Here is a 57671-nt window from a genome sequence, read left to right on the forward strand (position 1 = left end):
CGCCGGTCCCCGAGGGGACCGGCGCGCCCGACGGCCCGATTTCCGCCTGTGGGGGGCGGGTCGGGTAGAACTGGCCGACATGCGCGTTGACTACGATCCCGGATCCCTGGGCGGGGGAGCCTTCTACCGGCTGCTCACCGCCGTCGTCGTACCCCGGCCGATCGCCTGGGTGTCGACCCTGGCGGCGGACGGCACGACCGCCAACCTCGCCCCGCACTCCTTCTTCACGGTCGCCTGTACCGACCCGCCGATCGTCCAGTTCACCTCCGTCGGACGCAAGGACTCGCTGCGCAACGTCGAGGCCGGCGGCGAGTTCGTGGTCAACTTCGCGTCCGAGCCGCTCTTCGATCAGATCAACGCCACCGGCACCGACTTTCCCGCGCACGAGAGCGAGTTCGACGCGGTCGGCATCGAGCGGGAACCCTCGCTGCGGGTGAAGCCGCCCCGCGTGGCCGCCTCCCCGGTGGCTCTGGAGTGCCGGCTGCACTCCACGCTCCGCATCGGCGACTCCACCCTGGTCCTCGGCGAGGTCGTGCACGCCGCCGTGCACGAGGACGTCGTCGTCGACGGACTCCCCGACATCCGGCTCCTGCGGCCCCTGGCCCGGCTGGGCCGCAACGAGTGGGGCACCGTCGGCGAGATCCACGACCGGGCCCGTATCGCCTACCGCGACTGGCCGCCCTCCTGACCCGTCCGCTCCTATGATCGAAGCATGACCAGATCCAGCACCAGATCCGGCACGAGATCCGGGACGTGGGCCGCGACACGGGCCGTGACCGAAGGGGCCGGCGCCGAAGGGTCCTGGCGTTCGCTGTGGTCGAAGAACTCGGCGCTGTCGATCGGCTCCGTCGACTCGTTCCTCTCCATCGGCTCCGTGGGCAGCTCGCTGTCCATCGCCTCGGTCGGCAGTTTCCTGTCCGTGGGGTCGGTGGGCTCCGCCGTGTCCTTCGTCTCCGCGGGCTCCTGGCTGAGCGCGGGTTCGGTGCTGTCCGCCCACTCGACCGGCTCGGTGCTGTCCTGGCGCTCACGCGGCGGCCTGTGCGCCCTCGGCACAGCGGCGGCCACGGTCGCCGGGACGGCGCTGCTGTACACGTGGACGACCGGCCGAAGCCGCGCACCGAGGTGAGGCGAGCCGTTCCTGATCGCGTGAGGACGGCGCCTCAGCCGGTCGGGAGCAGCCCGTCCCGCGCCCCGCGCCACTCACGGGGGGAACGCCCGTAGGCCGCGCGGAACACCCGGCTGAAGTGGGCCGGGTTGGCGAAACCCCAGCGCTGGGCGACCGCCGACACCGTGGGAGCCGTCGCGTCGGGCCGGTGCAGTTCCCGGGCGCAGCGCTCCAGCCGGCGCCGCTGGATCAGCCGGGCCACCGTGATGCCCTCGCCCTCGAACAGCCGGTGCAGATAGCGCACGGAGATGTGATGCGCCGCCGCGACGGTCCGGGGGCAGAGGTCCGGATCGCCGAGGTGGCGGTCGATGTGGTCGCGGACCCGCAGGACCAGGTGATCCCCCTGGTTCTCGTCCGGTGCCGCGTCGTCCTGGGTCCGCTCCTCGACCAGGGTGGCGAAGAGGTCCACGACACCCGTGGCCAGCCTGGTGGCGACGGCCGGGGCGCAGGGCGGTACCGAGGCGGTCAGCGAGGTCAGGAAGTTCACCAGCAGGGCGCCGAAGCCCGTCGTCCCGGCGATCGCGGTCCCGGTGACCCGGCGCAGGTCCTCCTCCGGCAGACCGAGCGCCCGCCGCGGCAGGTGGACGACGTGGGTGGTGAAGCGCCCCGGGAAGTCCAGGGCGTACGGCCGGCCCGTGTCGTAGACCACGAGGTCGCCCTCGCCCACGAAGGCCCGCCGGCCGTCCTGGACCAGGATCGCCGTACCCGCTGTCTGCACCCCGACCGCCACGCACGCGACGGCCGGGTCCGCGCCGGTGAGGTGCGCCGGAGTGCGGCTCAGGCGCTGCGCGCCGCCCTCGATCGTGGCGATGCGCAGGTATCCCAGCCGCTCGGAGGAGACCCGGCCCTCGAACGGACCGTCGTGCCGCGCGGTGACGGCCGTCGGCACCAGCGCTCTGCCCAGCGCGTCCCGCCAGTACGCGAGCCGCTCCCCGTCGGGAACCGCAGCGGTCGTCAGCACCAGGGCCACCCGGCCCTCCTCTCCACCTGTGCGAAACGGGCGGGGGCGAGGCGGACGACGGCCCGCTCTCCCCGCCTTCATCAGCCAATCAGCGGTTCTCGGCGGGCTCCAGGCAGGAAGCAGGCAGAAACGCGGGCCGCGCCGGCACGGTCGTCCGCCGTGCGCTGAGAGAACAGCGCGGTGCGCTCCGGGACAAGACACGGGGGAGCCCGCGGGAGCAGGATGGGTGGCACGGCGAGGGACCTCGCCCGTCGGCGGCGTGCGCCGCCCCCGCCCCTGTCCCCGTGTCGCGGCGGACCGGGGACGGGACGCGGGGTCAGGGCGCGTCGAGACGGGCGAGGAGGCCGCGGGCCCCGGCGACGGATCGCGGGTCGGCATGGACACCCAGGGAGACACAGCGCGCGAAGGCCGCGCGCGCCTCCGCCGGGCGTCCGGCGGACAGCAGCGCGTTGCCGAGGTTGAGCAGCTGACGGCTTTCCAGGGCGGTGTTGCCGGTGGCCCGGCAGATCGCGACGGCGGTGGTCAGCTGGTCCACCGCCTCCGGCCAGCGCTCCAGCACGCCGAAGCTGCTGCCCAGGCCCGCGTGCAGCCCGATCCGGGTGATGTCGGCGATGTGCGGTTCCGGCCCTGCTCTCGTATAGCTGTCGCCAAGTGGCGTGTAGCGCTGAGTAACCATGGGTTGCGGTCGCGTTGCTGTGCCGAGGAGGAACGGACCAGGAAACCGGTGTTGCTGTGAGAAGTTTTGACAGGCTGTGATCGGCCGATGCCCTTCGATCCGAAGGTGCCGGTGACCAGCGGAACAGCGGGCGCCTCCGACATCTCCCAGGTCGGAAGCCTCTTGGTTTCGAAGCGCTGACGGCTTACTGCGAGGTTTCGGTTCCGAGGGCATTGACGCGATTCGCGTACTCGCGGCGGGCCTTGCGCTGGGCCGGGATTGCGGAGAGGGCGTCAAGCGGCTGGCAGCGGCCGAGGAGTTGGCGGTGGACCGAGGGCATGGCGCTCACGCGGAGTGTGTAGCCCAGGCCGCGTCGTACGGTCACGCCCTGGTCGAGCGCGCCGCGCTCGGCGGGCTCCAGGTCGGCCGTGGGGAGGAAGTCAGCGACCTTGCCCGGCATGTCGAGGACGATCGGCAGCTCCTGGGCTGGGATGTCCTGGTCGACGGCGGCGTGCTCGGGCATGAGGTCGGCGACGGCGGTTCGGATGGCGCCGCGGCTGACGTGGTGGTCGCGGGCGAGGGCGGCGATGGACTGGCCGCCCAGGTACCCGGCGCGTACGGCGGCGGCCTTCGCTGCCGTGACGGCCGGGCGGCGGCCGCCCTTGTTGCCCTTGGCCTCGGCGGCCCGCAGTCCGTCGTAGGTCAGCTCGCGCTGGAGGTCGCGTTGGAGTTCGCCGGCGGCGGCGAGGGTCTGCACCATGAACTTCACGGTGGCCAGCAGTTCTCCGGTGCGCGGGTGGCGGGCGGTGAGGTCCATGGCGGAGAACGCTCCGTCGTGGATGCGCAGGGCGAGGCGGTCGCGGTGGAAGATGCCGAGTACGTCGAGGATGTGGCCGGTGCCGCGTACGAGGCGGAACATCTCGGAGAGATGTGCACGGTGTCGCCCGGCCGCGCGTAGGTGAGCAGCTCACCGAACTTCGGCCGCTGGAGCGGGTGGAGGCGGCTGGAGGTGCCGGGGTCTTCCTCGAAGACGACCGGGTCTTCGATCCCGGCCTCGTCCAGGACGAGGTTCTGACGGTCGGTCGACTGCTGGTCGGTCGAAACCCGCTTGTAGACCAGGTTGGCCATGCTGCCCCCGTTTCTGTCGGCGGATCAGACCTTAGCTGTCAGCAAACCCTGTCATCAGTCGTCATCGGATCTCATTGGACCGGAGCCCCGAAAAGTCCGGGTTCATTGGACACCCGCCGAGCCTGTCGTCATTCGATCGTTTGCGAACACCATTCAACCGGGCGAGGAGGCCGGAGACCGGCGGAACACAGCGGGGGCGCGAAAGTTCGTGGGCGCCGGTCAAGTCCCCAGTGCGGCAGACCCGGCGGGCGGCGCGCTGGCTGACAAGCCAACGCCGGCCGACGGCCTCGCGGCGCCAGGGGACCTGATCGGCAGTCAGAGACGAAGGCCGACCACCCCACCGCGATAACCGGCAGCGATCGGCCGGAGCGAGTCCTGCTATCCGTTTCGGCCAGTTACCCTCATCCAGACCGTCCAGCGCTAGGAGCCAACCTGCAACGCTCCGACCCTCATTGGTCCGGGGCGTCACGGGCTCCGGATATCAACGCAGCGCCCTCGGGAGCAGATTCCCGTCGCGCGGCGTGAATACGACCTATCAACCTTCGACCCCACGCCTGGCATGGTGCTTCGACACACCGGTAGGTCAACGCACTCACAGGCAGCAGCACGGCATAGAACGCGATTTCCAGCACGAGATTGTTCCGCTCCCAGCGCCCGATCGTGCCATCGGACACCGCCAGCAACACCGGGTGCACCAAGTACACCGAGTAGCTGATCGTTCCCAGCCCAATCAGCCACCGCGGTATCCGCCGGCGCCGAAACGCCAGCCCAATACCGAAAGTGGCCACCGCCAGCAGGAACGCCACAATCCAGCCCCGCCCGGTGAAGTTGGCCCCTCCGCCGTACCGATACGCACTTCCCACAGCACACACCACCACCACAGCGGCGGCGCTTGCCGCATACCGCCAACTACTCTGACCGCTTTCGGCCCGGTAGACGGCTGTGCCGAGGAACATCACGGCAAGGATCACCAGCCCTTCCCACATGGGGACCGTGCCGTTGCACGTGACCAGTACGAGGGCCAGCAGGCCTCCCAGCACCGCACCGGACACCCGGAGTATGGGAGATTGTGCGCTCGCGCAGCCGATAGCGACCGCCATGGTGATCGCAACAGCGACTACCAGTGGGGCAACGCCCACCGCCCCGGACAGAGCAGAAACGGGTAGCGCAGCCCCTGCCGTCACGCTGACGGCGGCGAGCGCCGCCAAGGCGACGGCGTACGTGGCTGACCGCTGGTGAAGGCGGACCGAGAAAAGGGCGACGACCAGCAAGTAGAAGGCCATCTCATACGAGAGCGTCCACAGGACAAGGAGAAGGTTGGGAGTGCCCAGCAACTCCTGGAACAACGTGACATGGGCGATGACGACCGCAGCGACGCTCTCCCCGCCGAAGTCGCGGATCTCCGCGATGCCTAGTAGATGGGCCCCGAGGACAGCCGCGGCAACGGCTGCCCACAGCGGGTAGATGCGGAAGATCCGCCCGATCCAGAAGGTCCGGATGCTGCCTCGCCGTTCGAGCGAGGCGGGGATGATGTAGCCGCTCACCAGGAAGAACACCATGATGCCGTACCGGCTGGTGTTGAACTCCGGCATCAGTTGCCGCCGGAATTCGGCCATGAAGGAGTACGAGGAGTGGTCGAAGACCACGACGAGCGCCGCGATGCCGCGCAGTGCATCGAGCCAGCCCAAGCGTGATGTACGAACCGGCCGGACCGTCAGGGGTAACTGCGGGGGCACGGAGGGTGATCGTACCTCCGTCGGGGAAGTCGGGGTGGGGGGTTCCATACCCATGTTCACGTCCGGCGCCTCTCGAGTGTTCACCTGGGGTGTCACAGGAATGATCAAGCGTGCGCGAGCTGGTGCCGTTAGCCCCAAAACGAGACCGTGGCGATTACGCCCAGCGTCAGCAGATCCAGGAAACCGCAGGCCGAAGCCTGCACCGAGGCTGAATCGTATCCACTCCGAACAGCCGCCCGGCCGGGACTTGCGCAGGATCTCGCCCTACCGCACGTGCACCTGACCCTTGTCAAGCAAGCGCTTTCAGTCGAGATGTTCGAACGTACTAGCGAGATCATCGTTAAGCCTGATTGAGTGCTCTCGGTAACACACAGAGCACCTACAGCAAGGAGACGTAGCATGCGCACCAGACGCCCCAAGCAGGTTCTCGTGGCCGCTCTGGCCGGAACCCTGATGGCGCTGGCCAGCCCTGCCATCGCGGACGCCCAGTCGTCGCACAGTAGTGACAGTGACCTGAAGCCCGTGGCACTTCAGGACGTCAAGTCCGCCTCCGCCGATGGCAAGTCCGTGGCCGCGGCCGCGTACTACGGCATCCGGAACGTGAAGTCCCAGAAGTACATCCAGCCCTTGGGCGGCAGCTCCGCCAACGGGACCAAGGTCGTTCAGCAGCCCTTCAACGCCGACTCCCTGACGCAGCTGTGGACGCGGATCACCGACGGCGGCTACTACAGCTTCGAGAACTACTCCGGCCGCAACCTCGGCATCGACGGCGCCAGCACCGCCAACGGCGCGGCCGCCATCATCGCGAACGGGTCCGGCGACGCCAACCAGGACTGGGTGCAGGTCGACCGCGACGCGTACACCTTCGAGCTGCACAACCGCAAGAGCGGCAAGTGCCTGGGCATCGATGGCGCCAGCACCGCCAACGGTGCGACGGCCGCCCAGTTCACGTGCGACGGCAGCGCCAACCAGGGCTGGGGCTACTTCCAGTAGCCGGAGCAAGGAGGGGCTCTCCTCCCCATGCTGACCTGCACCGACTCCACAGCTCATCAGCAGCGTGGATTCAGTGACCTGCAGTAGGGCGCCGGCAGGTCAGCGACAACCTGGTAGCGGCCACCCCTGCGGGCCGGGTCCAGCGGTCCGATCGCATCCAGGATCGCACGCCAACTCAGGGCCGCCGCTCCCAGATCCCCGTCACGGTCGACGATCGCGGCGGGACCAGATTCGGCGCGTCGACGGCCCTCGCTCGACGCCCGGTCCTCACAACCTCCACTCCGTGTATCGCGTCCGCGCGGAGGCGATACACGGAGTGGAGGAGCTCGGCCTGCTGCGGCAGTGTGGGCTGGTGTCCGTAGCCCAGGGCGAAGCGGGTTCCGCACACCGGGCAGCGGACCACGTGCGCGTCCTCCTGGCCGAGGATGACCGCGACGCCGATCGTGAACGCCTCGTCGCGGTGACGCAGCGAAGCGCAGGTGCCGGTACGGACCCTCGTTCCTCAGCACGCTCATCCAGGCGCCCTTGGCCTCGGAGGCGAAGCGCGCCTCCGCCTCGGCCTTGTGCTTCTTCAGTTCCTCGTATGGGTCGACCACGTCCACGTCGGCGTTCCCTCCCGCTGCCCCGCCCCCGCCAGTCGGCGGCGGTCCTCCCGATGTACAACGACCTGCCCCGGACGGCGGATGCGGCGCCCAGGCTTCCCCGCCGGAATCCTTAGCCGCGTCTCCAGGCGTGGCAGAGAGCGCAGGCACTGGCCGGAACCCGGGTGTCACGCCGGGGCTGCGGCCTCCTCCCCCTCCTGCGGGGCGCGCGGGTCATCAGGTTCGAGGACCAGGCACCGAACTTGCGGCTGTCGGAGGCGCACGCGGTGCCGGTTCCCCACCACATCTCGTCCCGGACGGCGAAGGCGGCGTTCACCAGCTTCCGCAGGGCGGCGCGCATGTTGGCGCGGTTGACGAACAGATGCCGCACCCTGCGCAGCGTCGCCTCGCTCTCGCCGTGCTTGCCGGTCACCGCGACCCGCTTTATCCCCATGTTCGTGCCCAGGCCGAACAGGACCAGCAGCAGGCGGCGCCGCAGCACGTCCTTGGACAGGTTCTCCCTGGTGGCGACCGAGGTGAACTCGGCGATGAAGTCCGTGTCGAACTCGGCGTACTTCAGGATGTCCAGCAGGTCGATGGTGCCCCAGCGCCGCTCGATCTCGCCCTTGACCGCCACCAGGGACTCGGGCTCCTCCTGCTTACCGCGCGGGGAGACCCTGATCCACGGCTCGCTGTGTTTCTTGACGATCGCCACCCCGCCCGTCGTGCCCTCCGCCAGGGCGCGTTCGAAGCGGTCCAGCATGGTGCGGAGCTTGCCTTGCAGAGCGGCGATGAACTCCCCGGCGTCCTGCGGCTGACCCAGCGCGGCGTAGTGCACGTCCCGGTTGTCCTCGAAGTCCGCCGGCAGCTCATCCTCCGGGTCACGCCACCGGTTCGCCCCCACCACCCAGATCTCCCGGCGCCGCACCGCGTCCCGCAGCGCCACCAGCACGCACAGCTCGTACGGGATGCGCTCGACACGCCCCTTCTCGTCCACCACCGCCGCCCGCCACTGCTCGGGCATCACGCCCGTCAGCGGCACACTCTCCGCCGGATCGAAGAACGCGCCCTCCTTCAGCGGCTGCTCCAGGTACCGCTGGAGCAGATCGATCGCGTCCATCACCGGCCGGTAGGCCGTGTTGTTGCACTTCAGCTCCAACGCGCCCAGCAGCGGCGAGAGCATCCGCCGCCAGTGCGCCGAGTACGACGACCGCAGCACCGTACGGACCCTCGCCTTGTAGCGGGCCTCGTTCGCCGCGGCCTCCGCCGCCAGTGCCTTCAGCGTCTTCTCCCCGCCGACCGCTGGATAGATCACACGCCGCACCGTGCCGGACGGCTCCGACAGCGCCGCCTCCGCGACCCGCAGCAGCATCCCCTCCTTGCCCCGGACCTTCTTCAGCTCGGCGTTCAGCTCCTTATCGACCTTCCGCTCCGCCCGGGTGTTGATCTTCAGCACGAGCTGGATGAACAGGTCCACCAGCGAATCGGTGATCTCCGTCTGCCGCACATAACACAGCGCGGCCAGCAGCGTCAGCCGCCGCGGCGGCTTCATCCGCTCCAGGTTCGCCGGGTACTCCTTCGCCGCCCGCGCCCGCCACGCGTCCACCACCTTCTCCGACACGTCCGCGAACAAGTCCGCGGGCAACTCCAACCGCCGCACCCGGTTCAGCTTGTTCACCTCCGCCAGCAGGCTCTCCAGCCCTGGCGCCCCCGGGTCGGCCTTCAACTCGGCGAAGTGCGACCGCCCGCCGCCCGACACCGCACCTTCACCGTCTGCTCCCCCGCCCGTCTCGTCCCCGCTGCCGGCGACCAGATCTTCCAAGCGCGAGCGCGTCGCGTGCGAGATCCGCTCTACCCGGCTGCGGCAGAACCGGGCCTCGAAGTCCGTGACCGCCTTGCCCACCAGCCGCCCGACCCGCCCCGGGGCCGGCGGCTCGATACGGTCGTTACGGCAGCGGGCCACCACCGCCTCCGCCAGCCGCTCCCGTGACAACTCCACCGGACACAGCTCGGCGGCCAGCCATTCGGCCAGCCGCTCCTGGTCCTCCTCGGTGTTCGCTCTGAACCCGTACGCCTCCCGGATCTCCTTGCGGTGCCGCTTGATCCGGTCGCCCTGCCAGTGGTAGTCCGTCCACGCCCCGGCGGGCACCTTCACCTGCTGGGCCACGTACTCCACCGCCGCCGCGGGCATCTCCTTGGCGGACTCCGGGAACCGGGCCTCCACCTCGAAGAACTTGAGCAACAGCGCGAAGCCCAACCGGGTCGCCCCGGACTTGTTCCGCACCTTCTTCATGTCGTCTTCGAGCAGCGTCCAGACCTCGATCAGGTCTTCCGGCTCCCAGTCCTGCCGCACCCGTGCTCCCTCGCCCAACCAGTTGGATCACCACAGGGTGGCGAGGCGGAGCCGGAGAGAAGATCAGAAGAGCACAACTGTGGCCGGAAGGTTACTGAGCGCTACAAGCCACCTTGCGGTAGCTATACGAGAACAGGGCCGTTCCAGCCGGTCGCTGACCTGCTCCAGCAGGGCGAGCGTGTCCAGGTAGAACGCGTGCGCCTCCTCGGTCAGACCCTGTTTCGCCAGGACGATGGCACGCCCGTGCCGGGCCTGGAGACCACCGTGCAGGTCACCGACGGTTTCGAACAACCGGGCGGCGCGCTGCATGTGGTCCGCGGCGGGACCGAGGTCGCTGATCTGCTGCAGCGCCCAGCCCTGGTACATGTGGGCCCAGGCCTGCTGGCCCGCGTCGCCCGCCCGTTCGGCCGCGGCGAGGGCCGCGGCGGAGCGCAGCAGACTGTCCTGGTGGCGGCGCTCGCACACGAGCAGCGCCCAGGCGTGGTAGTTGAGCTGGGTGGCTTCCAACGCCGGATCGCCCAGGGCCGCGCGCAGCGGGCGGCCGTGCCGAAGACCTCGGGCCAGTGTCCCCAGAAGATCCACTGGTCGGAGAACCAGTGCAGGGCCTCTGCCACCTCCACCACGCTCGCGTGCTCACCGGCGGCCTCGGCCGCGCGCAGAGCGGCCAGCCAGTTGTCGCCCTCCGCCTGAAGCCAGGCCCGGGCCCGGCCCGCGGACGACAGGTCGACCGTTCCCCGCCAGGCGGGCGGCGGAGCGCCGTGGCCCGGCTCGAACCAGCGGCCCGCGACGACCGCGGTCTCCAGCAGCCAGCGGAAGAGCTCCGCGCGCGCCCGCTCCACGTCCCGCGCGCTCTCCTCGGCCTCCAGACGGGTCCGGGCGTACAGCCGCAGCAGGTCGTGCAGCCGGTAGCGGTCCCCGTCCGTTCCCAGCAGCCCGGTCTCGACCAGCTCCTCCAGGGTGTCCTCGGCGTCGAACACGGGCTGATCCGTGAGCCGGGCGGCGCCGGGTGCCGCCGTGTCCTGGCCGGGGACCAGGGCGAGGCGCCGGAACAGCCGGGCGGCCGCGGGCGTCAGCTGGCGGTAGGACAGGTCGAAGGCGGCGGCCACCCGTACGTCCCCGGCGGCCAGGGCGTCCAGCCTCCGCTCCTCGACGGCGAGCCGGTCCGCCAGCCGGCGAACGCTCCAACCGGTGCGGGTGGCCAGCCAGTTGCCCGCCACCCGCAGGGCGAGCGGCAGGTGTCCGCAGCGCTCGGCGACCGCACGCACGGCGGCCGGGTCGGTGTCCGCCCGGTCGGCTCCGACGAGGGAGGTCAGAAGTTCGGCGGCCGCACCGGGGTCCAGTTCACCGAGCGGCAGCCGGTGCACACTGTCCAGCCCGGTCAGCATGCGACGGCTCGTCACCACCACCATGCCCGCCCCCGCGGCCGGCAACAGCGGACGCACCTGCCCCTCGTCGCGCGCGTTGTCCAGGACCAGCAGACAGCGCCGCTCCGCCAACAGCTGCCGGTACAGCTCCGGGTGGCCCTGCGGCCCGGCCTGGGAGAGGTCCCGGTCCGACACCTGAAGGGCCTTCAGCACCCGCAGCACCAGTTCGGCGGGACCGGGCGGATCATCGTCCGTGCCGCGCAGGTCCAGGACCAACTGCCCGTGCGGAAAACGGTCGGCGAGACCGCGGGCCGCGTGCAGCGCCAGCGTCGTCTTGCCGGTGCCCGGTGGCCCGGACACCGCCACCACCACCGGCTGGGCGACGGCTTCGCGCTCGGCGAGCGCCGCCAGCCGCGCCAACTCCCCCTCCCGGCCGACGAAGTCGTCGACGCCGCGCGGGAACGCCCTCACCCCGACCGGGCGGTAGCCTCCGTCGCGCCCGGCCCGCGCGGCCGTGAGCAGCCGCTCCCGCGGCGCCTCGGCCAGGCCCAGACCGTCCGCGAGCGCGGCGACCGTCCGCCGCTGCGGAGCCGCCCGCCGCCCGCGCTCCAGGTCCCCGATGCCCCGCACGCTCACGCCCGACGCCTCCGCCAGGCCCTCGATGGTCTGCGACGCGGCCAGCCGAAACTCCCGCAGCAGCGCTCCGAACGCCGCCTGCTCCCCGCTCAACCCCGCCCCTCCGTACCCGTCCGCACCGACATGCCCCCGCCGTCGCCCCCGGGCATGATCACCGGAATTCTAGAAGAGCCGGGACGTCCGGCCCCGCGCCGACCGGCATACGGACGAGGTCCTTCCGTGGGCACGCACGGCGTGCTCCCGTCCTCCCTTCGACGCGGACGGCGTTGTCAGTGGTCGCCGGTAAGTTCGTCGTTGTCGCACCGAATCCGGCGCGACAACCCCCCTGTGCTGCGCCGATTCGGCGTGCGGAGCCCTGTGCCGCAAAGGAGCTGGTGCGTTGTCCGACTGGGAGAATTCGAGTACGGCCCGGGTGGTGCCGCCCGCACGGCCCCGCAAGCTCGCCAAGGTCCCCTTCGTCGAACTGGCCGACGGACGCCTCCAGGGCGTCGTCTCCAGCGGCTCGGACATCGAGCGGGTGTACGTCTCGTCGGTGGCCGCCGGCACCTACGCCTTCGCGTGCAGCACCAACAACAACCGTCCCTGCGGCGGCGCGCGGGGCTCGTTCTGCAACCACATCCGTGCGCTGGTCACCGAGGCCGTGCTCCAGTACGGCGCCGGCCGCGTGGCCCGCTACCTGCGTGTCGAGCCCACGGGCGGTGAGCCCGACGCCGCCGCCCTCACCGCCGCGATGACCGGCACCCGCCCACCCCGGGCGGACGGCAAGTCGGCCGCCGCACCCGTCTTCAGCCGGTTCCTGCGCCACCTGGCCTACCTGGAGCTGCCCGCGGTCACCGCCCCGCTCCCGGAGCTCCAGTGGTTCCCGCCGACCCGGGCGGTGGACGTCCCGCGGGCACCCCGCGGCGGGCGCGGCACGACCCCGGGGGAACACGCCGCCCTGCTGACCGCACCCGTCGAGGGACTCGGCGAGGCACTGGCGGCGGTCGACGCCTTCGACCGGACCCTGGTCACCGGACTGCTGCGCCCGGGGCCCGAACAGGCGGACGGTCTCACCGTGCTCGCCCGCGCCCTCGCCGGCAGCCCGCCTGCCGCCCGGGTCGCCGAGGCTGCCGCGAAGGCCGCGGCCGGAGCCGCGGGCGAGGACCACTTCGTCACCCTCGCCGCCGCCCGCACCGCCCTGCTCGGTGCCGTGCACGACGCCCTCACGGCCGGCGCCGACGAGGTGACCGGCCGCACGCGCGAGGAGCGGACGGCCGAGGCCCCCGCCGCACGGCCGGCGGTGAACCTGCTGGCGGCCGCCCGCACCTGGCTGTCGGACCTGGCGCGTACCGGCTGGCAGGGCATCGACCACGAGCTGGCCGGCGCAGCCGCGCCCATCGTCTCCGCGATGCTGCCCGACCCCGAGCTGCGCCGGCTGGCCACCCTGCTCGACGGATTCGCCGCCGAACTCGCCGCCTCCTGCCCCGGATCGGCCCTGGACAGGATCCCCGCGCGCCGCTGGGGCGACCTGTGGTCCCGTGCCCTGCTGCTGACGATGCCCGGCGCAGCCGACCGGAGCGCCGTCACGGCCGCCACCGGCCGGCTGCTGCCGCTCGGCCTCGACCTGCACGAACACGCCACGGCCGCGCAGGCCCAGGTCCACGCGGTGTTCGAACCCGCCGACGGCACCGCGCCCCGGCTGGTCCGTGCGAGCGTCTCGGTGCCCAAGCCGGACACCGTCGTCGCGGCGGGCGTCTGGCAGCTGCTGCGGCCACACCTGTCGCTGCTCACCGCCCTCGGCGAAGGCCGGGCGATGGACCTCGACGCCATGCCCCTCACCGACGAGGGCGACCTCATCTGGGACGACGCCCGAGCCCGTGCGGGAGAGCCCGCCGATGCCCTCGCCACCGCACGGGTCGTCCTCCCGACCGCCACCGCCCTGCCCACCACACCCCTGGACCGCCACCCGGCACGCATCGCCGAGCCGGTGTTCCTGGAGGGCTACGGCAGCGGGCAGGACGGCGACACGCTCACCTTCACCTTCGCCGGACACGCGCTCCCCGTCGACACCGACCGCATCCCCACCGCGAGCCCGCTCACGCCCGAGGCCGTCGCGGCCTCCCGTGCCTGCGTGGGCCTGCTGCGCTGGGACGGCGGCGGCTTCCGTCTCCAGCCGCTCGCGGTGGAGACCACGGTGCGCAGGAAGGCCGTCGCCCTGCACGCGGGAGCGTGGGCCGGCGGTACCACCGACAAGACCGGCGTCCGGGCCGAGAAGGCCGCCACCGACGCCGTGACCGTCCTGCGCGAGCGAGCGGGAAGGCTGCTGAGGAAATGAGCGACCCCATGCCGGAAGCCGTTCCCGACGACAACCGCCGCCAGGTCCTCTACTGGCGGCTGCTGGCCCGCCTCTTCGACCCCGAGGAGCAGGCCGGCCTGGAATCGGCGAGCCTCGCCGTCGTCGAGGACATCGGCCTGCCGCCCGCGCTCCTCGACCCACAGACCTCCGTCGACTCCATCGTCCAGCGCCACCCCGAACTGGCCGCGGAATTCGACGGGTTGATGGTTCCCGACACCGAGACCGACACGGACACGGACACGGAGGCCACGGCCGACGAGGACGCGCGTGACCGTGCGGTGGAGGTGCGGCGCGCGGCGCTCGTGTCCAAGGTGCTGCTGAACGTCTTCTCCACCGGCTCGGGGGCCGTCAGCGCCGGACAGCTGTCCCGCTGGCAGAGCGACGCCGGCCGGCTGGAGCGCGCCCTCGGCAGCAGGCCGGGGGAGTTGCGCGGCGGGCGCGGCACGACACCCGACCCCGGCGGACTCGTCCCCGGTCTCGGCCCGGAACTCGGCGCCATCGAAGCGGACCTCGTCCGGCGCATGCATCTGCGCGAAGTGCTCGCCGACCCCGAGCTCGCCGCACGGCTCACCCCGAGCATGTCGCTGATCGAGCAGTTGCTGCGCGACAAGAGCAACCTCTCCGGCGTCGCCCTCGCCAACGCCAAGTCGCTGATCCGCCGCTTCGTCGACGAGGTCGCCGACGTGCTGCGCACCCAGGTGGAGAAGACCACGGTCGGCGCGCTCGACCGCTCGGTCCCGCCCAAGCGGGTGTACCGCAACCTCGACCTCGACCGCACGATCTGGAAGAACCTCACCAACTACAGCCCCGAAGAGGAACGCCTCTACGTCGACCGCCTCTACTACCGCCACACCGCGCGCAGGACGACCCCGCAGCGGCTCGTCGTGGTCGTGGACCAGTCGGGCTCGATGGTCGACTCCATGGTCAACTGCACCATCCTGGCGTCGATCTTCGCCGGACTGCCCAAGGTCGACGTGCACCTCATCGCTTACGACACCCGCGCCATCGACCTCACCCCCTGGGTGCACGAGCCGTTCGAGGTGCTGCTGCGGACCAAGCTGGGCGGCGGCAACGACGGTCCCGTGGCCATGGCCATGGCCCGCCCGAAGATCGCCGAGCCCAAGAACACCGTGCTGGTGTGGATCTCCGACTTCTACGAGTTCGACCGCTCCCAGCCGCTGTTCGAGGGCATCGAGGAAGTCCACCGCTCCGGCGTGAAGTTCATCCCCGTCGGCTCGGTGACCAGCTCCGGCCGGCAGGAGGTCAACCCATGGTTCCGGGAGCGGTTCAAGACCCTCGGCACACCGGTGATCTCCGGTCACATCGACAAGCTCGTCCACGAACTCAAGACGTTCCTCACCTGACCCACCCGTCCCTCGACACACGTACCTCCTGGAAAGGCCCTCGATGACCGACCTGCTGCGCGCCCCCGCCGAGCTCAAGTACGCCGAGGAACTCGACTGGCTGGAGTCGATCGACGACAACCCCAAACCGTTCTCCTGGCGGCTGTCCCCGAAGATGGTCCGCCTGTTCGTCCTCGGCTCCGAGCGCGCCGACGGCCTCGACCGGGAGATCGCCCCGAAGTGGTTCGGCGACCGCAGCTTCGTCGAGCGCTCCATCGTCACCCTCGCCTCCGACCGGGGCCTGCTCCTCATCGGCGACCCCGGCACCGGAAAGAGCTGGCTGGCCGAGCTGCTGTCCGCCGCGATCTCCCGCAACTCCACGCTGGTCGTGCAGGGCACGGCGGGCACCACCGAGGACCACATCAAGTACTCGTGGAACGTCTCGATGGTCATCGCCAAGGGCCAGTCACGCGAGTCGATGATCCCCTCGCCGATCATGACCGCGATGGAGACCGGAGCGATCGGCCGCTTCGAGGAGCTCACCCGCTCCACCAGCGACGTCCAGGACGCGCTGATCTCGATCCTCTCCGAGAAGTACATCTCGGTCCCGGAACTGGGCAGCGACCAGGACAGCGACAACATCGTGTTCGCCAAGCCCGGCTTCTCGGTCATCGCCACCGCCAACAGCCGGGACCGGGGCGTCAACGACCTCTCCTCGGCACTCAAGCGCCGCTTCAACTTCGTGCGGATCCCGGTGGTGACGAACAAGAAGAGCGAGGCGGAGATCGTCCGCTTCCGCACCGAGGAACTGCTGCGCCGCCACCGGATCGAACTCGACGTCCCGCCGACCCTGCTGGACGTGCTGCTGCGCAGCTTCGCCGACCTGCGGGCCTCGTCGGCCGCCGCCGGCAGCGACGACGAGAAGCTGGAGTCCGCCCTGTCCACCGCCGAGCAGATCGGTGTCCTCGAGGACGCCGTCCTGCACAGCAACTTCTTCGGCGAACGCGCCCTCACCGCCCGCACCCTCGCCTCCTCCCTCGTCGGTTCCCTGGCCCGGCGCGCACCGGAGGACCTCGCGATCCTCAACAAGTACCTGCACGGCGTCGTCGAACCGCGCAGCAAGGAGGAAGGGGGCTCCTGGCCGGAGTTCCTCGAGGGCGGCCGCGACGCGATCGCGACCCTGTCGTGAGCGCGACCCCCGAGGGCACGTTCACCGCCCTGCGCACCCAGCTCCAGGACGCCGCCTCGACGTTCGCCGACGGTCCGGCGGCGCTGGAGGGGATCCTGCGGGGCATCGTCGACGACGTCGAACGCGCGGTGAGCGAACCCCTGGAGATCTTCCCCGTCTGCCACCACTCACCGGCCTCGGCCATCGCCATGGCCCGCCGGCTGCGCGAGAAGCAGCCGAGGACGATCTACCTCGAGCTGTGCGAGGACATGGCCCCCCTCCTCACCGAGCTGCGCAACTGCCGTCTGCCGGTGGCGGTCCAGTCCTTCGCGAGCGAGATCGAGGGCTTCCCCGCCGACTGGGCGCCGCTCTCGGTGGTCGCCCCCGTCACCGAGGCCTCCGCCGAGTACCAGGCCATCGCATACGCGCTCGACACCCCGGGCGTCGAACTCGTCCTCGTCGACCGCTCCTCGGACCATGTCTTCCAGTGGGAGACCGGACCCGACGGCGAAGGCGACAGCGCCGGGGATCCCGACGCGCCGGAGGCGGCGGAGCAGACCGCCCTGCACGGCGACGCCGTCGGTGTGGAGATCGGCGACCTGCGCCCGCGCTTCGCCGAGCTGGAGGAGCACCTGCTCCGCCACGGCCGGGTACGGCACTGGTCGGAGTGGTGGCACCAGTACGTCGAACTGCCCCTCGGCGACAGCGACCACGACACCTACCGCCAGGTGATGCTGCTCATCGGCAGCCTCTTCCGGCGCCTCGCCCCCGGCGACCCGCGCAAGGTACGGGTGGACGAGGACCGCGAGCGGTACATGTGGACGCGGATGCGCGAGCATCTCGCCGCCACCGGCGCCGACCCCGCCGACTGCCTCTACGTCTGCGGCGCCTTCCACGCGGCCAGCCGGGTAGCGGAGTTCGGTGTGCACGGCAGCGACACCTTCACCATCAGCCCGCCGAGCGGCACCGAGTGGCGGCACGGCCTGATCCCGTCCAGCCACGGCGCGATCGAAGCGCAGTTCGCACTGGCCGCGGGCTCGGTGTCCATCGCCGCGACGGAATGGGCGAAGAACGTCAGGCGCACCGGCGTCCGCCCGTTCCGCCTGGAGGGCCAGGCGGGCACGAGGAAGAGTGCGAAGCCGGGAAAGGCCCTCGCCCCGACGCCCCCCGCGCAGGCGGGCCCGGCCGCCGACCGGCTCACGGGTTTCCTCCGTCGGCCTCCCGCCCTCGACGCCCTCGACGAGGCCGAACTGCTCGGCTGGTCCGTGGAGATCGTGCGCGCCGCGCGTCGCAACGGGTACCTCGCCTCCACCGCCGACGCCATCGCCGTCTTCGAGACGTCGATCCTGCTGGCCGGGATGCGCGACCGCGCCAAGCCGACGCCGTACGACTTCCAGGACGCGGCCGTCACCTGTATCGAGAAGGACGCCGTGCCGGGCCGGCGCGACGTGGGCCGGCTGGTCGAGATCATGATGGGTGGCGACCGCGTCGGCCAGGTCGGCTACGACGCGTTGCCGCCGCTGGCCCGTGACGTGCACGACCGGCTCGCTCCGCTGGAGCTGAAGCTCCAGCAGCGCGGAGTGCAGCGCGCGCTGCTGGACATCGCCGCGCGGCCGGAACTGGCACGCTGCTCCGACCTGCTGTGGATGCTGCGCCGGCTGCTGCCGCAGGGCGCGGCCCGGCCCGTCATGGGCGAACGCCGCCTCGGCGAACACCCCATCCAGGAGTCCTGGGACCTGGCCCTGGGCACCCACCAGCGCGCCCTCATCGAGCTGGGCTACGAGGGCGTCAGCATCGAGCAGGTTCTCGAACAGCGCCTGCGGCGCGCCGCGTACGCCCCGCAGGCCACGGCGGCCCAGGTGCTGGAGGCCGTCGAGGACGCCATCCTCCACCTGCGCAGCCGCCGTCTCGCCGACGAGCTCGGCACCCGGGCCCTGGAGGTCCTGGCGAGCGAGCGCGGCGTCGACGGCGCGCCGGAGGTGCTGCGCCGGGTACGCCGGCTGCTGGCCCACTACCGGACCGCCGAACCGGTGCTCCCGCCCTGGATCGAGTCCTTCGTCAAGACCGGTTACGCGCACTACTGCACCCTGCTGCCGACGGCGTTCACCGACGACGACGCGACCGTCCGCCAGGTCGCCGCGATGCTGGGCTTCCTGTTCGGCATGGAGGGCCTGGCGCTGTCCCTGGGCTGCGACCGCACCCAGCTCGAACTGGCCCTCGCCCAGTGCCACCCGGCCGAGCCGTCCCGCACCGCCCTGCTGTGGGCGGCGCAGACCCACCTGGGCACCCTGCCGAGGGCGGCCCTGCGGGAGCGTTGTGCGGAGCTGCTCGGCAACCCGCTGGTGGTGCCAGCCTATCCGCGCTATCTGAGCGGGTTCGTGCACGCCCTGGAACCGGTGCCGGGCCTGGCCGACTTCGTCGTCGAGGCCGTGTCGAACGCGTTCGCCCGGCTCCCGGACTCGGTGCTGCTGCCCTGGCTGCCGACCCTCATCGGCACGCTGCGGGCCGACGGCGCCGAACAGTCCCCGCTGCTGATCCGCGAGGCGGGCCGGGTCTTCCCCGCCCGGCTCGCCGAGCTGGACACCTGGGTGCCGCCGTGGTGCCTCCCGCAGGGACCGCCACGCGTGCCGGGGGAGTCGGCGGCGAGCGGCGCGGGCGGCCTGCCGCTCCTCGCCGCGCACCCGGCGACCTGCGACGCGCTGGCGGCCCTGCTCGGCTGCGACGGGACGTGGGAGAGCCCCGCCGTCGGGTCGTCCGGAGCGGTCCTGCTCGCCCGGTACCCGCAGACCGCGCGGGCGTTGGAGGCGCTGCGGGCTGTCAGCTGACCGGCGGAGCGCCCACCAGGGCGCGGAGGGTGCCCTCGGCCAGGGCCGGGTTGGCGGCGGCGTGGTGGGCCAGCTCCTCGTCGTCGAGGAGCCGCGCCAGCAGGGAGGGCGGCAGGTTCGGGTGGCGCGCGAACGCCGCCCGGACGACGGGGTCGGGGTCCCGGGTGAGCCGCGCCACGGTGGCCGGCGGGGTCCGGGGGTCGCGGGCGGCGAGGGCCCGGACGGCGGGGTCCTCGTCGTCGGCGTGGGCGGCGAGCCCGTCCGTCGGGAAGTGGGGCCGGGTGGCGAGGTGGGCGCGCTCGGGCCCGGTGTACTCGAGGAAGCCGCGCAGCAGGAGGGCCGCGGGGACGTCCGGTTGGTTCTGGGCCAGCAGGACGCGGACGCCGAGGTCGTCGTCGGCGGCCAGCCGGGCCACGAGGTCGGGCGGCAGGTTCCGTTCCCGTGCCGCCTGCCGGCGCAGCATCGGGTGACCGGAGAGCGCGTCCCGGCGGACGTCTTCGGGGTTTCTTGGGTCCAGCCGCTCGGGGTAGTAGCAGAACGGCTCGTCCAGGGGGACCTCGTAGTCGATCGCGGCCCGTTCCTCCTCGGTCCACGCGGGGTGCAGGGACACGGACAGCCGGACCTCCGGATCCGGATCGGCCGCGAGGGCACGGAGCTCGTCGTGGTCGAGGTCGCGGTGGCGGGCCACCATCCGGCGTACGTCGGGTTCGGGATCGCAGACCAGCGCGCGGCGTTCGACGGGAGCGAGGTCCGTGCGGCGCGCGATGTGCCACCTGACCTCCGGGTCGGGATCGGCGGCCAGCAGGACCACGACGTCGGGCGGGAGACCGGGGTTGCCCGCGATCATCCGCCGGTCCTCGGGACCGGCCGGAGCGGTGAGGACGCCGTCCACGACGGCCCTGCTGAGAGCGTCGTGGAGCAGTGCGCCGGTGCGTGCGTGGCAGGACCGGTCGGGCAGCACGCTCTCCACCCACACCGGATCCTCGTGCCGCAGCCGGTCCTGCGCGCGCCTGCGCACCTCGTCGTCGGGGTCCGCCAGCAGCGCGGCCCGCGTCCTCGCGTCCTGCCATCCCCACATGCCGACTCCCCAGGCGCGGACCTTCGCGTCCGGATGCGTGGCCATGGAGCGGCGCAGCGCGAGGGAGAACTGCCGGTAGAAGGTGCCGCCCAGGTGCTCCGGATCGTAGGTGTTCATCATGTGGACGACGGCGTCGTCGGGCAGCGGCCGGGGCTCGGCGGGGGCGGTCACCCGGGGGGCGTCGGCGAGATGAGCACGGACGAACCAGTGCGGATCGTCCACCAGCCGCACCCGCTGGTCCGGGGCGACGTGCGGATTGCGGGCGAAGAAGCTACGGGTGTGGTGGTCGGGATGTCCGACGACGGCGTCGACGACCGCCTCGGGCAGCACCCGGTCCCGGCACAGCACCATCCGTACGGCGAGCGGCGCCTTCGCCAGCAGGCGCAGCAGGAGGTCCTGCGGAGCCGAGGGGTTCAGGGCGACTCCGGCCAGGCGCCGGGTGGCGAGATCGGCGTCCTCCCAGATCTGCTCGGGTGTCGGCATGCGTCGAATCCCCCCAGGTCACGAGCGGGCCCCCGGTCGAGGACAGGGGGCCCATGACCTTAACCGCCCGGCCGGATCGAGGGCCAGGCGTCCGTGCTACCGGCGCCGGTAGCCGACCGTGATGACTCCGTCGACCTTTGCCGGGGTGCCACTGCTGTAGACCACCTCCCCGCCGGACTTCTTCCAGATCTTGATGAGGAACGTGTCCGGGCTGTCCGTCGTCGTGAGGCGGAAGGCGTAGCCGCTCTTGCCGTCGACCGTGCCCGAGCCCTGGAGGACGGCCGTGGAGCCGGAGACGACAAGCCAGTCGAGGCCGGTGGAGCGGAACTTCAGGCGGGCCGGCCTGAAGTCGAAGGTGACCGCGCCGGCCGGGGCGGTGGCTCCCGGGAGGTAGCCGGCGCCGAGCGAGAAGAACGCCCGGCCGGTCAGCTTCGGCCCGACCTCGGAGTCGACGGCGCCCGCGCCCACCACCGGTCCGGCGGCCCGGTCGTACACGATCAGCTCGGGGAGTGTGGTGGCCGCCGAGGCGCCGTCGTCGTCGGTGACTGTGATCACCGGACGGCGGATGCCCGCCGAGGTGTAGGTGTGTTCGGCACGGCAGCCGGACGAGGTGACCGTGCCGGTGGCCGGCCTGCCGCCGTCCTTCCAGTCGACCACGCAGGTGTGGGTGTCACCGGTGCCCGGGTCGCCGAACCGGACGGTGACGGCCGTCTTCCGCCCGGCCGGCACCGGGGACGAAGGACCGGCCGCGGTGCTGATCGAGGGCGCCGCGTTCGTCACGGTGACGACGGCCGTGTCGGTGCTGCGGCCGCCGGTCAGGGTGACGGTGTAGGTGCCGTTGTCGGTGCAGGTGAGCGTGGTGCGGGCGGCGGCGGGGTCCGCGACCTCGCAGGGCGCGCCCTTCTCGACGGTCCACCGCGCACCGCTCGCGCCGGAGACCGTGCCGGTCAGGGCGATCGTGCCGCCTTCGACGCCCCGGGCGTCCGGACCGGCGTGGACGATGGTGACCGGGTCGATGCTGGTGAGGGTGGGCACGACCTTCTCGATCAGGCCCTCGGAGTCGAACTCCATCTTGTCGACGGTGGTTTCGCGGTGGGTGCCGTCTCCGCCGGGGATGGCGAAGCGGTGGTAGGCGATGTACCAGTCGTCCGTTCCCGGCACCTGGACGACCGAGTGGTGGCCGGTGCCCTTGATGCCGAGGGAGAGGTCCTTCTCCAGGATCACGCCGCGCCTGGTCCACGGGCCGGTGGGCGAGGGGCCGGTGGCGTAGGCCACGCGGTAGTTCTCGTCCCGGGTGTCGTTCTCCGACCACATGAAGTAGTAGGTGCCCTTGCGCTTGACGACGAAGCTGCCCTCGTTGTATCCGCTCGGGGTGATGTCGGTGATCTTCGAGGCGTCGAAGGAGACCATGTCGTCGCCGAGCGGCACGACGTAGGCGTGGCCGTTGCCCCAGTAGAGGTACGACCGGCCGTCGTCGTCCGTGAAGACCGCCGGGTCGATCATCTGGCCGCTGTACTGGCCGGCCTTGAGCAGCGGTTTGCCCAGGGCGTCCGTGAACGGGCCGGTGGGCGAGTCGGAGACGGCGACACCGATGTTGGCGTCGGCGCAGAAGTAGAAGTAGTACTTACCGTTCTTCTCGGCGATCGCCGGCGCCCAGGCCCTGCTGTCCGCCCAGTTCACGTCCGGCCCCAGGTCGAGGATGACCCCGTGGTCCGTCCAGTGCACCAGGTCGGTCGACGAGTACGCCTTGAACTGCGTACCGCTCCAGCCCTCGAAGCCGTCGGTCGTCGGGTACATGTAGAAGGTGTCACCGAAGCGCACGATGTTCGGGTCGGCGTTGGGACCCGGCAGCACCGGGCTCTTCATGATCAGCGCCGACACGGTCCAGGTGCGCCTGGCGCCGTCCGAGCCGGTCACCTCGTACGTCACCGGCTTGCTGAAGTCGTGCACGCTGCCCGAGGCGGGGCTGATCGCCGCGCCGTGCGCGAGGGTGAACTCCGGTGCCAGCGCGGTGAGGTCGGTGCCTTCCTCCAGCGGCAGCGTGACCTTGCCGGTCGCGTTGTCGAGGATGGCGTCGACCTTCAGCGCGGGGTGCGTCGCCCTGGCGATGCCCGCGGTGTTGCCGCTGAGCTCCATGACCTCCGCGGCCGACAGGGCCCGGTCGTAGACGCGGAAGTCGTCGACCTCGCCGCCGAAGTACGGGTCGGCCGAGTACAGCGACCTGCCGATGTAGCCGCTGTGGTCCTTGGCGGGGTCGTACAGCTCGGACGGCTTGACGGTGGTCGTCGTGCGGGCCGCCTCGACGCCGTCGACGTAGAGCACCATCGTGCCCGTCGACCCGTCGAGGGTGACCGTGACGTGCCGCCACTCGCCGGGGGTGAGCTGCGAGCCGGCCGTCAGCTTCGACTCCGCCGACCAACTGGCCTTCGTGATGGCCGAGTACAGGCTGGACCCGCCGTTGGAGGGGGTGGCGAAGAGGTACTTGTCGCTGTCGGGACCGAGCCCGAACAGCCACTGGAAGGACGATCCGCCCTGCCACTTGGCGTACGTCGACACGGTGACGCTGTCGGCGCCCTTCAGCACGCCGTTCGGGATCCTGACGTACGGGGAGGTGGCGGAGTCGCCGGACATCTTGAACGAGCCGCCGTCCACGCCGGTCCCGAACCCGGGCGTGCGGACGTAGGTGCCGTGGTTGCCGTGGCCGCTGGAGTCGACGGCGATGTTGCCGGACGTCTCGTCGAAGCCGTAGTGCAGCAGCAGGTCGGCGGGCACGTCGGCGCCCTCCTCGGAGACCGTCACGCGGGCCCGGACGGGAAGCGCGGCGCCGTCGGGCAGGCTTCCGCTCACCGTGAACGTGCCGGCCTGTGCGTACGCCGAGGCCGGCACGTCGTCCCAGGCCACCGCCACCGGGCGGGCGACACCGTCGGCGTAGGCGGCGATCACGGTCGCGGGCAGCACCGGGGCCTGGCCGATCCGTGTCTTCACCGGCACGTCCCCGACGCTCTCGACCAGTTGGTCCGGCTGGTAGGCGCGCAGCAGCCGGTCGTACTCGGCCTGGGTGACCGGCAGGACGGTGCCGTGGCGGGGCTTGGCCGGCAGGTCGTAGCCGGTGGACGGGGTCCAGACGCCGGAGGCGAGGTCCGTGGTCTCGAACGGGAGGTAGCCGCGGCCGCCGAACTCGTCGAGGAAGGCGTACCACTTCTCCTCGGTGTTGGACTTGAAGACCAGCGGTCCCTCGGCCGCGTTCATCGCGCCCTTGCCGATGCCCTCGGCGACCGCGTCCCAGGAGAGGTCCAGCAGCGAGTCGCTCTTCTCCTCGAAGATGAACTTGCTGTTGGGGGTGGAGGAGGAGTTGTTGCGCTCGTCCTTCGACAGCCGGAAGTACGTGCCGTCGTGCTGGATCACCGTGGAGTCGATGACCGAGTAGCCGCGGTCGATCCACACCTTCGGCTCGCTGAACGTGTAGAAGTCGCGGGTCGTGGCGTACATCATCCGGTTGTACGTGTCGCCGGAGTGTGCCGCGTTGTCGTACAGCTTCGACGCCCAGAAGACCACGTACTCGCCGAGGCCGGCGTCGTAGTACGCCTCGGGCGCCCAGGTGTTGCCGGCGCTGTCGGGCGAGACCTTCACCAGGCGCTGGTCCGTCCAGTGGACGAGGTCGGTGGACTCCCAGACCATGACCGACTTGCTGCCGGTGCGCTGGGCGGCGTCCCAGTCGCCGTTGCCGTAGATCCTGAGGTCGGTGGCGATCTGGTAGAACTTGTCGCCCTCGGGGGAGCGGATGATGAACGGGTCGCGCAGGCCCTGCTCACCGAGGGTGGAGGTCAGGACCGGCCGCTCGTCGTTCAGCTCCCGCCACTTCAGCGGGTCGTCGCCCTTGCTGAGCGCGGCGTAGAGCTGCTCGCCGTCGGACGTGCCCTCGCCGGTGAAGTAGCTGAACATGTAGCCCTTGAGGGCTTCCTTCACGGGGAGTTCGGGGACCTTCGCGGTGAACACGCGCGTGGCCTTCGCCTCGCCCTTGGTGACGGTCGCGGTCAGGTCGACGGTGGTGGCGCCGGTGCCGTGCGCGGGCCGGTGGACGACGCCGTCGGCCGAGACGACGTCCGCTCGCGCGGAGGCCCAGGTGACGTCCGTGCCGTAGGAACCGGTCGCCGGGAGGCTGAGGTTGCCGCGGACGTCGTCGAGGTTGTGGACCGCGAGGGCGTCGGCGGCCTGCCGGGCGGCGGTCGCGTTGTCGAACGCGGCGAGGACCGTGACGTCGAACGACCTGGTCGCGGTGACCGTCCCCTTCCTGAGGGTGGCGGTGAGCGTGGCGTGGCCGTCCGGCTCGCCCGCGGTGGGACGGGTCACCTTGCCGGTGTCCGACACCAGGGCGGTGTCGTCGCTGGCCCAGCTGATGGTGGAGCCGCCGGCGGCGCCGGTCTTCGGCAGGTCCAGGTCGGCGACGACGGCACCGGTGTCCCCGAGGCTCAGTGCGGCCTTGTCGTCGGCGACGCCCTGGGTGGCCACGGGGAGGGCGAGCTGCTCCACGTCGGAGGCGGGCAGCGCGTGGTCGTACACCCGGAAGTCGCGGATGTCGCCCTTGAAGAGCTTGTCGCCCGAGTACACCGACTTGCCGAGGTAGTTGGCGGTGGTGACGCCGGAGCCGATGGCGCCGGGGGTGATGGTCACCGACGTGTTGCGGGCGACCTCGACCCCGTCCTCGTACAGCACGCCGGTGGTGCCGGACTGCGTGTAGGTGAGGTGCTTCCACACCGAGCGGGCCAGGTTGTGGGAGTCGGCGGGCTTGGTGGTCTGCTCCGTCGACCAGTTGCCGGTGGCGATCGAGGTGCGCAGGGAGTTGCCCGTGGTGAACAGGTAGCCGTTGCCGTTGCTGCCGCTGGAGTTGCCGAAGCCGTACAGGAAGTACGGCGTGGACTGGGCGGCGTCGATCCGCACGTCCATGGCGACGCTGATCGCGTCCATGCCCTTCAGCACGTCGTTCGGCACCTTGACGTAGGTGTCGGAGCCGTTGAAGGCGAGGCCCTGGCCGGTGGACGACCAGCCGGCGGCGCCCGCCACCGTGCCGTCGCGGCCGTGGCCGGAGGCGTCGGTGACCGTGGTGCCGGACGTGGCGTCGAGCTTGTACCAGAGGGCCAGACCGTCGGTGATGTCGGCGGCCTCGGCGGCCTGGACGGGGGTCGCCGCCCCGACGAGGCCGACGAGCAGGGACACGGCGGTCAGTGCGGCCAACCGGCCCGCCCCCCGTCTCGCACGGTCGCCGGGTCGATGTCTGTGCGTCATGGGGGGACCGCCGTTTCAACCGTGTGACGTGATGTTGCGAGAGTGTCAAACGGTGTACACAGCCGCGTCAAGAGTTTTCGAACAATGTCCGACAGGTCGAACGTGACGGAACGGCCCGCAAAGCCCTGTGTTCAATGCCGTGTTGACGACTCCAGCCATGCGGTGAGGGCCCACCACCAGTGCAGGGTGGCCGGCGGGCCGTCACCGTCGGCAAGGGGCGTGGAGGTGATCTGCCTCAGTCGGCCGAGCCGGTAGCGGACGGTGTTGGGGTGGGTGAACAGCGCCGCGGCGGTCTGGTCGAGCCGGCGTCCGTTGTCCAGGAACGCCAGTGCGGTGCGGGCGAGTTGATGGTGGAAGGCGTCCGCGGGGTCGAGCGAGCCGAGCAGCCGTCGGCTCAGCAGGGTGCCCAGCGAGGGCTGCTCGGCCAGTGCGATCCGGGCGGCGAAGTCCGTGACGTCGTAAAGCCCGTGCAGGCCGTGTCGGCGGCCGAGGTCCACGGCACGCACGCACAGCCGGTACAGCGCGGGCAGCTCCGGCAGGGGGGCGGCGGGCGCGACCACCACGAGCGCCTCGGGATCGACCTCGTCGGCCTCCGGCGGCCGTGGGGACAGTCCGGCCGCACGGCCGTCGAGCTGCACGATCACCGCGTGCGGCGCGCGCACCGCCCGCGCGGGCACGGGGGCGGCGACCAGGCAGTGGTAGTGCCCGGCGGCGTCCGCCCGGACCCCGGCTCGCGCCAACTCCTCGTGCTGTGGCGGGACTTCGCCGATCAGTGCCTGGTGCAGCAGCCGGGTGCGGACGGCGCCCAGCGCGCGTGGCGACTCGTGCTCGGCGGCGCGGTAGCCGTGGATCACCTGCCGTTGCATCGCCGCGCCGTACTCCTGGAGCCGCAGGACGACCGACAGCAGTGCCCGGTCCGAGACCCCCGCCGAACGGCACCGGTCCACGACGATCTCCGCCGCGCGGCCCAGCGCCGCCTGCACGCCCCGCAGGACGACCGTCATCGGCACGCCCTGCACGGCACGGTCGGCGCCCAGCAGGAGAGCGGCCGTGAAGTCCTGGTCGTCGACCGGCCCGGTCCGCTCCGGTGCGGTGAACCAGGGGTCGGCCGCGCGGAGCATCGCCGTCACATGCGACCGGGTCGCCTCCTCGGTCAGCCGGGACAGTTCGGGGGAGCGGCTGCGGGCGGCGTGCGCGAGCTCGACGCACACATCGACGTCGGCGGCCATGTCCCGCAGGACCCTGGCGACCGGCTCCGGTCCGTGGACGACGGTCATGGTCCCCCCTTTGCCCGGACGCTGTCGCCGAGCCACAAGCAAGTGGCGCTCACGTTGACGCCCGCGCACTACCGGAGCCGTGTGACGACCTGGTTTCCTGTTGGGCTACCGACGGTAACAGTGCAGCTGTCGCAGGAACACCCCAAAGTCACGCCACCCATGGACCGGCCAGGGCTTTCCCGCGCACGGTCCAGGCACCGCCCCCGCGAAGCCTCCAGGAGGGCCGCTCATGGACACCCCCGAAGCCGATGGAATCACCCGCCGCCACGCCCTGACCGTGGCGGGCGGAGTCCTCGCGGGCGCGACCCTCGCCGCCCAGGCCTTCCCCGCGTACGGCGCCACGCAGGACGCCGACGCGATCGTCGTCGGCCACGGGCTGGCCGGACTCGTCGCCACCGCCGAACTCGCCGCGGCCGGACGCAAGGTGCTCCTCCTCGACCAGGAACCCGAGGCGAGCCTCGGCGGCCAGGCGTTCTGGTCCTTCGGCGGCCTGTTCTTCGTCAACTCCGACGAACAGCGCCTGATGGGCGTAAAGGACACCTACGACCTGGCCTGGCAGGACTGGCAGGGCACGGCCGGCTTCGACCGGGGCGTCGACGACCCCGAGGGCCAGGACCACTGGGCGTACCAGTGGGCCAAGGCCTACGTCGAGTTCGCGTCCGGCGAGAAGCGGTCCTGGCTCTCCGGACTCGGCGTCCAGTGGTTCCCGATCGTCGGCTGGGCGGAGCGCGGCGGCGGTCTCGCCACCGGACACGGCAACTCCGTGCCCCGCTTCCACGTCACCTGGGGCACCGGACCGGCCGTCGTCGAGCCGTTCGAGAAGAAGGTGCGGGCCGCGGTCGCCGACAGCAAGGTGACCTTCAGGTTCCGGCACCGCGTGGACGAGATCGTCACCACCACGGGAGTGGTCACGGGCGTCCGCGGGGCCGTCCTGGAGCCCAGCGGCGTGACCCGCGGCAAGCCCAGCTCCCGCACCGTCGTCGGCGACTTCGAACTGCGCGCCCCGGTCGTCGTCGTCACCTCCGGCGGCATCGGCGCCAACCACGACCTGGTCCGGCAGAACTGGCCCGCCCGGATGGGCACCCCGCCGAGGTTCATGGTCACGGGCGTTCCCGCGCACGTCGACGGCCGCATGCTGGGCATCACCGAGAAGGCCGGCGGGCGCATCGTCAACCCCGACCGCATGTGGCACTACACCGAGGGCCTGCGCAACTACGACCCGATCTGGCCCGGCCACGGCATCCGGATCCTCCCCGGCCCGTCCTCGATGTGGTTCGACGCCACGGGCAAGCGGTTCAACACGCCCGACATCCCGGGCTACGACACCCTGCACACCCTCAAGACCATCACCGACTCGGGCTACGACTACTCCTGGTTCGTCACCACCCAGAAGATCATCGCCAAGGAGTTCGCGCTCTCCGGCTCCGAACAGAACCCCGACCTCACCGACAAGAACGTCTGGCAGCTGCTGTCCCGGATCTGGCAGACCCCGGAGCCGATCGAGAAGTTCAAGAACAAGGGCGAGGACTTCGTCGTCGCCTCGACGCTCACCGACCTCGTCGCCGGCATGAACAAGCTGACCGGCACCTCGCTCATCGACCTCGCCGACCTCAAGCGTCAGATCGAGGCGCGGGACCGGGAGATCGACAACGCCTACACCAAGGACGTCCAGGTCATGGGCATCCGCAACGCCCTCAACTACACCGGGGACTCGCTCAGCCGCACCGCCGCCATCCACCGGATCCTCGACTCGAGCGCGGGCCCGCTGATCGCCGTACGCCTCAACGTCCTCACCCGCAAGACCCTCGGCGGTCTCCAGACCGACCTCTCCGGCCGGGTCCTGAACGCGGCCGGGAACCCCGTGCCCGGCCTGTACGCGGCCGGAGAGGTCGCCGGCTTCGGCGGCGGCGGGATCCACGGCTACCGCTCCCTCGAGGGCACCTTCCTCGGCGGCTGTCTGTTCTCCGGGCGCCAGGCGGGACGTGCCGCGGCCGCGGCGACGGCGACCTGACCGGGCGTCGAACGCGGTCGAACGCCGTCAAATGTAGTCGGGCACGGTCCGATCGAGCGAGACATGCGCCGAGTGGCCCGACTCACATGGCCAACCAGGTCAGGCACCGACACGATGGTCCTCGTCACCGCCAGGCTGAAGGGGTCCCGGATGTTCCGCAAGGTGCTGGTCGCCAACCGTGGTGAGATCGCGATCCGTGCGTTCCGCGCCGGCTATGAGCTGGGCGCGCGCACGGTCGCGGTCTTCCCGCACGAGGACCGCAACTCACTCCACCGGCAGAAGGCCGACGAGGCCTACGAGATCGGCGAACAAGGGCACCCGGTGCGCGCCTATCTCTCCGTCGAGGAGATCGTCGGCGCCGCGCGCCGGGCGGGCGCCGACGCCGTCTACCCGGGCTACGGGTTCCTCTCCGAGAACCCCGAACTCGCGCGTGCCTGCGAGGAGGCGGGCATCACGTTCGTCGGCCCCGACGCGCGCACCCTCGAACTGACCGGGAACAAGGCGAGCGCCGTCGCGGCGGCCCGCGCGGCGGGCGTGCCCGTGCTCGGCTCGTCCGCGCCCTCCAACGACATCGACGAACTGGTGCGGGCCGCCGAGGAGATCGGCTTCCCCCTGTTCGTCAAGGCCGTCGCCGGCGGCGGCGGACGTGGCATGCGCCGCGTCGAGGACCCGGCCGTGCTGCGCGAGTCCATCGAGGCGGCCTCCCGCGAGGCCGCGTCCGCCTTCGGCGACCCGACCGTCTTCCTGGAGAAGGCCGTCGTCGACCCGCGCCACATCGAGGTGCAGATCCTCGCCGACGGCGAGGGCAACGTCATCCACCTCTTCGAGCGCGACTGCTCCGTCCAGCGCCGTCACCAGAAGGTGATCGAGCTGGCCCCCGCGCCCAACCTCGCCCCGGAGCTGCGCGACCGCATCTGCGCCGACGCGGTGCGCTTCGCCCGGCAGATCGGCTACCGCAACGCCGGTACCGTCGAGTTCCTCCTCGACCCCGCGGGCAACCACGTCTTCATCGAGATGAACCCGCGCATCCAGGTCGAGCACACGGTGACCGAGGAGGTCACCGACGTCGACCTCGTCCAGGCCCAGCTGCGCATCGCCGCCGGCGAGACCCTGGCCGACCTCGGCCTGTCCCAGGAGACCGTCACCCTGCACGGCGCCGCCCTCCAGTGCCGGATCACCACCGAGGACCCCGCCAACGGCTTCCGCCCCGACACCGGCCGCATCAGCGCCTACCGCTCGCCCGGCGGATCCGGCATCCGCCTCGACGGCGGCACCACCCACGCGGGTACGGAGATCAGCGCGCACTTCGACTCCATGCTGGTCAAACTGACCTGCCGGGGCCGGGACTTCGAGACCGCGATCAAGCGGGCCCGGCGTGCCGTCGCCGAGTTCCGGATCCGGGGCGTGTCCACCAACATCCCGTTCCTCCAGGCCGTCCTGGACGACCCGGACTTCCAGGGCGGACGCGTCACGACGTCGTTCATCGAAGAGCGCCCGCACCTGCTCACCGCACGCTCCTCGGCCGACCGCGGCACCAAGCTGCTGACCTACCTCGCCGACGTCACGGTGAACAAGCCGCACGGTGAGCGGCCCGAGCTGATCGACCCGGTCACCAAGCTGCCGCCGGTGCCCGACACCGAGCCGCCCGCGGGCTCCCGTCAGCGCCTGGTCCGGCTCGGCCCCGAGGGCTTCGCCCGCCGGCTGCGCGAGTCGCCGACCATCGGCGTCACCGACACCACCTTCCGCGACGCCCACCAGTCGCTGCTGGCCACCCGCGTCCGCACCAAGGACCTCCTCGCCTCGGCCCCGCTGGTCGCCCGGACCCTGCCCCGGCTGCTGTCGCTGGAGTGCTGGGGCGGCGCCACCTACGACGTCGCCCTGCGCTTCCTCTCCGAGGACCCGTGGGAGCGGCTGGCGGCCCTGCGCGAGGCCGTCCCCAACATCTGCCTCCAGATGCTGCTGCGCGGCCGCAACACCGTCGGCTACACGCCCTACCCGACCGAGGTGACCGACGCCTTCGTACAGGAGGCCGCCGCCACCGGCATCGACATCTTCCGCATCTTCGACGCGCTCAACGACGTCGGCCAGATGCGGCCCGCCATCGACGCCGTACGGGAGACGGGGACGGCCGTCGCCGAGGTCGCCCTGTGCTACACCTCCGACCTGTCCGACCCGAACGAGCGGCTCTACACCCTCGACTACTACCTCCGCCTGGCCGAGCAGATCGTCGAGGCGGGCGCCCACGTGCTGGCCGTCAAGGACATGGCGGGCCTGCTGCGCGCCCCGGCCGCCGCGAAGCTCGTGTCGGCGCTGCGCCGCGAGTTCGACCTGCCGGTGCACCTGCACACCCACGACACCGCCGGCGGTCAGCTCGCCACCTACCTGGCCGCGATCCAGGCCGGCGCGGACGCCGTCGACGGCGCCGTGGCCTCCATGGCGGGCACGACCTCCCAGCCCTCGCTGTCCGCGATCGTCGCCGCGACCGACCACTCCGATCGGCCCACCGGCCTCGACCTCCAGGCCGTCGGGGACCTGGAACCGTACTGGGAGGGTGTCCGCAGGATCTACGCCCCCTTCGAGGCGGGCCTCGCCTCCCCGACCGGACGCGTCTACCACCACGAGATCCCCGGCGGACAGCTCTCCAACCTGCGCACCCAGGCCGTCGCGCTCGGCCTCGGCGACCGCTTCGAGGACATCGAGGCCATGTACGCCGCCGCCGACCGCATCCTCGGCCACCTGGTGAAGGTCACCCCGTCCTCGAAGGTGGTCGGCGACCTCGCCCTGCACCTGGTCGGCGCCGGAGTGTCCCCGGAGGACTTCGAGGCGTCGCCCGACCGCTACGACATCCCCGACTCCGTCATCGGCTTCCTGCGCGGCGAGCTCGGCACCCCGCCCGGCGGCTGGCCCGAGCCGTTCCGCAGCAAGGCGCTGCGGGGCCGCACCGAGGCCAAGCCCGTCCAGGAACTGACCACCGAGGACCGCGAGGGCCTGGAGAAGACCCGCCGCACCACCCTCAACCGGCTGCTCTTCCCCGGCCCGACCCGCGACTTCGAGAGCCACCGCCAGGCCTACGGCGACACCAGCGTGCTCGACAGCAAGGACTTCTTCTACGGTCTGCGCCCGAGCAAGGAGTACGCCGTCGACCTCGAGCCGGGCGTCCGGCTGCTGATCGAACTCCAGGCCGTCGGCGAGGCCGACGAGCGCGGCCTGCGCACGGTCATGTCCTCCCTGAACGGACAGCTGCGGCCCATCCAGGTGCGGGACAAGGCGGCGGCCTCCGACGTACCGGTGACGGAGAAGGCCGACCGCGCCAACCCCGGGCATGTCGCCGCGCCGTTCGCGGGCGTGGTCACCCTCGCGGTCGCCGAGGGCGACGAGGTGGAGGCCGGCGCGACCGTCGCCACCATCGAGGCGATGAAGATGGAGGCCACGATCACGGCCCCGAAGGCCGGCACGGTGTCGCGGCTGGCCATCAACCGGATCCAGCAGGTGGAAGGCGGCGACCTGCTGGTCGAGGTGGGATGAGGTCACCGGCCGCGGACGGTCACTCGCCCGCGGCCACGTACCGGTCGCCCGGGCCGTCCGGTACGTCCTCGTGTTCCCGGCCCGACAGGTCCACCTTCACGACAGGCCGCCGGGGTGCGCTGCCCGCAGGGGCAGCGGGTCTGCCCCTGCGTCCGGTGACGCGCGCCTGGCCACCCGCTAACGTCCGTCCGTGAACAACTGCACTGTGCCGCAGCGGCCGTCGACCCGTCGTCCGGAGTCCGCCGCGTGAGCGACGAACCCGCCGTCGAGACCCCTGCGTACGAGACCGTCGCAGCCCCGCGGGCCCCCGCCGAGAAGCCCCCCGCCCCGGTGACGCCGGCCCCGGAAGCACCCGCCCCACGCCCCCGACGGCGCGGCCCGGGCGCCTTCACCCTCCTGGTCCTGCCGGGCCTGGTCACCCTCACCACGGTCGCCGGGTTCCTCGCCCTGACCGGCGGACTCCCCGACGACTGGAGCCCCGGGGACAGCACCGCGCAGGACGCCGCCCCCGGCGGTGTCGACCCGAGCTACGGACCCTGGCTGCGCAAGTCCGCCGACGCCTGCACGGTCGTCACCCCGTCCGCCCTCGCCGCGCAGATCGACCAGCTCACCGGCTGGAGCAACGCCGGCGCGACCACCGCCTCCGGCCCGCAGGGCATCGCCGCCTTCACCGCCGCCGACTGGAAGACCTGGGGCAAGGACGACGACGGCAACGGCCGTTCCTCCCCGAGCGATCCGGCCGACGCCATCATGGCGCTCGGCCGCCAGGACTGCTCCCTGGCCCGGCAGGTCACCGGCCTCAGAACCGACGGCACCGTCAACGGGGACCTCGTCGACCTCACCCTCGCCGCCTACGCGGTCGGCACGGACGCCGTGACGAAGGCGGGTGGCGTCCCCGCCTCGGCGCAGACCTACCTCGGCGAGGTCAAGGCCCTGTTCGCCAAGTACGAGGCCTTCGACCGGGAGGACACGAGCGGCGGTGGCGTCCTGGCCGACGCGATCCTGGCACCGCCCGTCACCACCCTCACCATCACCTCGCCCTACGGCTCCCGCCAGCACCCCCTCACCGGCGTCACCAAACTCCACACCGGCGTGGACTTCGGCGCACCCCGGGGCGCCCAGGTCTCCGCCGCCCGCGCGGGCACGGTCGTCTTCGCGGCCATGACCACGGCCTACGGCAACCGGGTCGTCGTCGACCACGGCACGATCGACGGCAAACGGCTCCAGACCACGTACAGCCACCTGTCCGCCATCGACGTCACCGTCGGACAGACCGTGCAGACCGGGGCCCCGTTGGGGCGAGTCGGCTCCACCGGCCTGTCCACCGGCCCCCATCTGCACTTCGAGGTGATCTACGACGGCTACTACGCGGACCCCGTGCCGTGGCTGGCGCCGAACGGCTGACGGCACCTCACGAGGGCGGGTGCGAAGGCCGGCTCAGAGCGCGAGGCGGCTGCCGACCGACCGGGCGACCTCGGCGTGGGAGAGGTACTCCACGATGCTGTGGGCCCGGTCGCGGGCGTTGATGGCGCTCGACCGCGCGCCGCTCGTCGCCGGCCGCGCCGTACCGTGCGGCGGCCGCCGCCACCTGGCGCTCCCGCGCGCCGCGGCACCTGTCCGTCGCAGCCGTGTCAGCCGTCCGTGTGCGCGGACCGGGCGCGCACGGTCACCGCAGGACGGCCTCCCAGGTGTCCACGGCGTAGTGCAGGACCATGCCGTGGCGGGCGTACAGTCCGGGCGCGCCGGTCGCGTTGGAGGTGTCCACACCGAGCCCGACGGTGTCCCGGCCTCGGGCGGCGAAGGCCGCGAAGGCGTGCCGCAGCAGCAGCCCGGCCAGCCCGGCTCCCCGGGCCTCGCGCAGATTGGTGACGGCAGGCGCGTCGGCGAGGGCGGCGGGACGCAGGACGTAGGGCATGGCGCCAGGGTCCGGGGGAGAGGAGCCGGCCGCAACGCAATTTCACGTTGCGCAAGGTGCAGCCATGAGCCCTGTATGCGCCCCCGCGCGCCTGGGCAGAATCCGTCTGCCATTGATCATGCGGGCGGGTGAACACGGGGACACACGATGACGCCGTGCCACTCGCCACGAACTTCCAGGGAAGGCAGGTCGGTTGTCGTGCAGTTGCGTCTTCCCTCCTCCGTATCCGAAGCCCAGCGGTGTCTGGCCGAGGGAGCGGTACCGGTGGGAGGTGCCACGCTCGTGTGGGCCGGCTGGCAGCGGGACGGCTTCCCCGAGCAGGCCGTGTCGCTGCGCAACGTGCCGGAGGCCGGCACGGTCGGCCCCGAGGAACTCGGCGGGGCCGTGCTGCTGAACCGCGTCGACGCGACCGTGCCCGAGGCGCTGCACCGGGCGGCCTCCGGCGTGGGCACCGGCGCGGTGCGCCGGGCCGCCACGGTCGGCGGCAACATCGTCGGCAGCACCCTGCGCTGTCTGCTCCCGGCGGCCCTCGTCCTCGACGCCCGGGCCACCGTCCTGGAATCCCACAGCGTCTACGACACCGATCTGACCGAGCTGCTGGCGAAGCGTCACGTACTGCTCGCCCTGCACTGGCGCGCACCCCTGGTCAGCGGCTACCGCAAGCTGGAGGGCGAGGCGGGCGGCCCGCCGCCCCTCGTCGTCGCCGCCGCGGTGCACGCCGACGGCGACAGCCCCCGTGACGTGCGGGTGGCCGTACGCGACGGCTACGAGGTGTTCAGCGAGAGCACGCCGTACGACCCGGACCCCGAACAGGTCCTGCACGCCCTGGCCGGCACCGACCTGGGCGCCCTTCCCGCCGTCGGCCGGGAAGCGGTCCACGCCCAGATCGCCGACGTACTGGCCCGCGTAGCCGAAGGCTGAGGCCGGCGCCCGGCCGCGAGGCCGGTTCTCCGGCTCACGTCTCCCGCTCGGGCGCGTACGTCTGCGCCGTCAGCTGGAAGGTCCAGGCGACTCCCTCCCGCGCCGTGCGGGTCGCCGGCGGTACCCGCAGCCAGTAGGTGCGTCGCGTCCCGTCCGGCTCCGGTGTGGAGTTCAGGACCTCCACCATGACGACGGGCTCGTCGTCCGGGAGGTCGATCCGCCACAGGGTGCCCGTCTCGTCGCGGTGGACGTGACGCGCCCCGGAGTCCGCCAGATAGCGGTCGTAGCCGTAGTACTCCAGCATGACCCGGCGCAGTTCGGCGTTCTCCTCGGACCTGATCCGGTCCGGGGTGAGCGCCGGCAGTTCGGCGAGGAACCCGGCCGGGACCGGCATGCCGCGCCAGGCGTACAGGGCGAAGCCGTCGGGGTACGCCAGTGCCGGACCGCCCCCGTGGTCGAGCCGGCCCGCCTCGTCGCGGTGCAGGGCGACGGGACGCTCGCACACCACCGCCACCCGCGCGAACGGCCACCACCAGCCGGCGTGGCGGCTCACCGCGGCCAGCCCCTCGAGCGGGCCCCGGTCCGTCGGGAACGCGGCGAGCCACGGCGCGTCGTGCTGACCGAGCACGGCGTCCAGCAGCACCAGCCGGATCTTTGCCGCCTCCTTCCCCGTGTCCCGGCCGGCCAGCTCCTCCAGCACCCCGGCGCGGATCCGGTCGACGAGCGCCTGTGTGGTGTCCCACAGGAGCCCGCCGGTCGACGCCCAGTGCGCCGCCCAGCCCGCCGCGCCCAACCGCGTGTGCAGCCGCTGCCGTTCACCCGCCCATGGAGCGCTGCGGACCGCCTCACGCACGCTGGGGCCCTTGTCCGCCGCCTCCCGGACCAGCGTGACCGCCGCCCGCGGTGAAGCGGCCCACACCACACGCTCCGGCTCCGGCAGCCCGGCCTGCCGGTAGGCCCGGCGCACGCCGGCCTCGGCGGCCGCGCGGTCGGCGGGCACGGCCGCCGCGGCACAGGCGCGCCAGCGACGGACGTCGTCGAACGACGTGCCCTCCACCACCGGGTCCGCTCCCGCGCCGGGCCCTGCCCCTGCCGTCTCCGTCGTCGTCATCCGCCCCTCCGTCACCTCGGTCACCCGCTCCTCCGTCAGCCTTCAGTCCGCGACGATCCGCACGGATCCGGGCACGTACTCCCGCTGCCGGATCACCCGGAACCAGCCCCTCGGCAACGCGATCGCCGCGTGCTCCTCCTGGACCACCCGGCCGCCCTGGGGAAGGTGCAGCAGCAGCGGACCGAACGGCCCGGACTCGCGCACCAGATCGCCCGGGCCCACCACCGCGTGGGCGTGCCCCGTGACCTCGCCCAGCGCCAGCACGAGCCGGCCCCGCCCGTCCCGCCGCTCCTTCGGCGCGACCGCCACGTGCGGCGGCAACGCCTCCTCCTCGACGGGCACGATCAGGACGTCTCCCTGCCGGTACATGGCTCTCCCCTCCCCGCCGGACGCCTCGCGCACCGGCCTCATGACGAAGACGGTACGGACCACCACTGACAACGCCCCCGAACCGGGGCCCGAGCCGATGGTCCGAACCGAGGCCCCGGCGCGGGGTGCTGTCAGTGCCTGTTGGTAGAACTGCGGACACACCACGGACCGCGCATCTTTTTCTCCCGGGAGCAGCCGCATGACCGTCACCGACCACCTGCACGCGCTGTACCGGCTGCCCGCCCACACCTTCCCGGGCCCCGGCGGCAGGACGGACGACCTGCCCGACCCGGAGGCCTTCGCCTGGCGCGTCACCAGCGACGTCTACGACGCCGACGAGGACTGGACGAAGGCGTTCGCCCGCTTCTGCTCCGCCGTCGACACCACCCGGGTGAGAGCCCTGATCGTCGGCGCCTGGCAGGAGGCCTACGACACGGACCCCTCCGACGTCGTCGAGGCACTGGTGGCCGCCCGGGACCGGTTCCCCGCGCTGCGGGCGGTGTTCCTCGGCGACATGGTGGGTGAGGAGTGCGAGATCTCCTGGATCAACCAGACCGACGTCACCCCGGTCCTGGCCGCGTACCCCGCGCTGGAGGAGTTCGGCGTGCGCGGCGGGTCCGGGCTGCGCTTCCCGGCCGTGAGCCACCGCGCGCTGCGCAGGCTCGTGATCGAGACGGGCGGGCTGCCCGCGGAGGTCGTGCGCGGGGTCGGCGGCAGCGACCTGCCCGCGCTGGTCCACCTCGACCTGTGGCTCGGCACCCCCGAGTACGGCGGCGACAGCGAGGTCGCCGACCTGGAGCCGATCCTGTCCGGCGCCCGGCTGCCGAGCCTGCGTCACCTCGCCCTGCGCAACAGCGAGATCCAGGACGCCGTTGCCGCGGCCGTCGCGTCCGCGCCCGTGGTGGCCCGGCTGGAGGTGCTGGACCTCTCCATGGGCGTGCTGACCGACGAAGGCGCGGCGGCCCTGCTCGGCGGCCAGCCGCTCACCCACCTCAAGAAGCTCGACCTGCACCACCACTACCTGAGCGACTCCCTCCAGGAGCGTGTCCGGCGGACCGTGGAGACCGCGGGCGTCGAGGTGGACCTCGACCGCGACGACGCCGAGGAGGACGCGGACGACGACGGCACGACGTGGCGCTACGTCGCCGTCGGGGAGTGAGCACACCACCCATGGGTCACCGTCCCCCCTCCCGCGACGGGTTGCGCACGGAGCGCGCGCCCGAGCCGCGCCTGGCGGTGGTCGGCAACCCGCAGAACCGTCGGGTCGCCCTCTTCGAGGACGCGGTACGCGCGGCCGGCCTGCCGGCCCCGCGTGTCGTGCCGTGGGCGGACGTACTGCGCGACGGCGGCGCCGACTTCGCCGCCGAGGAGATCGTCCGCCTGGACTCACCCGGCGAGAACCCCGAGGTCGACCGGCTGCTGCGCGGTGCCACCGATCCGACGCGGGCCGAGGGCTCGGGCCGCTGGTACACCCGCTTCACCACCGCGGTACGCAGCCTGCGCGGCGGCGTCCGCCTCGACGACCCGGACGAGCTCGCGGTGCTGTTCGACAAGCGGCTCTGCCACGCCGTCCTGGACGCGGCGGGCGTTCCGGTGCCCGCCTCGCCCACCTCGGGCCCGCGGGGCGCGCCGGTGCGCGGCTGGGACGACGTACGCGCGTCGATGCGTGAGCACCGGATGGCCCGGCTCTTCGTGAAACCCGCGCACGGATCGTCCGCCTCGGGCGTCCTCGCCGTCGAGTCGGGCGGCGGCGGCCGGATCAGGGCCACCACCTCCGTGGAACTCGCCGCCGACGGCGGCCTGTACAACTCCCTGAGGGTGCGCCGTTACGAACGCGAGCAGGACATCGCGGCCATCGTCGACGCGCTCGCCCCGGACGGACTGCACCTCGAGCGCTGGCTGCCGAAGGCCTCGCAGGACGGCCGGGCCGCCGACCTCAGGGTCGTCGTCGTGGCCGGTCGCGCCACCCACGCGGTGGTGCGCACCAGCCGCTCGCCGATGACCAACCTCCATCTCGGCGGACGGCGAGGCGACCTGGACGCCGTCCGGGAGAACGTCGAGGCGGCGGGCGCCCGCTGGACCGACCTGCTGGGTGTGTGCGAGCAGGCCGCGGCCTGCTTCCCGCGCACCCTGTGCGTCGGTGTCGACCTGCTGCCGGCCGTGGGCTGGCGCAGGGCCGCGGTCGGCGAGGTCAACGCCTTCGGCGACCTGCTGCCCCGGCTCACCGGCCTGCCCGGCAGCGGCGCGGAAGGCCTCGACACCCACGCCGCCCAAGTGGCCGCCGTCCTGGGCGATCTCGCCCGGTACAGAACAGGAACACCGCATGCCTGAGCCCGACATCGACGAAGTGCCCGACATGAACGAGGTGGTGGGCAGCCACGACCTTCTCCTCGTCACCCTCGACACACTCCGCCACGACGTCGCCGCCGAGCTGGCGGCCGCGGGCCGCATCCCCCACCTGGCCCGCCACCTCCCCGGCGGACGCTGGGAGGAGCGGCACGCGCCGGGCAGCTTCACCTACGCCTCCCACCAGGCGATCTTCGCGGGTTTCCTGCCGACCCCGGCCGCCCCGGGACCGCATCCGCGGCTGTTCGCGGCGAGCTTCGCGGGCAGCGAGACCACCGCGGGCGGAACCTACGTCTACGACACCCCCGACCTCGTGTCGGGCCTCGCCGAGGACGGCTACCACACCGTGTGCATCGGGGGAGTGGGCTTCTTCAACAAGCAGGGCCCGCTGGGCTCGGTGCTGCCCGGCCTGTTCCACGAGGCCTACTGGGCACCGGAGTTCGGCGTGACCTCACCCGAGTCCTTCGAGAACCAGGTCGCCGAGGCCGAGCGCGTCGTACGCCGCCTCCCGCCCGAACAGCGGCTGTTCCTCTTCGTCAACGTGTCCGCCCTGCACCAGCCGAACTGGTTCCATCTGCCCGGCGCGACCCGCGAGACCGGCGACAGCCGGGAGACGCACGCCGCCGCGCTGGAGTACGTGGACCGGCACATCGGCCGCCTGTTCGCCGCCGCGAGCAGCAGGCGCCGCTGCTTCGCGATCGTCTGCTCCGACCACGGCACCGCCTACGGCGACGACGGCTACACCGGGCACCGCCTCGGCCACGAGTCCGTGTGGACCGTGCCGTACGCCCACTTCTTCCTCGACCCCGCACCCCGTCCGACGGAGGCCGGCCGATGACCACCGCCGAGCCGGCCACCCGCACCGGCCCGTACCAGCACTACGTCTACGCCTACCCGCACAAGACGGCCTACCGCGAGCTCCCCGGCCGCCCGTCCCTCAAAGCCCTCTGGGCGGCGGAGCCCAAGGACACGCTCTCCCTCTACCTGCACATACCGTTCTGCGAGGTCCGCTGCGGCTTCTGCAACCTCTTCACCCGCATCGGCGCCCCCGACGGACTGACGGGCGCCTACCTCGACGCCCTGGAACGGCAGGCGAGGGCCGTACGGGAGGCGCTGGGGGACACGGACGACGTCCGCTTCGCCACGGCCGCCTTCGGCGGCGGCACCCCCACCTTCCTCACCGCCGCCGAGCTGGACCGGCTCTGCGACATCGCCGAGCACCGCATGGGCGCCGACCTGCGCGCGGTCCCGCTGTCGGTCGAGGCCTCGCCCGCCACGGCCACCGCCGACCGCCTCGCCGTCCTGGCCGGCCGGGGCACGACCCGGCTGAGCCTGGGCGTGCAGAGCTTCGTCGACTCCGAGGCCAGGGCCGCCGTACGCCCGCAGCGCCGTGCCGAGGTCGAGGCGGCCCTCGCCCGCGTCCGCGACACCGACATCCCGGTCCTCAACATCGACCTGATCTACGGCATCGACGGCCAGACCGAGCGGAGCTGGCGGCACTCCCTGGACGCGGCCCTGGCCTGGCGGCCCGAGGAGCTCTACCTCTACGCGCTCTACGTCCGCCCCCTGACCGGCCTCGACCGCCGTGGCCGCGGGCAGGCGGCGGACCCCGACCCGGCCTGGGACGAGCAGCGGCTGCGGTTGTACCGCGCGGGCCGCGACCACCTCCTCGCGCACGGCTACACCCAGCAGTCCATGCGCATGTTCCGCCGTACCGACGCCCCGCCGCAGGGCGCGGACGACTACGCCTGCCAGACCGACGGCATGATCGGGCTCGGCTGCGGCGCCCGCTCCTACACGGCCGGCCTGCACTACTCCTTCGACTACGCCGTCGGCATGCACCAGATCCGGGGCATCATCGACGACTACGTCGCCACCGACGCGTCCGCCTTCGCCCACGCCGAGGTCGGCCACCCCATGAACCCCCAGGAGGCGCGCCGCCGCCACCTGCTCCAGTCGCTTCTCCAGGCCGAGGGCCTGCGCCTCGACGACTACCGGACCCGGTTCGGCGGCGCGCCCGCCGACGACTTCGGCCCCGAGCTCGAACGCTTCGCCGACCGCGGCTGGCTGACCGACACGGATCCGACGACCCTCAGGCTCACCCCCGAGGGCCTCGCGCACTCCGACGCCATCGGTCCCGAGCTGTTCTCCCCGGCCGTGCGGGCCGCCATGACCGCCTACGAGCGGAAGTGATCCGGCCGCCATGGACCTGACCCTGCTCTACCGCGGCCCGCTCGCCTCCTGCGACTACGACTGCCCCTACTGCCCGTTCGCCAAGCGGCGCGACAGCACGGAGCAACTGCGCGCCGACCGGGCCGCCCTCGAACGGTTCGCGCGGTGGGCCGCGGCCCGCACCGACGACCGGCTCTCGCTCCTGTTCACCCCGTGGGGCGAGGGACTGGTCCGCTCCTGGTACCGGCGCGCCCTCGCCGACCTCTCCCACCTCCCGCACATCCGCCGGGTCGCCGTGCAGACCAACCTCAGCTGCCGCACCGACTGGCTCGCCGAGGCCGATCCCGACACCCTGGCCCTGTGGTGCACGTACCACCCGGGCCAGACGCCGTACGACCGCTTCCTCGGCAAGTGCCGCGAACTGGCGGAGCGGGGCATCCGCTTCAGCGTCGGCGTCGTCGGACTGCCCGAGCACCTCGACGCGGCCCGCCGGCTGCGCGCCGACCTGCCCGCGCACGTCTATCTGTGGATCAACGCCGCCGAGGGCCACACCTACGAGGACGCCGAGGCCGACCGGTGGACCGCCCTCGACCCGCTCTTCCCGTACAGCCGCCATCCGCACACCAGCGCCGGTCTGCCCTGCCGCACCGGCGACTCGGTGATCTCGGTCGACGGCGAGGGCACCGTCCGGCGCTGTCACTTCGTCCCCGCCGAACTCGGCAACCTCTACGACGGCTCGTACCGCGCCGCCCTGCGTCCCCGCCCCTGTCCGCTCGCCGTCTGCGACTGCCACATCGGCTATGTCCACCTCGAGACGCTGCCGCTGTACGACGTCTTCGCGGGCGGGGTCCTGGAACGGATTCCGGCACCCGCTCCCGCACAGCGCTCCGCCCGCGTCACGACGATCGCGACGCGGGCGGAGACACGGGTGGGGACAGGGGCGGGGACGACGGACCCGCAGGACGTGACCTGACAGGGGCTAGGGGGTCACGTCCGTGACCCTCCAGCGCTGGTTGGAACCGGAGTTGGCCTGCCAGGTCGTGACGGCCGCGCCCTCGTTGGTCGCCTGGCCGCCGACCTCGAGGAGGCGTCCGGTGGCCACGTTGACCAGGGTCCATGTCCCGTCGCCGGTGGTCGACATGATCCACTCGGTGGCCGGGTCACGCTCGCCGGTGTCGGGTTCGACCACCGGCACGTTGTCGCGGACGGCGAGACGCTCGCCCTTAGCCGCGTTGGCGAGGACGTAGTGCTGGCGGGCGCCCGTCCTGCCGTACCGGGCGTCCAGCTGCCACTGCTGCGCGGTGCTGCCGTTGCCCGAGCCGATGACCAGGTTCGTGCCGTTGGCCCCGACGGTCACCGCCTTGCCGCTCTGCACGCCGGTCAGCGTGTAGGAGTGGCCCTTGCTGAACAGGCCCGCGTCCTTCGCGACGCCGGAGACACCCTTGACGGCGAAGGAGGTCACGGACTGGGCGGGGACGGTGTAGGTGGCCTTGCCGTCGACGACCTCGACCGGGGCCTGCTGCTTGAGCTTGCCGTCGGCGCTGGTCACCGTGGGTGTGACCGTCGCGCTGTCCTTGACGGTGCGGAACCTGGACAGGTCGATGGTGACCGTGCGGGCCTCGGTGGTGCTGTTGACGTGGACGACCGAGGCGCCCTTGCCGTCCTTGGTCACGGCGGCGGCGCTGGAGGTGTCGTCCACCTTGATCAGCTTGTCACCGGGCTTGATGAAGTGCGTGAAGTTCCTGGCCGTGTCGAACTTGGTGTTGGTGTAGATCGGGCAGGACTGGAGGGTGTCCGTGCCGGTGCAGCTGAACGGGAGCTGGATGGAGCCCCAGTTGCCGCCCTTCGCGGACTCGCCGCCCGGCTTCATGTTGTCGTAGTCCTCGACCGGCTGCCAGAACACCCAGGCGGTGGGCTCCAGTTCACGCAGGTCGTTCACCATCTGCTGGGCGAGCCCGAGGCCCGGACGCATGTCCGTGAAGCTCTGCCCGTCGCCCCAGTCGCCCTCGACCTCGCTCATCCACAGCGGCTTGTCGGCGGCCTTGGCGAGATCACGCACGGTGGTGCGCTGCCCGGTGCCGTAGGTGTGGACGTTCATCTGGTCGACGAGGTCCCTGGACGCCTGCGAGTAGGCGTTCCAGTTCGTCGCGAAGATGGACGGGTTGGTCTCGTCCATCGCCGATATCCGCGCCTTCGTCTTCGCCTTCTGCAAAGCGGGCGCCAGCGCGGCGAGCACCTTCTGCTGGAGCTCGGGGCCGATGTGGGCGCCCTCCTGACGGCCGCCGACGGGCTGGCCGTTCGCGTCCAGCCGGGTGCCCCAGTAGCCGGTGTTGGGCTCGTTGAACGGGTCGACGGTGTCGACCTTGATGCCCTCGGCCTTCTCCAGCCGCTTGGTCGCGCCCGCCACGTAGGCGGCGAAGTCGTCGACGGAGTCGGCCTTGAGCTGGTCGGTGTTGGCGTTGAAGCCGCCGGACACGTACCCGCTCTCGGTCATGAACCACGGCGGGGAGTTGCTGAAGGTCTCCCAGTGGGTGATGTCCTTCTTGATGCGGTCCACCCACCAGCGCTGGGTGGCGTCGGCGTCCTTGTTCCAGTCGGCCGGGTCGTCCGCGCTCCACCAGTCGGTGTCCTCGCGGGTGGTGCCCGCGGGCGCCTTCCACCAGCCCTCCACGGCACCGCCGGCCCGCAGGTAGTCCGTGACGTCCGGGGCGTTGCCGCCGCCGATGTTGTACCGGGCGATGTTCAGCGCGAGGCCGTCGTCGCCGAAGAGCAACGTGGCCAGCTTCTCGCGGATCGCCGGGGGATAGTCCCCGGTGGCGTTGGCGAACCAGACCAGGCTGGTGCCCCAGCCCTCGAACTTCTGCTGCTGGTACGACGGATCCGGCGTCACGGTGACGGCGGCCTCGGCGTGTGCCTGCACGGGGACGCTGAGGAGGGCGGCCCCGGTGGCCAGCGCGGTGAGTGCGGCGGCCCCGAGGCTGCGTCTGCTGCGGGTACGGCGTGCCATCTGTGCTCCCAACTGCGGTGCGGTCGCTGTGGTGGGCCCCTCCTGCCGCGCGGACAGGAGGGGATGGCCCTCGGCGCGGCGGTGTGCCGCGCCGAGGAGTCGTGGGGCGTGCGGGGTGCGCGGGTGTGTGGCGTCAGTCGCGGGGCCGGCGCAGTACGGCGACCTCCCGCGGCCCGAGGACGAGGCCGCCCTCCGTGCCGCCGGTGCCGACCAGGACCTCTCCGTCCATCCCGGTCACCGGCACCGTGTCGTCGGTCCGGTTGACCAGGAACAGGAACCGTCCCTCGGCGCCGCGCCGGACGGTCAGCTCCACCGATCCCCGCACGTCCGCCGGGAGTTCACTGCCGACCCCGGCCGGCTCCAGCAGCCGTGGCAGCAGCGAGGCGAGCCCGTCGACACCGAGCCGGGTGGAGACGTACGAGGCCGAACCGTCGCCGGTCGGGCGCCGGGTGACGGCGGGGCGTCCGGCGTGCACACCGGTGCGGTAGTGCGCCAGCACCTCGGTGTCGGAGCCGGTGACGGTGATCCGGTCGGTCCACAGGCTGCCCGAGGTGGCGTCGTCCAGTTCCACGGACTCCCCGGCGAGCAGCGGGCCGAACTCCTCGATGCGGATGCCGAGCAGGTCGCGCAGGGCGCCCGGGTATCCGCCGAGCCAGACGTGGTCGTTCTCGTCGACGACCCCGGAGAAGTACGTGGTGACGAGGTGGCCGCCCTGCTCGGCGTAGCAGGTCAGTTCCTTGGCCAGTTCGGCCGGCACCATGTGCAGCACGGGCGCGATCAGCACCTGGTGCCGGGAGAGGTCGGCGCGGGTGGTGACGAGGTCGGCGCGGACACCGAGGGCGAGCAGCGCCGAGTACCAGTCGAGCGCCTCCTGCCGGTAGTCCAGCAGGGCGGTGGGGTGGGAGTCCTGCTCACTGGCCCACCACGACTGCCAGTCGTAGAGGATGCCGACGGCCGCCGACTCCCGCTCCGAACCCGCCACCGGGGCAAGGGCCTTCAGCGTGGCGCCGAGGGCGGCCACCGCGCGGAACAGGTCGCTGTCCTCGCCGGCGTGCGGGACCATCGCCGAGTGGTACTTCTCGGCGCCGGCCGCCGACTGCCGCCACTGGAAGAAGCACACCGCGTCCGCGCCGTGCGCCACGTGCAGCAGCGCGTCACGGGCCAGGTCGCCGGGCCGCTTCGCCACGTTCACGGGCTGCCAGTTGACGGCGCTGGTGGAGTGCTCCATCAGGAACCAGGGCCGGCCTGCCGCGATGCCGCTGGTGAGGTTCGCCGAGAACGACAGCTCGTCGCGGTCCTGCGGGCCGGGGTGGACGTAGTGGTCGTTGGAGACGAAGTCGATCTCGCTCGCCCAGTCCGGGTAGTTCATGCCCTTGGTGTTGCCCATCACCATGAAGTTCGTGGTGACCGGGATCTCCGGCGTGATCTCCCGCAGGATGTCCCGCTCCGCGACGAGGTGGTCCTTCAGGGCGTCCGAGGAGAACCGCTTGAAGTCCAGCTGCTGCGTCGGGTTGGGGTGCGAGGCGGCCAGCCGGGGCGGCAGGATCTGCTCCCAGTCGCTGTAGCGCTGCGACCAGAAGGCGGTGCCCCAGGCGTGGTTGAGGGCGTCGAGCGAGCCGTAGCGGGCACGCAGCCAGACCCGGAAGGCGCGGGCCGCGTCGTCCGAGTAGTCGTAGACGTTGTGGCAGCCCAGCTCGTTGGAGACGTGCCAGGCGACGAGCGCCGGGTGGTCCCGGTAGCGGTCGGCCATCTTGCGGACCAGACGCAGGGCGTACTCACGGAAGACGGGAGAGGTGGGCCGCCAGTGCTGGCGGGCACCCGGCCAGAGCGTCTCGCCGTTCGCCGTGACCGGCAGGATCTCCGGGTGGGCGGTGGTGAGCCAGGGCGGCGGCGAGGCGGTGGCGGTGGCCAGGTCGACGCCGATCCCGCCCGCGTGCAGCAGGTCCATGACCTCGTCGAGCCAGCCGAAGTCCCAGGTGTCCGGACCCGGCTGGATACGGGCCCAGGAGAAGATCCCCACGGAGACGACGGTGACGCCGGCCTCCCGCATCAGCCGTACGTCCTCCTCCCACACGTCCCGGGGCCACTGCTCGGGGTTGTAGTCGGCGCCGTACGCCAGGCGCGGAGCGGGGTCACCGTCCGCCCCGCGCAGCATGCGGGACTGGAGGGTGGAGATCATGGCGGTCCTTCCGAAGGTGATGCACGGGGGCGGCGCGGCCCGGGAGCCGCGCCGCCCGGCGTTTCTTGCTTGTCGAGTGCTGGTGGAACTGCCTGCCGGCTACTTCTCGATGGTGAAGCCCTGCTCCTGGCCGTACTTGGTCAGGGAGTCCTGCCAGGACTTCAGACCGTCCGCCACCGTGGTGCCGGAGACGTAGGCCTTGCCGACGGTGTCGTTGAAGATCGAGTTCGCGTAGGCCTGGAAGGGGAGGTACGACCAGTCGCTCGCCACGTTCGCGGCGGAGTCGGCGAAGACCTTGTTGGCTTCCTGACCACCGAAGTAGTCGAACTTCTTGCTCTGGAACGAGGCCGACGCGAGCTCCGCCTTGGTGGCGGGGAAGGCGCCTTCGCTGATCCGGGTGGCGACACCGTCACCGGCGTTGGCGTACTCCGTGAAGGCGTACGCGAGTTCCTTGTTCTTGCTCAGCGCCGGGACGGTCAGCGAGCTGCCGCCGCTCTCCGCGCTCGCCTTGTCGCCCGCGGTCCAGGCAGGCAGCGCGGCCGCGCGCCACTGGCCCGTGGCGTTCGGGACGCCGCTGACGAAGTTGGCGGGCATCCAGGCGCCGGTGGGCAGGGTGGCGATGGTGCCGTCGCCCAGGCCCTTGTACCAGTCGTCGGTCCAGCCGGTGACCGGGGCGAGCAGCTTCTCGTCGATCAGCTTCTGCCAGACCGTCTCGAACTTCTTGGCGCCCGCGTCGTCGAAGTTGATGCCGACGTTGGTGCCGTCGACCTTGAACGGGCGCGAACCGGCCTGCCACAGCAGGGAGGTGGTCAGGCCCGCGTCACCGGTGTCGTTGGTGATGTAGGCCTTCGGGTCGGCCTTGTGCAGCTTGCGGGCCGCGTCCAGGTACTCGTCCCAGGTGGTCGGGACGGCGATCTTGTACTTGTCGAAGACCTGCTTGTTGTAGAACAGCGCCATCGGGCCCGAGTCCATCGGCAGGCCGTAGACCTTGTCGCCGTCGCTGACCGCGTTCCACGGACCGGGCGTGTACTTCGAGGCGAGCTTGTCGGCGCCGTAGGGAGCCAGATCGGTCAGGCCCTTGGCCAGGGAGTACTGGCCGACCGCGAAGTACTCGACCTGGGCGACGTCCGGGACACCCTTGCCGGCCGAGATGGCGTTGGACAGCGCGGTGTAGTGCTTGTCGCCGGAGCGCTCGCTGACCAGGTTGACCTTGACCTTCGGGTACTTCTTCTCGAAGTCGGCAGCCACGGTCTTCAGCGTGGGCTCCCAGGCCCAGACCGTGATGTCGCCGCCCTTGTCCAGGGCAGTCTGGATGTCGTCGGCGGAGACGGCCTTCGTGTCGGAGCCGTCGTCCGAGCCGCCGCAGGCGGTGACGCCCAGGGCGAGGGTGGAGACGAGGGCGATGCCGCGCAGGATGCGGCTCGTGGTTCTGCGCATGGGGCTGATTCCACTTCTTCGTGGGTGGGACAGGTGAGGGTGGGGGTGGTGCCGGTGTGACTCACATGTGGGGCTTGGGGGCGCGGCCCCTGTCACTCCTTGACACTTCCGGCGGCGAGGCCGGACTGCCAGTACTTCTGGAGGAACAGGAAGGCCGCGATCAGGGGAAGGATCGTGAGCAGGGAGCCCGTGATCACCAGGTTGAAGATCACGTCACCGCCGACGGTCTGCGCCTGGGAGCTCCAGGCGCTCAGACCCAGCGTCAGCGGGTACCAGTCCGCGTCCTTGAGCATGATCAGCGGGAGGAAGTAGTTGTTCCAGGTGGCGACCGTGGTGAACAGCAGCACGGTCACGATCCCGGGGGCCAGCAGCGGCAGCGCGACCTGGAAGAAGGTCCGCGCCTCGCTCGCCCCGTCCATCCGGGCCGCCTCCAGCAGCTCGGTCGGGATCGCCTCCGCGGCGAACACCCACATCAGGTAGAGGCCGAACGGCGACACCAGCGAGGGAATGATCACTGCCCAGGGGGTGTCGGTCAACCCCATCTTGCTGAACATCAGGAAGGTCGGGACCGCCAGCGCCGTGCCCGGTACGGCCACCGCGCCGATCACGACGGCGAAGATCGCACGCTTGCCGGGGAACTGGAACTTCGCCAGCGCGTACCCGCCGAGCACCGCCAGCAGCGTCGCACCGCCCGCGCCGAGCACCACGTACAGCAGGGTGTTCAGCAGCCAGCGGCCGAAGATGCCGTCGTGGTAGGTGAAGGTGTCCCGGACGTTCTCCCACAGGGCGAAGTCGTGGGCGAACCACAGGCCGTTCGAGTCGGCCAGACCCGACTGGGTCTTCGTGGCGTTGATCACCAGCCAGATCAGCGGCACCACGGTGTAGAGGACCACCAGGGCCATCAGCACCGTCAGCAGCACGTTGCGCTTCGGCTTGCCCGCACCGTGCTTCTTGCGGGCGGTCCGCAGCCTGGGGGCGGTGCCCTTCGGAGGGGAGGCGGTGACAGAGGTGCTCATCGGGTCACGCTCCCTTGCGCATGCCGCGCAGCTGGACGGCGTAGGCGACGATCATCGTGATGACACCCATGATGATGGCCACCGTCGCGGAGTAGTTGTGCTGCTGGCCGGCGAAGGACAGCGAGTACGTGTAGAAGTTCGGCGTGAAGTCCGTGGTGATGGCGTTGAGCGCCAGCGGACGCAGGATGCTCGGCTCGTTGAAGAGCTGGAAGCTGCCGATGATCGAGAAGATCGTCGCGATGACGAGCGCGCCCCGGATCGCGGGCAGCTTGATCGCGCTGATGATCCGCCACTGGCCGGCACCGTCGATCTCCGCCGCCTCGTACAGCGAGGTCGGGATGACCCGCAGCGCCGAGTAGAAGATCAGCATGTTGTACCCGACGAACTCCCAGGTCACGATGTTGCCGATGGAGGCGAGCACCCAGCCGGGGGAGAGCAGGTCGGGCAGCGTGACACCGAACGCGGAGTTGATGTCGCCCACCAGGCCGTACTTGGTGCCGTACATGAAGCCCCACATCAGGGTGGCGACCACGGCGGGCACGGCGTAGGGCAGGAAGATCGTGATCCGGAAGAAGCTCTTGCCGTAGAGCCGGCCACTGTCCAGTGCCAGCGCCACCAGCAGGGCGATGCCCAGCATGATCGGCACCTGGACCGCCAGGAAGAGCGCCACCCGGCCCACCGCCGACCAGAACGCGCCGTCCTGCAGGGCCCGCGTGTAGTTGTCCAGCCCGACGAACTGGTTGCCGCCGATGAGCTGGTTGCGGAAGAGGCTCAGATAGATCGAATACACGATCGGGGCCAGGAAGACCAGGGCGAAAACGGCCACGAAGGGACCGATGAAACCCCACCCCGTCCAGGAGCGGCGGTCCCGTTTCGCCGGGGGAGGTGCCGGCCGCGGCTCGGCGGCCACCGGCGGTTGCAGCGTCGTCATGTCGTTCCTCGCTCATCCAGTCCTGGAACCGGGGCGGTGTTGCGCGGAGATTTCCGAACGCCCCACCGCCACCATGATGTTTACGTAAACATCAGCCACGCAAGAGGCTTGGCAAGCTGTTATGTTTACGTAAACATCTGATGGCGGCATGTCTACACTGCCCCGATAACGATGGTCAAGGGTCCTCCGGGGAGACCGTGGCACCTGCGCCGACAGAGAGGTGGGCACACCGAGTGGACATGGCTGAAAGAACACCGGCCCAAGCGCCGGGACGCGGCCGGGCCACCGCCTCCATGGCGGACGTCGCACGGCTCGCCGGGGTGTCCTCGCAGACCGTCTCGCGGGTCTCCAACGGTTACGCCGGTGTGAACGAGGAGACCCGGCAGCAGGTCCTCGAGGCCATGAAGGAACTCGGCTACCGCCCCAACAGCGCCGCCCGCGCCCTCAAGCGCGGCGAGTTCCGCACGATCGGCGTCATCACGTTCACGCTGTCCACGACCGGCAACGTGCGCACCCTCGAGGCGATCGCGACCTCGGCGGCCGCCGAGGGCTACGCGGTGACACTGCTCCCGGTGGCCGTCCCCACCAGCGACGAGGTGCGCGGCGCGTTCTCCCGGCTGGAGGAACTGGCCGTCGACGCGGTGATCGTCATCATGGAGGTCCACCTGCTGGACGCGGCCACCGTGAAACTCCCGCCGCACGTCCAGGTCGTGGTCGTCGACTCCGACGCAGGCGACCACTACACCGTCGTGGACACCGACCAGGCCGGCGGCACCAAGACCGCTGTCCGGCACCTCCTCGAACTGGGCCATCGCACCGTCTGGCATCTGGGCGGCCCCGAGGACTCGTTCGCCGCGCAGCGCCGCGCCGACGCCTGGCGGGAGGCCCTCACCGAGGCGGACCGCCCGGCGCCGCCCCCGGTCAGGGGCGACTGGTCGGCGGAGTCCGGCTACCTGGCCGGCCGTGAGCTGGCCGCCCGCGAGGAATGCACCGCCGTCTTCGCGGCCAACGACCAGATGGCCCTCGGCCTGCTGCGCGCCCTGCACGAAGCCGGGCGCCGGGTACCCGAGGACGTCAGCGTCATCGGTTTCGACGACATCCCCGAGGCCGGCTCCTTCCTGCCCCCGCTCACCACCCTGCACCAGGACTTCGCCGAGGTCGGCCGGCTCTGCGTCCAGGCCGTGCTGCGCAAGATGCGTCCGGACGGGTCCGAACACGGAACGACGCTCGTACCGACGCGGCTGGTGATGCGGCAGAGCACGGCGCCACCGCCCGCACAGCGGTGACAGCCGCATCCGAGGAGCAGCGGTGACAGCCGCGTCTGCTTCGGGTGCCGTGGGGTGGATGGCGCGGGGGTCCGCCCGCGGCCGCTCAGGGTTCAGACGGCAGCTGCTCCGGGTCTGGGCGGTGGCTGCCTCGGGTGCCTCGGCGGTGGCTGCCTTCAGAGGCCCCCGCGAGTCCGCCGGCGGCCGCCTTCGGAAGTCTGCCGGTGGCTGCCGAGCGGGTCCGCGGTGGCTGTGCCGCGGGATCTTCGGTGGCTACCTCGGGTGTTCGCCCACGGCGCGGGCCGCCGTCCGCCAGGCCGCGGTGACGGCGAGTCGGGCGGCCGCCGTGCCACGATCCGTCTCCGCGGGCAGCCGCATCGGCGCCCCGAGGTGGACATGGCAGTGCGGACGCCGGACGGGCGCCGTCAACGCGCCCGCCAGCTGCTTAGCGGCCGACCCCGAGGCGATCCGTCGGGCGCCCGCGTGGCCCACCGGCACCACCAGCGCGCCGGTCGCCTGCGCCAGACGGGCGAGCCCGGTACGGAACGGCTCGGGCGCGGTGGCCGCCGCGTCCCTGCGGCGCGGCAGCCGGCCCTCGCCGTAGAGGAGCACGTGCCGGCCGCCGGCCAGCGCCTCGGCGGCGGCGTCGAGAGCCAGCGCCGCGTGCGCCGTGCGGCGATGGACCGGAATGTGACCGGCACGGCTCAGCGCCCTGCCGAGCAGCGGTATGCGCCACAGTCCGGCGGTCGCCATCACCACCGGCTCGAGCTCGAGCTGCCGCAGCGCGGTCATGACGACGGCGGGGTCGGCCATGGAGTCGTGGTTGGCCACGAAGAGGGTCCCCGCGGGCAGGCGCAGCTTGATCTCACTGGTGACGGTGAGCCGCCCGAAGAACGGTGTCAGGGCGATGACGGCACGGCTGAACACGAGGGAACCTCCGGTAAGGGCGATCGGAGCCTCAGTGTCGTACCGCGGGGGAGGAGAGCGCCTGAGTACGGGTACTCAAGGAGCACGCCGAAACAGCGTGACCAGGAGCGCGGGGACGACGGCGCCGGGCCGGGTGTCCGATCCGGTCCGCGCCCGCCCCACGCCGTCGACGAGCCGGTGGCTGCGGCCGGCCCCGGCACCGAGGGCGTGGACGGTTGCGGCGACGGCGACGGCGAGGGCCGGAGCGGGCAGCGCGTCGAAGAGGGGGTTGCGTCGGGTCGGCCGGGGCGGCGGCGGGACCGGACGCACCAGCACGGTCCCGGCCTCGCACATCCGGTCGGCCGCCTCGACGTTCATCACCGGTTCATTCTCGCCGAGCCCCGTTCGAGGGACGTCCTCCGAGGCGTCCCTCTTCCGGCCCGTCGTACTTCTGGCGCTCGCGTCTCAGGGAGGACACCGGCCCGAGGCCGTGCCCACCGGATCTCAGGGAGGGCACCGGCCCGAGGCCGTGCCCACCGGCTTCTACGGATCAGCCGGGGTGCCGAAGCTCCCCGTCGGGTGACTGCTCCTCCTTCGCCGCCCGCGCCTCCGCCTTCAGGATGCGCGCCGACTTTCCGGCCGAACGGGCCAGTTCGGGCAGCTTCCTGGCGGCGAGGACGGCAATGACGACGACGAGGAGTATGGCGAATTCGCTCAGTCCGAACATGAGGAAGCCGCCCCGGTCAGACGTTGACGCCGAAGTCGGCGGCGATCCCTGCCAGCCCGGAGGCGTAACCCTGGCCCACGGCACGGAACTTCCACTCCGCGCCGTTGCGGTACAGCTCGCCGAAGACCATCGCGGTCTCGGTGGAGGCGTCCTCGCTCAGGTCGTACCGTGCGATCTCCTGGCCGCCCGCCTGGTTGACGACACGGATGAACGCGTTACGGACCTGGCCGAAGCTCTGGCCACGGTTCTCGGCGTCGTGGATGGAGACCGGGAAGACGATCTTGTCGATCCCGGCGGGTACGGCGGCGAGGTTCACCTTGACCGACTCGTCGTCGCCCTCCCCCTCGCCGGTGAGGTTGTCGCCGGTGTGCTCGACCGAACCGTCCGGGCTCTTCAGGTTGTTGTAGAAGACGAAGTGCTGGTCGGACAGGACCTTGCCGGACGCGTCCAGGAGCAGGGCCGAGGCGTCGAGGTCGTAGTCGGTGCCCGTGGTCGTCCGCACGTCCCAGCCCAGGCCGACCAGGACCGCGGTCAGGCCCGGCGCCTCCTTGCTCAGGGATACGTTGCCACCCTTGGACAGGGAAACTCCCACTGTCTTCCTCCTGGTTGAGACGGGTCGAGACCGATCGGGACCGATCAGGATGTCATGCGCGGTTGCGCCCGAATCGAATCTACAGCACTGTAGAAATGATGGGGAGGCGGCGCTCGACCGGAAGTATGACTCGTATCATCGCCGACATCTCGGTCTCCCTCGACGGCTTCGTCACCACATGCCCGCCCGAGCGGCACCGCACGGCCCCTTCGGCAGCCGTCGGCCGAGCGGTTCGGCCGGTCCGGCATGACGCCCTCGGGGCCGCGGACGTGGCAGAGGCGACAGCTTTCCCCGAACCGCGCAGGCTCCCCGGCGAGTTCGGCGCTGTGGGTGCGCAGGCGGGCAGCGATCTCCTCGATGTCGTCGACGGCGGACATGACGCGACGAATGCCCAGCGTGTTCGCCGGCGTGTCCTTCGGGCAGGGAGCCGACCGCCTTCGGCCGGCGGAACATCGCCGGCTCGATCCGGCCGTGGCCGTCCGGGGTGGCGCGCCGAACGACGGGCCTCAGGTGCCTTCCTTCCGCGCCTGTGGGCTGACCCGCGGACACGGAACGGAACGTCATGCGTGGGACGGCGCGGGCTGTTCCTCGGACGGTGCGGTCGCGGCGGACCGGGATGAGTCGGCGGCGGTGTAGAAGACGGACGATCCCTGCTTGGAGCGCTGCGCCTGGGTCTTGGCGACGAGGCCTTCGAGGGTGGTGCGGATCACGGTGGTCTTGACGGCGCGTTCGGGGTGGGCCTGGCCGAGGGCGGTGGCGATCTCGGCCGCCGAGCGGGGTTCACTCTGCTCGGTGAGGTGGCGGCGGACCAGGTCCACGAGGGTCGGCTGGGCCGTCCGCGCGACTTCGGCCTTGCCCGTGCTCGGCTTGCCGGCGCTCGGCTTGTCGGCCGGCTTCCCGGCCGACTGGGCGGGCTGGGCGGCGGCCTTCTTGCCCGGCTGGTTCTTCTTGCCCGGCTGGGTCCCCTTGCCCGTGCCGGATCGGCCGGCCTTCTTGCGCGGGGCGGGCACCGGGGCACTGCCGGACGGCGGTGCCGTCGTGTCGGGCACCGGCACCGCGTCGATGGCCTGCTGGATGTTGACGAGCACCGTGTGATCCCGCTGGAGGGATGTCAACTGCTCCTGCAGGGCGGCGATTTCCGCGCTGACACGTTCCTGCTCCTTGGTGTTGCGTTCCAGGTCGGCGGTCACCTGAGCGGTGTACTGCGAGGTGAGTTCGGTGGCGGAGGCGTTCTCGGACATGAAGCGCACAACCTTTCCTCGGTGTGAGGCGGCAGTCGACGGACCTGCCGGGCCCGCCCTCCGGGCGGGTCGATGCCTGCCGGGCACACCACTGCGAAGCCCTGTGCAGAGCCCTGTGCAGAGCCCTGATGGAGAGATAGTACGGACAAGCGGAGGAGATGGTTCTCTTCACGTGTCCACCGAGCCTGGACCACCCGGGCACATCGGCGATCCGTGTACGCGCCCGTCGTCGTCGCCCTGGTCGCCCTCATTGCCTTCGTCCACTCGTCGCCCTCGTCGCCCTCGTCGCGCCGGAGCCCCTTCGTGCCCGGCCACGGCGTCGAGCGCCCCGGGGCCCGCACCGTCGGATCGAGCCCAACCGACCCGCAGGAACGGACAATTGCTCGATGGGGCAGCGCGGGCGGCACTACGCTGCCATGTCGTGCAGGAGACGCGCCTCGACCTCGCTCGTATCCGGGCGGCTCGCCGGGTGATCGACCCGGTGTTCCTCGACACTCCGTTGTACCGCTGCGAGGCGCTGGAGCCCCGGCTCGGGTGCGACGTGAGTATCAAGCTCGAGACGGCGAACCCCGTCCGCAGCTTCAAGGCGCGCGGCACCGAGGTCGTCGCGAGCCTGCTCGCCGACCACGGCCCCCGAGCCGTGGTGTGCGCCAGCGCGGGCAACCTCGGCCAAGCCCTCGCCTGGTCCGGCCGCTCCCGGGGGCTCGAGGTCGCCGTCGTGGCATCCCGCTTCGCGTCCGCGGCCAAGCTTGATCGCATCCGAGCGTTGGAGGCCAGGCTGGAGCTGGTGGACGGCGACTTCGACATGGCTCGCGAGCGGGCGGCGGCTGTCGCGCGGCACGACGGCATCCGGCTGGTCGAGGACGGTCTGGACATCGAGACCTGCGAGGGCGCGGCGACCATCGGCCTGGAACTGGTGGACACGGCGCCGTCGTTCGACACGGTCCTGATCGCTCTCGGCGGCGGGGCGCTGGCCACCGGGGTGGGCCATGTGGTGAAGGCCTTGGCGCCCGCGGTCGAGGTGGTCTGCGTCCAGCCGCTGGGGGCACCGGCGATGACGCACTCGTGGCGCCGACGGAGCGTCGTCACCACCGACTCGACCGACACCATCGCCGACGGAGTCGCCGGCCGACGCCCCATCCCGGCCGTCCTGGACGACCTTCTCCTGGTCGCCGACGACGCCGTCCTGGTCTCCGAGGGGTCGATCATCGCCGGTATGAGGACGCTCCTCGACCACGCCGGCCTCGTCGTCGAACCGTCGGCCGCGCTCGGCATCGCGGCGATCCTCGAAAACCGTGACCGCTTCGCCGGCCGGCACGTGGCCACCATCGTGTGCGGCAGCAACGTCGACGTGGACGCCTATCGCGGCTGGATCAATACGCCTCTCGGCACAAGGCCTTGACGAGCTGCCGCCCGGACGCCCCGCCTTCGACCTCCTGCCCGGCCTTGAGGATCTGCCGCGCTGCGGAGGCCGCCGTGCCCGGTCTCGGCGGTCGCCCCGGCCGGAGCCGCATCGCCGCGGCCGGGCACTGCGCCGCGCAGGGCGCGGCCCTGCGGGGATGCGGACGTGGCAGCGCCCGGCGCGTCGGCGGTCGTCGTGTGTCAGCTGTCAGCGCACGGTGGGGATCGCCCCGCCCTCGACCCGTGTCACCTGGACGCCCGGCAGGCCCGTGCCCCATCGGCCGGCGATGCCCGCGAGCCGTTCCGCGTCGAGCGGTGTGTGCCCCATTCCGATCGCGTAGCACGCGCTCGCGGGTCCCTCGGTGGATGCGGGCCCGGGGGTGAGGGGCTGCGGCCAGGCTTGTGCGTCCCGCACCCCCGCCTCCCGCAACGCCCTGAGCAGCGCGCGCATACGTCCGCGTACGCGCCCGTTGAGCTCGTCGAAGACTTCCTCCTGCCGGCGCGGGACCGTCACGACGGCCCATGCCGCATGCCGCCGGTGCAGGGGCGGCGGGCAGAGCAGTTCGGGCCAGGGATCCGTGCCGGACCCGGCCGCGGCCTCCACCGTCTCCCAGGCGCTGTAGAGCTCCTGGCTCAGCAGGTCACGGCCGTGCGGGCCGACCTGTTCGGTGCAGGAGCGCACGGGGTCGCTGGGCGTCAGCACGGTCACGGCCGCGCCGGTCCCGCGACCCCCGGGGGCGAGACCGACGGGCTCGCGCCAGTCCCACGCGGCCCAGGTGCCGAAGAACCGTCGCAGCAGATCGCCGGAGTCCACGAGGTCCGGGGACCGGCGGACCGTGAGAGCCGCAAGCACCGCCCAGGCCACTCCGGGCAGGCCGCCGAACGGTGCCCCGTCCAGGCCGCGCGCCCGCGCCCACGCCTTCACTCCTCGTGCCAGCACCGCGAATTGCCGCCTTCGGTGGACGCCCACGGCCGTCAGGACGGCCTCCGCGTCGGAGACCGAGCTGAGCGCGATCGCCGCGTCTTCCCCCAGTTCGGCCCGCCGGGCCGGCGCGTCCTTCGCCGGCATCGACCCCGTGGCCACGACCACCAGATCCACGTCGAGCCCGCCGAACCGGAACCGCAGACCGGGCACGCGCGCGCCGACGACCTCGCGCATCCCCCCGACGCCCGGCAGCACCGCCGTGACCCGCTCCCGCACGGCCGCGAGGTCCACGGCGCCGGGCAGCGCCGCG

41 protein-coding genes and 2 pseudogenes (1 of these 43 running past the window's edge) are annotated in these 57671 nt (G+C 71.8%); 19 read left to right on the plus strand and 24 right to left on the minus strand.

The features are described 5' to 3' along the window. The first annotated feature begins 79 nt into the window (after positions 1-79). Both QQM72_RS29375 and QQM72_RS29380 read left to right on the plus strand, forming a co-directional pair. Entirely contained in the window at positions 80-688 is a 609-nt protein-coding gene (locus tag QQM72_RS29375) for a flavin reductase family protein (protein ID WP_314223861.1), read from the plus strand. A gap of 24 nt (positions 689-712) precedes the next feature. Then, positions 713-1126, plus strand: coding sequence for a hypothetical protein (locus QQM72_RS29380; RefSeq protein ID WP_314223862.1), 414 nt, complete (start codon positions 713-715; stop codon positions 1124-1126). 34 nt (positions 1127-1160) lie between these two features. On the opposite strand, the gene QQM72_RS29385 is transcribed toward QQM72_RS29380, so the two are convergent. The 5 genes from QQM72_RS29385 to QQM72_RS29405 form a co-directional block, all read right to left on the minus strand. Then, positions 1161-2135 carry an AraC-like ligand-binding domain-containing protein gene (locus QQM72_RS29385; protein ID WP_314223863.1) on the minus strand — a complete coding sequence of 325 codons (975 nt, stop codon included), beginning with the start codon at positions 2133-2135 and terminating at the stop codon, positions 1161-1163. A gap of 307 nt (positions 2136-2442) precedes the next feature. Next, a complete protein-coding gene (locus QQM72_RS29390) occupies positions 2443-2802 on the minus strand; it encodes a tetratricopeptide repeat protein (protein ID WP_314223864.1) in 360 nt (119 codons plus the stop codon). Between the two features lie 184 nt (positions 2803-2986). Next, the gene (locus QQM72_RS29395) at positions 2987-3652 is read right to left on the minus strand and encodes a hypothetical protein (protein WP_314223995.1); all 666 of its coding nucleotides are present in this window, start codon (positions 3650-3652) and stop codon (positions 2987-2989) included. After that, positions 3547-3909 (minus strand): recombinase family protein, encoded by a 363-nt coding sequence (locus tag QQM72_RS29400; protein WP_314223865.1) that lies wholly within the window; start codon positions 3907-3909, stop codon positions 3547-3549. The genes QQM72_RS29395 and QQM72_RS29400 overlap by 106 nt, the downstream gene beginning before the upstream one ends. Before the next feature lie 449 nt (positions 3910-4358). Then, the gene (locus tag QQM72_RS29405) at positions 4359-5645 is read right to left on the minus strand and encodes an acyltransferase family protein (protein ID WP_399079056.1); all 1287 of its coding nucleotides are present in this window, start codon (positions 5643-5645) and stop codon (positions 4359-4361) included. A 399-nt stretch (positions 5646-6044) separates the two neighbouring features. Here QQM72_RS29405 and QQM72_RS29410 point away from each other — a divergent pair, with 399 nt between their 5' ends. Further along, positions 6045-6638 carry an RICIN domain-containing protein gene (locus QQM72_RS29410; protein ID WP_314223866.1) on the plus strand — a complete coding sequence of 198 codons (594 nt, stop codon included), beginning with the start codon at positions 6045-6047 and terminating at the stop codon, positions 6636-6638. Positions 6639-7352: 714 nt separating this feature from the next. On the opposite strand, the gene QQM72_RS29415 is transcribed toward QQM72_RS29410, so the two are convergent. Both QQM72_RS29415 and QQM72_RS29420 read right to left on the minus strand, forming a co-directional pair. Next, complete coding sequence (locus tag QQM72_RS29415) at positions 7353-9572, minus strand: DUF4158 domain-containing protein (protein WP_314223867.1); 2220 nt, start codon at positions 9570-9572, stop codon at positions 7353-7355. Between the two features lie 209 nt (positions 9573-9781). Further along, positions 9782-11665, minus strand: coding sequence for an ATP-binding protein (locus QQM72_RS29420; protein ID WP_314223868.1), 1884 nt, complete (start codon positions 11663-11665; stop codon positions 9782-9784). Positions 11666-11951: 286 nt separating this feature from the next. On the opposite strand from QQM72_RS29420, the pseudogene QQM72_RS29425 reads away from it, so the two are divergent. The 5 genes and pseudogenes from QQM72_RS29425 to QQM72_RS29445 all read left to right on the plus strand — a co-directional run. Continuing rightward, positions 11952-12452: pseudogene (locus QQM72_RS29425) on the plus strand (hypothetical protein); the annotation flags it as partial. Further along, on the plus strand, positions 12450-13886 hold the full coding sequence (locus tag QQM72_RS29430) for a hypothetical protein (protein ID WP_399079163.1): 1437 nt from the start codon (positions 12450-12452) through the stop codon (positions 13884-13886). The pseudogene QQM72_RS29425 and the gene QQM72_RS29430, both read left to right, overlap by 3 nt. An 8-nt stretch (positions 13887-13894) precedes the next feature. Then, positions 13895-15271 (plus strand): VWA domain-containing protein, encoded by a 1377-nt coding sequence (locus QQM72_RS29435; protein ID WP_314223869.1) that lies wholly within the window; start codon positions 13895-13897, stop codon positions 15269-15271. 43 nt (positions 15272-15314) lie between these two features. Next, on the plus strand, positions 15315-16439 hold the full coding sequence (locus QQM72_RS29440; RefSeq protein ID WP_314223870.1) for an ATP-binding protein: 1125 nt from the start codon (positions 15315-15317) through the stop codon (positions 16437-16439). Continuing rightward, positions 16436-19243: a DUF5682 family protein gene (locus tag QQM72_RS29445; RefSeq protein ID WP_314223871.1), complete on the plus strand. Its 2808-nt coding sequence runs from the start codon at positions 16436-16438 to the stop codon at positions 19241-19243. The genes QQM72_RS29440 and QQM72_RS29445 overlap by 4 nt, the downstream gene beginning before the upstream one ends. Here the strand turns inward: QQM72_RS29445 and QQM72_RS29450 are convergent. The 3 genes from QQM72_RS29450 to QQM72_RS29460 all read right to left on the minus strand — a co-directional run bounded on the left by QQM72_RS29450 (position 19236) and on the right by QQM72_RS29460 (position 27364). Continuing rightward, positions 19236-20804 (minus strand): hypothetical protein, encoded by a 1569-nt coding sequence (locus QQM72_RS29450; RefSeq protein ID WP_314223872.1) that lies wholly within the window; start codon positions 20802-20804, stop codon positions 19236-19238. The two genes, QQM72_RS29445 and QQM72_RS29450, sit on opposite strands and share 8 nt — an antisense overlap. 96 nt (positions 20805-20900) lie before the next feature. After that, entirely contained in the window at positions 20901-26087 is a 5187-nt protein-coding gene (locus tag QQM72_RS29455; protein WP_314223873.1) for a family 43 glycosylhydrolase, read from the minus strand. A 131-nt stretch (positions 26088-26218) separates the two neighbouring features. Then, complete coding sequence (locus QQM72_RS29460) at positions 26219-27364, minus strand: helix-turn-helix domain-containing protein (protein WP_314223874.1); 1146 nt, start codon at positions 27362-27364, stop codon at positions 26219-26221. Between the two features lie 229 nt (positions 27365-27593). On the opposite strand from QQM72_RS29460, the gene QQM72_RS29465 reads away from it, so the two are divergent. The 3 genes from QQM72_RS29465 to QQM72_RS29475 all read left to right on the plus strand — a co-directional run bounded on the left by QQM72_RS29465 (position 27594) and on the right by QQM72_RS29475 (position 34304). After that, positions 27594-29375, plus strand: a complete 1782-nt coding sequence (locus QQM72_RS29465) for an FAD-binding dehydrogenase (RefSeq protein ID WP_314223875.1) — start codon at positions 27594-27596, stop codon at positions 29373-29375. Between the two features lie 150 nt (positions 29376-29525). Further along, positions 29526-32900 (plus strand): pyruvate carboxylase, encoded by a 3375-nt coding sequence (locus QQM72_RS29470; protein WP_314223876.1) that lies wholly within the window; start codon positions 29526-29528, stop codon positions 32898-32900. Between the two features lie 246 nt (positions 32901-33146). Further along, positions 33147-34304 (plus strand): M23 family metallopeptidase, encoded by a 1158-nt coding sequence (locus QQM72_RS29475; protein WP_399079067.1) that lies wholly within the window; start codon positions 33147-33149, stop codon positions 34302-34304. 262 nt (positions 34305-34566) lie between these two features. Here QQM72_RS29475 and QQM72_RS29480 read toward each other — a convergent pair. Further along, a pseudogene (locus QQM72_RS29480) lies at positions 34567-34761 on the minus strand (GNAT family N-acetyltransferase); the annotation flags it as partial. A gap of 252 nt (positions 34762-35013) precedes the next feature. Here QQM72_RS29480 and QQM72_RS29485 point away from each other — a divergent pair. Further along, on the plus strand, positions 35014-35736 hold the full coding sequence (locus QQM72_RS29485) for an FAD binding domain-containing protein (RefSeq protein ID WP_314223877.1): 723 nt from the start codon (positions 35014-35016) through the stop codon (positions 35734-35736). A gap of 34 nt (positions 35737-35770) precedes the next feature. On the opposite strand, the gene QQM72_RS29490 is transcribed toward QQM72_RS29485, so the two are convergent. Then, on the minus strand, positions 35771-36847 hold the full coding sequence (locus tag QQM72_RS29490; RefSeq protein WP_399079166.1) for a DUF6745 domain-containing protein: 1077 nt from the start codon (positions 36845-36847) through the stop codon (positions 35771-35773). Positions 36848-36889: 42 nt separating this feature from the next. Then, the gene (locus tag QQM72_RS29495; protein WP_314223999.1) at positions 36890-37216 is read right to left on the minus strand and encodes a hypothetical protein; all 327 of its coding nucleotides are present in this window, start codon (positions 37214-37216) and stop codon (positions 36890-36892) included. A gap of 199 nt (positions 37217-37415) precedes the next feature. Here QQM72_RS29495 and QQM72_RS29500 point away from each other — a divergent pair, with 199 nt between their 5' ends. Genes QQM72_RS29500 through QQM72_RS29520 form a run of 5 tightly spaced genes read left to right on the plus strand, consistent with a single transcriptional unit; the run spans position 37416 to position 42707 of the window. Then, positions 37416-38375 (plus strand): STM4015 family protein, encoded by a 960-nt coding sequence (locus tag QQM72_RS29500; RefSeq protein WP_314223879.1) that lies wholly within the window; start codon positions 37416-37418, stop codon positions 38373-38375. Between the two features lie 11 nt (positions 38376-38386). After that, positions 38387-39547, plus strand: a complete 1161-nt coding sequence (locus tag QQM72_RS29505) for an STM4014 family protein (protein WP_314223880.1) — start codon at positions 38387-38389, stop codon at positions 39545-39547. A gap of 25 nt (positions 39548-39572) precedes the next feature. Beyond that, positions 39573-40400, plus strand: a complete 828-nt coding sequence (locus QQM72_RS29510; protein WP_314224000.1) for an STM4013/SEN3800 family hydrolase — start codon at positions 39573-39575, stop codon at positions 40398-40400. Then, on the plus strand, positions 40397-41755 hold the full coding sequence (locus QQM72_RS29515) for an STM4012 family radical SAM protein (RefSeq protein WP_314223881.1): 1359 nt from the start codon (positions 40397-40399) through the stop codon (positions 41753-41755). The genes QQM72_RS29510 and QQM72_RS29515 overlap by 4 nt, the downstream gene beginning before the upstream one ends. A 10-nt stretch (positions 41756-41765) precedes the next feature. After that, positions 41766-42707 (plus strand): STM4011 family radical SAM protein, encoded by a 942-nt coding sequence (locus QQM72_RS29520; protein ID WP_314223882.1) that lies wholly within the window; start codon positions 41766-41768, stop codon positions 42705-42707. Between the two features lie 6 nt (positions 42708-42713). Here the strand turns inward: QQM72_RS29520 and QQM72_RS29525 are convergent, their stop codons facing one another. From QQM72_RS29525 to QQM72_RS29545, 5 genes are all read right to left on the minus strand, one after another. Continuing rightward, positions 42714-44741 (minus strand): RICIN domain-containing protein, encoded by a 2028-nt coding sequence (locus QQM72_RS29525; RefSeq protein ID WP_314223883.1) that lies wholly within the window; start codon positions 44739-44741, stop codon positions 42714-42716. Between the two features lie 133 nt (positions 44742-44874). Then, positions 44875-46920 carry a beta-galactosidase gene (locus QQM72_RS29530; RefSeq protein WP_314223884.1) on the minus strand — a complete coding sequence of 682 codons (2046 nt, stop codon included), beginning with the start codon at positions 46918-46920 and terminating at the stop codon, positions 44875-44877. 99 nt (positions 46921-47019) lie between these two features. After that, the gene (locus QQM72_RS29535) at positions 47020-48357 is read right to left on the minus strand and encodes an ABC transporter substrate-binding protein (protein WP_314223885.1); all 1338 of its coding nucleotides are present in this window, start codon (positions 48355-48357) and stop codon (positions 47020-47022) included. Between the two features lie 92 nt (positions 48358-48449). Further along, positions 48450-49373 (minus strand): carbohydrate ABC transporter permease, encoded by a 924-nt coding sequence (locus tag QQM72_RS29540; RefSeq protein ID WP_314223886.1) that lies wholly within the window; start codon positions 49371-49373, stop codon positions 48450-48452. 4 nt (positions 49374-49377) lie between these two features. Continuing rightward, on the minus strand, positions 49378-50304 hold the full coding sequence (locus QQM72_RS29545; protein ID WP_314223887.1) for a carbohydrate ABC transporter permease: 927 nt from the start codon (positions 50302-50304) through the stop codon (positions 49378-49380). A gap of 293 nt (positions 50305-50597) precedes the next feature. Here QQM72_RS29545 and QQM72_RS29550 point away from each other — a divergent pair, with 293 nt between their 5' ends. Further along, positions 50598-51590: a LacI family DNA-binding transcriptional regulator gene (locus QQM72_RS29550; RefSeq protein WP_314224001.1), complete on the plus strand. Its 993-nt coding sequence runs from the start codon at positions 50598-50600 to the stop codon at positions 51588-51590. Between the two features lie 252 nt (positions 51591-51842). On the opposite strand, the gene QQM72_RS29555 is transcribed toward QQM72_RS29550, so the two are convergent. The 5 genes from QQM72_RS29555 to QQM72_RS29575 all read right to left on the minus strand — a co-directional run bounded on the left by QQM72_RS29555 (position 51843) and on the right by QQM72_RS29575 (position 55035). After that, complete coding sequence (locus QQM72_RS29555; RefSeq protein ID WP_314223888.1) at positions 51843-52496, minus strand: lysophospholipid acyltransferase family protein; 654 nt, start codon at positions 52494-52496, stop codon at positions 51843-51845. A 75-nt stretch (positions 52497-52571) separates the two neighbouring features. Then, positions 52572-52853: a hypothetical protein gene (locus QQM72_RS29560; RefSeq protein ID WP_314223889.1), complete on the minus strand. Its 282-nt coding sequence runs from the start codon at positions 52851-52853 to the stop codon at positions 52572-52574. A 172-nt stretch (positions 52854-53025) separates the two neighbouring features. Continuing rightward, on the minus strand, positions 53026-53202 hold the full coding sequence (locus QQM72_RS29565) for a twin-arginine translocase TatA/TatE family subunit (RefSeq protein ID WP_399079078.1): 177 nt from the start codon (positions 53200-53202) through the stop codon (positions 53026-53028). A gap of 16 nt (positions 53203-53218) precedes the next feature. Further along, the gene (locus QQM72_RS29570; protein WP_307166860.1) at positions 53219-53794 is read right to left on the minus strand and encodes a TerD family protein; all 576 of its coding nucleotides are present in this window, start codon (positions 53792-53794) and stop codon (positions 53219-53221) included. Positions 53795-54354: 560 nt separating this feature from the next. Next, the gene (locus QQM72_RS29575) at positions 54355-55035 is read right to left on the minus strand and encodes a hypothetical protein (RefSeq protein ID WP_314223890.1); all 681 of its coding nucleotides are present in this window, start codon (positions 55033-55035) and stop codon (positions 54355-54357) included. Between the two features lie 421 nt (positions 55036-55456). On the opposite strand from QQM72_RS29575, the gene QQM72_RS29580 reads away from it, so the two are divergent. Further along, the gene (locus tag QQM72_RS29580; RefSeq protein ID WP_314223891.1) at positions 55457-56437 is read left to right on the plus strand and encodes a threonine ammonia-lyase; all 981 of its coding nucleotides are present in this window, start codon (positions 55457-55459) and stop codon (positions 56435-56437) included. Positions 56438-56644: 207 nt separating this feature from the next. Here the strand turns inward: QQM72_RS29580 and QQM72_RS29585 are convergent, their stop codons facing one another. Then, positions 56645-57671, minus strand: partial view of a poly(A) polymerase gene (locus tag QQM72_RS29585; protein ID WP_314223892.1) — the 3' portion only. Its footprint extends 1874 nt past the window's final position; the window shows 1027 of its 2901 coding nt (coding positions 1875-2901); its start codon lies off the right edge, out of view; it ends in the stop codon at positions 56645-56647.

The sequence above is a fragment of the Streptomyces zaehneri genome (assembly GCF_032248645.1).
GTDB classification, from domain to species: Bacteria; Actinomycetota; Actinomycetes; order Streptomycetales; family Streptomycetaceae; genus Streptomyces; species Streptomyces coriariae.

Coding starts and splice junctions, on each gene's coding strand:
- QQM72_RS29470 (WP_314223876.1), top strand. CDS start 29,526: ATGTTCCGCAAGGTGCTGGTCGCCAACCGTGGTGAGATCGCGATCCGT.
- QQM72_RS29575 (WP_314223890.1), bottom strand. CDS start 55,035: ATGTCCGAGAACGCCTCCGCCACCGAACTCACCTCGCAGTACACCGCT.
- QQM72_RS29400 (WP_314223865.1), bottom strand. CDS start 3,909: ATGGCCAACCTGGTCTACAAGCGGGTTTCGACCGACCAGCAGTCGACC.
- QQM72_RS29550 (WP_314224001.1), top strand. CDS start 50,598: ATGGCGGACGTCGCACGGCTCGCCGGGGTGTCCTCGCAGACCGTCTCG.
- QQM72_RS29450 (WP_314223872.1), bottom strand. CDS start 20,804: ATGCCGACACCCGAGCAGATCTGGGAGGACGCCGATCTCGCCACCCGG.
- QQM72_RS29530 (WP_314223884.1), bottom strand. CDS start 46,920: ATGATCTCCACCCTCCAGTCCCGCATGCTGCGCGGGGCGGACGGTGAC.
- QQM72_RS29375 (WP_314223861.1), top strand. CDS start 80: ATGCGCGTTGACTACGATCCCGGATCCCTGGGCGGGGGAGCCTTCTAC.
- QQM72_RS29510 (WP_314224000.1), top strand. CDS start 39,573: ATGAACGAGGTGGTGGGCAGCCACGACCTTCTCCTCGTCACCCTCGAC.
- QQM72_RS29565 (WP_399079078.1), bottom strand. CDS start 53,202: ATGTTCGGACTGAGCGAATTCGCCATACTCCTCGTCGTCGTCATTGCC.
- QQM72_RS29460 (WP_314223874.1), bottom strand. CDS start 27,364: ATGACCGTCGTCCACGGACCGGAGCCGGTCGCCAGGGTCCTGCGGGAC.
- QQM72_RS29435 (WP_314223869.1), top strand. CDS start 13,895: ATGCCGGAAGCCGTTCCCGACGACAACCGCCGCCAGGTCCTCTACTGG.
- QQM72_RS29500 (WP_314223879.1), top strand. CDS start 37,416: ATGACCGTCACCGACCACCTGCACGCGCTGTACCGGCTGCCCGCCCAC.
- QQM72_RS29535 (WP_314223885.1), bottom strand. CDS start 48,357: ATGCGCAGAACCACGAGCCGCATCCTGCGCGGCATCGCCCTCGTCTCC.
- QQM72_RS29440 (WP_314223870.1), top strand. CDS start 15,315: ATGACCGACCTGCTGCGCGCCCCCGCCGAGCTCAAGTACGCCGAGGAA.
- QQM72_RS29545 (WP_314223887.1), bottom strand. CDS start 50,304: ATGACGACGCTGCAACCGCCGGTGGCCGCCGAGCCGCGGCCGGCACCT.
- QQM72_RS29505 (WP_314223880.1), top strand. CDS start 38,387: ATGGGTCACCGTCCCCCCTCCCGCGACGGGTTGCGCACGGAGCGCGCG.
- QQM72_RS29380 (WP_314223862.1), top strand. CDS start 713: ATGACCAGATCCAGCACCAGATCCGGCACGAGATCCGGGACGTGGGCC.
- QQM72_RS29390 (WP_314223864.1), bottom strand. CDS start 2,802: ATGGTTACTCAGCGCTACACGCCACTTGGCGACAGCTATACGAGAGCA.
- QQM72_RS29410 (WP_314223866.1), top strand. CDS start 6,045: ATGCGCACCAGACGCCCCAAGCAGGTTCTCGTGGCCGCTCTGGCCGGA.
- QQM72_RS29490 (WP_399079166.1), bottom strand. CDS start 36,847: ATGACGACGACGGAGACGGCAGGGGCAGGGCCCGGCGCGGGAGCGGAC.
- QQM72_RS29515 (WP_314223881.1), top strand. CDS start 40,397: ATGACCACCGCCGAGCCGGCCACCCGCACCGGCCCGTACCAGCACTAC.
- QQM72_RS29495 (WP_314223999.1), bottom strand. CDS start 37,216: ATGTACCGGCAGGGAGACGTCCTGATCGTGCCCGTCGAGGAGGAGGCG.
- QQM72_RS29560 (WP_314223889.1), bottom strand. CDS start 52,853: ATGAACGTCGAGGCGGCCGACCGGATGTGCGAGGCCGGGACCGTGCTG.
- QQM72_RS29520 (WP_314223882.1), top strand. CDS start 41,766: ATGGACCTGACCCTGCTCTACCGCGGCCCGCTCGCCTCCTGCGACTAC.
- QQM72_RS29540 (WP_314223886.1), bottom strand. CDS start 49,373: ATGAGCACCTCTGTCACCGCCTCCCCTCCGAAGGGCACCGCCCCCAGG.
- QQM72_RS29465 (WP_314223875.1), top strand. CDS start 27,594: ATGGACACCCCCGAAGCCGATGGAATCACCCGCCGCCACGCCCTGACC.
- QQM72_RS29455 (WP_314223873.1), bottom strand. CDS start 26,087: ATGACGCACAGACATCGACCCGGCGACCGTGCGAGACGGGGGGCGGGC.
- QQM72_RS29525 (WP_314223883.1), bottom strand. CDS start 44,741: ATGGCACGCCGTACCCGCAGCAGACGCAGCCTCGGGGCCGCCGCACTC.